A 56775-nucleotide genomic window follows, 5' to 3' on the forward strand; every position below is an offset into this window, starting at 1 on the left:
CTTCACACCTCACCCGGAGGTCTTCGTCATCCTCCGACAGACACGCCGTACCTAACGTCCGTGGTCAGTACACCTAGGGCCGTCGCACGAATCTGACGCTGGTGTGGCCGAGGGGGTGTCGGGTGCGGCGGGTCTCGTAGCGGGGGTCGTGGACCTTGCGGTGGTGGTGCCCGCACAGCAGCGCGGCGTCGGTGGTGTTGGTGGTGCCTCCGGCCGACCAGAGGGTCCAGTGGTGGACCTGGCACTGGTGGGCCGGGCGGTCGCAGCCGTCGGTGACACAGGTCTTGTCGCGCAGTGCGATTGCCAGCCGCTGCGGTTTGGAGTGGTAGCGCTGCGCCCGGCCAAGGTCCAGTACCTCGCTGGCACCGCCCAGGACGGCCGGCACGAGATTCGCCGAGCACGCCAGGCGGCGGGCCTCGGCGGCGCTGATCCGCCCGCCGGTGTCGAGCGTGGCCACGCCGAGGTCACGCAGCAACGCATCGAGGTCGAGATTCACCACGACGGTTGCGTTCGTGCCGCCGACCTCGGGCAGGTCGCGGGCGTCGAGGGCCTCGATGAGCTCGACGAACGCCTCCCCGCGGCGCAGCGGCGACGGGGTCCCGGTCGTGAACCGGTCCGCCTCATCAGAACCGGCGTTCTTGTGGCCGGGTGCGGCGTAGGCGTCGAGTGCCTTGCCGAGCATCTCGGCGTGGAGGGTGGGCAGGATCCCCCGGATCGAGGTGCGTCCGTCGCCGAGGTCTCGCAGCGTCAGCGACGCCGTCGCCATCGCCGAGCGCTCCTCGGCCGCGAGCAACCTGGCCTCGTGGGCCTCGCCGACCTCGGGTGCGACGACGTCGAGGATCCGCTTCCCGAGTTTCCGCAGCGCGAGGGCGTCGAACCGGCCCGCGTTCTCGACCAGCACCTCTTCGGCGCGGCCCGCGGTCTCGGCGTCGATGTCATCGGGCAGCGCATCGAGCGCCCGGACGATGACGTCGGCCTGGTCGAGCGACACGGCGCCGGCTGCGGCGGCCGCGGCCAGACGTACGTACCTCGCGGCCGACTGACCGACCCGCAGCACCCGGTGCGCCTCACCCCGTGTCACGCCGGTGGCGTTCGCGAACCACACCGCCGTCGACGGCGACCCGTCCACGCGGCCCACTTGCAGCTCGTCGGCCCGTGCCGCGAGCTTCGCGGCGAGCGCTGCCGTGCGCGCGGCGTGACGCTGGGCGGCGACCAGCGCCGACCGCGCATCCGCCTCACCGAGCGTCAGCAGCCCGAGCTCGAGCGCGTCCCCGACCCCACGATCAGCACGCGCCAGCGCCGCCAGCACCGGATGCCCCGATCCCGGCGAGAAGGTCCCCGTTCCCCCTGCCATGAAGCCACTCAACCAGGAGCCACCGACAGTTCCGCCGGGATGAGAAGGTGCCCGGATGGCGCCGCCGACCGCACCCCGCATCGCCGCCGGTCGACGGCACTCCGTCGGCATCGCGGCGGACGGCACGGTGCTGACCGTCGGCCGTGCCGGCGACCCGGAGCTCGACACCGGGTCCTGGCGCGACGTGGTTGCGGTGGCGGTCGGCAGCGTGCACACCGCTGGGAACACCGGGCGCTCGCACACCGTGGGGCTGCGTCGCGACCACACGGTCCTGGCGACGGGCTGGAACGGCGACGGGCAGTGCGAGGTCCGCGACTGGCGGGAGGTCGTGCAGGTCGCAGCCGGGTGGCGCCGGACCCTGGCGGTCCTCGCGGACGGCACGGCGCGGGCGGCGGGGAGACGCGCGGAGGGCGCCACCGACGTGCAGACCTGGACCGACCTCGTCGCGGTCTCCGCCGGTGACTGGCACTCCGTGGGCCTGCGGACCGACGGCACGGCCGTCGCCGTCGGCAACGACCAGCGCGGGCAGTGCCGCGTGGAGGAGTGCCGCGTGGAGGAGTGGCACGACCTGGTCGCGGTCGCCGCGGGTCACCTGCACACCGTGGGACTCCGGCGGGACGGGCGGGTGGTCGCGACCGGCAGCAGCGGGGCCGCGCACACCGGGACGTGGCGCGAGGTGGTCGCCGTCGCGGCGGGCAGCAGCCACACGGTCGGTCTCACCGCGGACGGCCGGGTGCTCGCGGTCGGTGACGACCGGGACGGTCGCTGCGGCGTCGGGAGCTGGCGCGACGTGGTCGAGGTGGCCGCCGGCTCCGCGCACACCCTCGGGCTGCGTGCGGACGGCACGGTCCTCGCCACCGGCGACCCCGCCGACGGCCGGTGCGCCGTCGACGGCTGGCGACTGGCGCCGAGCCGCTGAGGCGTACCCCTCACCCCTCCTTGAGCACGCGCCGCAGGAAGTCGGCGAGGTTGCCCCGGAGCCGCTCGACCTTCTGCTCGACCGTCAGCGTCTCGTGCATGCGCGGGCCGTCGGAGGCCGTCTTCCCGCGGACCTGGAGGGAGCAGGAGAGGTCGGTGCAGACGTACGTGCCGACCGTGTGCCCCGCCTTGCCCGCCTTCCCGGCGCGCGGGGCGACCTGGAGGGCGACGTTGCCGGAGCGCACGGTGACGCACAGCGAGCACATGCTGCGCTGCGCCTGGCCCACGGTCGACGCGGGCGCGCGCAGCACGATGCCGCGCAGGCGGCCCTCGTGGTGGGCGACGAGGTACGCCCGCCCCGGCGACTGCGGGTCGCGCCAGCCGAGGAGGTCGAGGTCGTCCCAGGGCTGCGTCCCGAGGTCGCGCGGCACGCGGATCCGCGCGGCCTCGCCCTTCGAGCAGTTGATGAACGACGCGCGGACCTGGGGCTCGGTCACGGGTTCCATGACGTCGACGGTAGGCTGCCTAACGGTCGTAGGCAAATGACTAAAGAAAGCAGGTACGCCGTGCCCCGAGCCGGTCTGTCCCGCGCGGCCGTCGTGGCGGCGGCGCTCGACCTCGTCGACGCCGAGGGGCTCGACGCCCTCGGGCCCTCGCCGCTCGCGGCCCGGCTGGGCGTGCGGCCCGCGAGCCTCTACTCCCACGTCGCGAGCGCCGCCGACCTCCGTGAGGGCGTGTGCGCCGCGGTGCTGGACGAGCTCGCCGACCGGGTGGCCGACGCCCTGGCCGGTCGCTCCGGCGAGGCGGCCCTGCGGGCGTTCGCGGACGCGTACCGCGACTACGCCCACGCCCACCCCGGCCGCTACGCCGCGTCGCGCCTGCCGGTCGGCCCCGACTCCCCGGCCGTCCCCGCGGGCCGGCGCCACGCGGCGCTCGCGGTGGCGGTGCTGCGGGGGTACGCCGTGCCCGAGGCCGAGCAGGTCCACGCCGTGCGGCTGCTCGGCAGCCTGGTGCACGGCTACGCCTCCCTCGAGCAGGCCGGCGCCTTCGGCCACAGCGAGCCGGGCCCCGAGCAGTCGTGGCCCCGCGTGGTCGCGGCGCTCGACGCGGCCCTGCGCACCTGGAGCACGTGATGGGTCGCGCCTCAGGCCAGGCGCCAGGGCGAGGCGTCGGAGGTCGCGCGGGCGTCGGCGGCGACGCGTACGCCGTAGCGCACGGCCTCCGGGCGCTCCGGCCGCGGCGCGGGGTCGACGCGACCGAGGTAGTCGTGGCCCGTCATCCGGCACCAGGCCGGCAGGTCGATCGGCGCCACCGGGTCCGTGGTGTCCAGGTGCACGACCGTGCCGGGTGCGAGGTCCGCGACCACGCCGCGCAGCCGCAGCAGCAGCCGCGCGCAGCCGAGGTCGCCGCCGTCGACCAGCACGACCCCGTCGGGGCGGTGCAGCACGTCGAGGTCCATGGTGGCGGCATCGTCCCACGCGCAGTGACGGGGCCGTCCCCTCAACCGCCGCCGGGGCGGAAGGCGTACACGGCGTCGAGGCGCAGCCGGGTCGCGGCCGCGTAGGGCCCCAGCGCCGCCCGCGTGCGCTCGTCGGCGTCGTAGCCGTCCAGCACCGCCGACGTCCACGGCCCCACCAGCGCCGGGTCGAGCAGGCCCTGCGCCGCGCGCAGCTCGAGGTGCACCGCCAGGTTGGCGAGGTCCACCGCCGGGTCGCCCAGCGCGAGGAGGTCGAGGTCGAGCACGCTCCACGCCCCCGTCGCCGGGTCGCGCAGCAGCTGCTTGTCGTGCAGGTCGCGGTGCAGCGGCACGGCCGTGGCCGGCGCCGGCACGGACGCCAGCGCCTCCGCGACGCCCGCGCGCCCGGTCTCGCCCTCGGGAGAGCCGCCCACCCCGAACGCCACGGCCAGGCTGCGCGCGCGGTCCAGCACGGCGAGCTCGTCGGCCGCGGTGTGGGTGCCGGCCTCCGGCGGCGGGGGTACGCCGTGGAGCCGGCGCACCAGCGCGCCCACCGCCCGCAGGTCCGCGAGGTCCGGGAGGCCCGCCTGGTCGCCGCCCAGCAGCGCGTGCAGGGTCCGGCCGGGGAGCGCACCGAGCGCCAGCACGCCCTGGTCGTCGTCGGTGCCGAGCACCGCAGGCACGGGCAGTCCGGCGGCGGTGAGGTGCCGCAGGGTGCGCGCAGCGGGCTCGGCGCGGCCGGGGCGCACCACCTTGACGTACAGGTCGGGGCCGGCCGACCGGCGTACCCGCACCACCGCCCGACGCTCCGGCCGGTGCGCCACGAGCTCGACCCCCGCGGAGGCGAGCAGCGGTGCCAGCGCGGGCAGGCGCCGGTCGAGCCCGCCGGGCTGCAGCAGCACGTGGGAGGTGGGCCGCAGCACCGCGCCGGTCCGCGCGGCGACCCGCTCCGCGTCGGCCGGGTCGGCGTGCCACTGCCCGGGCAGGAAGCGGCCCTCCGCGTCGTGCACCTGCAGCAGCAGGTGGGTCGCGCTGCGCGGCTGCGCCTGGGCGAGCGTCCAGCCCGCGTCGGCCAGGCCGCCGGCGACCTGCGCGAGGGACGTGGCCCCCGGGATCACGGCGTCGTGACGCTGCACAGCCGCTCCACCTCCTCGACGAGGGCGACGCACTCCGCCGGCCAGTCCGGCCGGCAGGTGCGGAACGGCTCGGCGCTGCGGCGCAGCAGGTGCGCCGCGGTGTGGGCGGCGAGCGCATCGGGACGCGGCGCGGGGGCGTGCTCGGCGTACGCCGCCAGCAGCACCTCACCGCCCGCGTGACCGCGCGCGCGGTCGTCGGCGAGCAGGCTGCCGAGGTCGTACGCCACGTCGCCCGCCCCGGCGCGGTCCAGGTCGAGGATCCCCACACCGTCGGGCCCGACGACGAGCTGGTCGCGGGACAGGTCGCCGTGCAGCGGCCGGGGACCGGCGGCCAGGCCGTCGCGGGCCGCGTCGGCGAGCCCACGCTCGACGGCGCCGGCGAGCCGGACCAGGCGCGGACGCAGCCGCGGCAGCAGGTGGGCGAGCAGCCGGGCCGTGGCGCGGGGGGCCGCCTGGGTGCCGGTCAGCGGCGGCAGGGCGGCCGGCGCGGCGTGCAGCCGCGCGAGGGCGGCGCCCGCGGCGGCCAGGTCGGCCGCCGAGGCTCCCGCGTCCAGGGGGCGCCCGGGCACCCACGAGAGCCGGGCGACGCCCGACCGGGGCTGCTCCGCGAGCAGCCGCGGCGTGCCGGCCGCCCCGTCGAGCGCGCGGGCGCCGCGGGTCGTGACCGCGTGCTCGCTCGGGCGGACCACGCGCACGACCCGCGCACCGTCGCCCCCACGGACCCGGCCCACGAAGCGCCGCTGCGGGTTGTAGGACAGCGGCGTCACCACGCCGTCGAGCTCGCCCAGGCTGCGCAGCCCGGGGAGGTCGCGGTCGGCGCGGGCGTGCACGACGACCACGCCGTCCGTCTCCGCCAGCGCGACGAGGTCGTCGCCGGCCTTCCGGGCCGTCTTCGCGACCTTGGCGGCCGCGTGGGGGGCGTACGCCAGCGCCAGCAGCAGCTCGCCGTCCGGCCGGCGCGCGGCCAGGGCGGCGGAGGTGCCCGGCTTGACCCGCACGCGCAGCCGCTCGACGTCGCCGACGAGCCCGTCCAGGAACGGACCCAGCAGGGGGGCCGCCACGGCGAGGGCGCCGGTCCCGGTCTCGGTGTCGTCAGCCCGCACGACGCACCTCCCCGACCGGCGTCAGCACCTCGTCGGGCGGTCCGTCGCCGACGACCTGGCCGCCCTCGAGCCACACGACGCGGTCGCAGTCGCGGGCGTGCGCGAGGTCGTGGGTGATCACGATCGTGGTGCGGCCCCGGGTCAGCCGCTCGAGGGCGGCGAGCACCTCGGCCTCGGTGCCCTCGTCCAGGCCGGTCAGGGCCTCGTCGAGCACCACGACCGGCGCACGGCGCAGGGCGGCGCGGGCGATGGCGATCCGCTGCCGCTGCCCGCCGGACAGGGTGGCGCCGCGCTCGCCGACCACGGTGGCGTACCCCTGCGGCAGCGCCGTCACGAAGTCGTGCGCGCCGGCGAGGCGGGCGGCCTCCTCGATGTCGGCGCGGGTCGCGTCGGTGCGGCCGTACGCGATGTTCTCCTCGATGCTCGTCGCGAACAGCACGCTCTCCTGCAGCACGATCGCGACCTGGTCGCGCACCGAGTCGAGGGTGAGGTCGCGCAGGTCGTGGCCGTCGAGACGCACGGAGCCGGCGTCGGGGTCGCGCAGCCGCGAGAGCAGCGAGGCGACGGTCGACTTGCCCGAGCCCGACGGGCCGACCACGGCGACCCGCTCGCCGGCGCCGATCCGCGTCGTGACGCCGCGCAGCACGGGGTGGCCGGGCACGTAGGACAGCCACACGTCGTCGAGCACGACCTCGCCGCGCAGCGCGGGGGCGGGCCGCGAGTGCGGGCCGTCCTGCACGCCGGGGGAGGTCTCGAGCAGCTCGACGACCCGCTCGCCGGACGCGGCGGCCGCGGCGATGCGGCCCGTGTACTTCGCCAGGTCGCGCATCGGCTTGAACGTCGCCTTGAGATAGGTGAGGAACACGACGAGCTCGCCCGGGGTGAGCATCCCGGCCAGGACCCGCTGCGCGCCGACGTAGAGCACCGCGGCCGTCGCGAGACCCACCAGCACGTCGGTGGTGCGCTCGAGGCGGGCCGAGAGCCGCTTGGTGCGCACGCCCTCCTTGAGGCTCTTCTCGTTGCTCGCCGCGAAGCGGCCCTGGAGGTGGTCGGCCAGCGAGTAGGAGTGCACGACCCGCATCGATCCGAGCGTCTCGGTGGCCAGGGAGGCCAGCTGGCCCTCGGCCCGGCGCTGCTCGCGGGACACGCCGTGGATCTGCGTCGAGGTCTCGCGCCCCGCGATGAGGAACAGCGGCACGACGGCGATCATCATCAGCGCCAGCGGCCAGTCGAGGATCGCGACGACGACCACCATGCCGAGCATCGTCACGACGTTGCCGACCAGCGGCAGGCCCGCGGTGACCGCGACCTCCTTGAGCCGGCCGACGTCGCCGGTGACGCGCTGCACCAGGTCGCCCGTGCGGGCGTTGTCGTGGAAGGCCATCGGCAGCCGCTGGAGGTGGGCGTACACCTGCGCGCGGACCCGCGTCAGCAGCCGGTTGCCCGCGAGGGCGAAGGCGAGGGTGGTCAGGTACGCCGCCAGCGCCCGCACGAGCACCACCGCGACCAGGGCGCCGGCCGCGATCGCGAGGGTGGCGCTGACGTCGCCGGGCGCCGCGCCCGCGACGTCGGCCCCGGAGGCGGCGATCACCGCGTCGATGACGAACTTCAGCGGCCACGGCTCGGCCAGGCGCATCAGCACCTCGATCAGCAGGGCGAGGAAGCCGCCGGCGATCAGCGGCGTCTCCTTGCGCAGGTGCGGGCGCACGTGGTGCGCGGTGCGGCGCAGGCCCGGCGCGGCCTCGCGCAGGGTGGCCGGCTTCTTCTCACGCGACACGTCGGTCCTCCTCGGTGGCGGTGGTCCCGGCGATGGGGTGCGGGGCGGTGGGGTGCGGGGCGGCGAGCGGCGGCACGGCCACGCCGGCGTGCGCCAGGGTGCGGGCGGCGACGTGGTCCCAGTCGCGGCCCAGGGCGGCCTCGCGGTTGCGCTCGCGCAGCGCCGCGCGGCGGACGGGGTCGGTGCGCAGGGCGGTGACGGCGGCGGCGAGCGCGGCCGGGTCGTCGGGGGCGACGAGCTCGCCGTGGGTGCCGTGGCCGAGCAGGGCGGGCAGCCCGCCGACCGCGCTGGCGACCACCGGCAGCCCCGCGGCGAGGTACTCCGTCACCTTCAGCGGCGAGAAGTAGAAGTCCTCGAGGGCGGGGTACGGCGCGCACGCCACGTCCACGCTCTGCAGCAGGCCGGCCACCGCCGTCGACGGGACGGCGCCGGTCCAGCGCACCGCGCCGGCCACGCCGAGCCGCTCCGCCAGGTCGCGCAGCGCCTGCGCGCGGGGCCCGTCGCCGACCACGAGGAGGCGCACGTCGGCGTCACGGACGAGCAGCGCGAGCGCCTCGAGCAGCGTCTCGACGCCGTGCCAGGCCTTGAGCGTGCCGACGAACCCGAGCGTGAACGGGGCCTCGCCGCCGTCGTGCACGGGCGTCGCGGCCGGTGTCACGGCGCGGGTGTCCACGCCGTTGCCGATCGTGGTCACCCGACCGGGGTCGGCCGCGAGCCCGCGGGCCCAGCCGGCGACGGCGTCGGTGACGCCGAAGACCGCTCCTGCGTGGCTCAGCGCGTCGCGCGCGACGGCGTACGCCTTCGCCTCGCCGACCAGGACGCGGTGCGCGGACTGCTCCGCGGGCAGCGGGGCGTTGACCTCCAGCACGCTGGGCACGGCCTGTGCGTGCGCCCAGGCGGTCGCGGTGCGGCCCCACAGGGCGTACCGCTCGTGGACCAGGTCCAGCGGCGCGGCGGCGTGCAGGTCGTCGAGCACCCCGGCGACCGCGGCGTCGCTGGTGCGGGCGGCGGCCTCGCGGGCCGCGGTGTCGCGGACCTTGCGGGCCCGGGGGAGCCGGTGCACCCGCACGCGCGGGTGGGCGGCCAGGTCGGGCGCCGCGTCGCCGTCGGCGCGCGGGGTGACGAGGTCGACGTGGGCGCCGCGCCGCAGCAGCGAGCGCACGACGGCCTGCACGTGCACCGAGGCGCCCTTGGTGCCGAGCACGTCGATGCCGGGGTCGGTGGACACGTACGCCACCCGCAGCCCGCTCACGCCGGCACCGCCGCACGGGGCGCCGGCACGCCGAAGACCTCGTCGAGCAGCAGCGCGTTGCGGCGCACGTCGAAGTCGCGCTCGACGAGCGCGCGGCCGGCGGCGGCGTACGCGGCCCGGTCTGCCGGCGAGTCCAGCAGGCCGAGCAGCGCCGCGGCCAGCGCGGTGGCGTCGCCCTCGGGCACCAGGCGCCCCGTGACGCCGTCCACGACGGCCTCGGGGATCCCGGTCACCGGGGTGGCCACGCAGGGCGTGCCGAGCGCGAGCGCCTCGAGCAGCACCGTCGGCAGGCCGTCGCGGTTGCCGTCCCCGGCGACCACGCAGGGCGCCGCGAAGACCGTCGCGCTCGCGACGACCTCCTTCATGCGGTCCTGGGGCAGGGCGCCGCAGAACTCGACGCGGTCGGTGATCCGCAGGCGGGCCGCGAGCTCGCGCAGCCGCGGCTCCTCGGCGCCGCTGCCCACGATGCGTACGCGCACCGGGTCGCCGCCGGTGCGCACCAGCAGGGCGGTCGCCTGCAGCAGCACGTCGAAGCCCTTCTTGGGCACGAGGCGCCCGACGGCGACGACGGTGCGCGGCTCGCGGGGCCCGGCGCGGAAGGCGAAGCGCTCCAGGTCGAGGCCGTTGTAGACGCGCACGACGCGGTCGGCGGCCGCGGGGCACAGCTCGCGCAGGAACCGGACGTTGAAGTCGCTGACCGTGACGACGGCGCTCGCCTGCCGCAGGTTGGCCTGCAGCGCTACGGCGTCGAGGCCGTCGTGGAAGACGTCCTTGGCGTGGGCGGTGAGGGAGTAGCCGATGCCCGCCAGCGCGGCGGCCACGCGGGCGACGGTGGCGGGGGAGTTCGCGAAGTGCGCGTGCAGGTGGGTCAGCCCCTCGCGCACGGCCGCGGCGGCGACCTCGAGGGCTGCGACGCCCTCCTCGACCGGCAGCGCGAGCACCTGCGGGAGGTGCTCGGCCAGCCGCGGCAGGTCCGGCGCGACACTCGCCAGCACCGACCACACCGAGCTCGCCCGCGACGGGCGCGTCACGTAGGTGACCCGGGCGCGCAGGTCGCCCAGCGCGGCGTGGAACCGGCCGTCGTCGGGCTGGCGCAGGGACAGCACGCGCACCTCGGTGCCGGCGGCCTCGAGGGCCAGCAGCTCGTTGAGGACGAAGGTCTCGGAGAAGCGCGGGAACATCGTCAGCACGTAGCCGACCCGGGGGCGGTCGGTGCCACTGGTGCCGGCGCCGCTGGTGCCGGTGGGGGCCTCGGGGTGCTCAGGCAGTCGCACGGTGCAGCTCCTCGTCGTGGTGGGGGGTGAGCAGGGAGGCCGCGAGCACCGGCAGGTGCGCGAGACCGTCGAGGTCGACCTCGTGGTGCAGGCGGCCGCGTCCGGCGGCGCCGGCCAGCCAGGCGCCGACCCGCTCGGGGGTCGCCGCGTCGGGCTCGAGGTGGTCGAGGGAGGTGTACGGCGCGAGGCACTGCAGCCGCAGCAGCTGCTCGCGGCGCGGCGTCACGCGCGGCACGACCAGGGTCGGGCGGCCGGCGGCGAGCAGCTCGCACACGGTGTTGTAACCGCCCATCGTCACGACGGCGGCGGCGCCGTCGACCAGGGGGCGCGGGTCGCGGACGAAGGTGCGGACCTCCAGGTCGTCGCGGGTCGCAGCCAGGGCGTGCAGCCGCTCCTGCTGCTCCAGCGGCATGCAGGGCCCGGTCACGACGACGGCGCGGTGCCCGGTCGGCAGGGCTGCGCGGGCCACGGTCTCGGCGAGGCGGTGGCCGTCCTGGCCGCCGCCGACGAGGCAGAGCACGTAGGGGTCCGCGTCGGGCGCCGGGACCGGGGCCGGCGCGGCGGCGAGGGGGGCGGGCGGGGTGACGTGGCGGCCGCGGCCGTGGGCCAGGTAGCCGGTGTGGCGGACCTTGGCGGCGACGTCGGCGGGCAGGTCCATCGCGGCGACCAGGTCGTGCACGCGCGGGTCGCCGTAGACCCACACCTCGTCGTACCACTCCCGCACCGCCGTGCTCGTGGCCTCGCGGTCCCACTCGGCGCGCGCCACCTCGGGGGTGTCGAGGACGTCGCGCAGCCCGAGCACCACCCGGGTCGGCAGGCCGCCGTGGCCCCGGGCGCCGCGCAGGCGTCGCAGCGCGCCGTCCAGCTCCCCGCCGAGGCCGCGGGCCACCTTGTCCACCACGAACAGGTCGGGTCGGAAGGCCCCGAGCGCGCCGGCGATCATGGCGCCACGCAGCGCCAGCAGCTCGTCGAGCGCGAGGTCGAGGGAGGCGGCGGAGTACGCCCCGGCGGCGCTCTTCGCGATCCCGGGCAGCACCACCACCTCCGTGCCGGGCGGCAGCGGCAGGGCGGCCGCGGCCGGCGTACCGGTCAGCAGCAAAACGTCCGTGGCCGGATCGGCGGCGCGCAGCGCGGCGGCGATCTCGATGTTGCGCCGGACGTGGCCGAGACCCTGGGTGTCGTGGGAGTACAACGCGACGCGGCGCCGGGATGGACGAGACATGTCGAGGAGAGTGGTGCGCGGCGATGACGTGGAGGTGAGGCGCGGATGAGAGCGCTCTCATGGATCGGCCGGCGGATCGGCCCGTGGATCGGCGGGGGCGGTGTCAACCCTCCGCGCGGGGCGTTGTGATCGTTCCAAGGGTGATGTCGGTCACCTGAAGGGGCGAGAAACGGACCCCGGATGTGCGTTGCGGCCTCTCGCCCGATCTAATCGGGCGTGTGGACGCACACGACGTGGTACTCATCGGTGGCGGGATCATGAGCGCGACCCTGGGTTCGATGCTGCAGCAGCTCGAGCCCGACTGGAAGATCTGCGTCGTCGAGCGTCTGGACTCCTTCGCCCAGGAGAGCTCCGACCCGTGGAACAACGCGGGCACCGGCCACTCCGCCCTGTGCGAGCTGAACTACACCCCCGAGACCGCCGACGGCGGCGTCGACATCACGTCCGCGGTCAAGGTGAACGAGCAGTTCCAGCTGTCGCGGCAGTTCTGGTCCTTCCTCGTCGAGAGCGGCCAGATCCCCGACCCCAAGGCGTTCGTGAACCCGACGCCGCACATGAGCTACGTGTGGGGCGCGAAGAACGTGGAGTACCTCCGCAAGCGCTACGACGGGCTGCGCGAGCACCCGCTGTTCGCGGGCATGGAGTACTCCGAGGACCCCGAGGTCATCCGCGGCTGGGCGCCCTCGCTCATCGACGGCCGGACGTCCTCGGAGCCGGTGGCGGCGACGTACTCGCCCGCCGGCACCGACGTCGACTTCGGCTCGCTCACGCGGATCCTGACCCGCTCGCTCGTCGAGAACGGCGCCGAGGTGCGCACCAGCACCGAGGTGCGCGGCCTCAAGCGCGACCCCGAGGGCGGCTGGATCGTCACCGCCCGCGACCGCGCCAAGGGCGAGAAGCTCACCCTCAAGGCCCGCTTCGTCTTCGTCGGCGCCGGAGGCGGCGCCCTGACGCTGCTGCAGAAGTCCGGGATCGACGAGATCCGCGGGTTCGGCGGCTTCCCCGTCAGCGGCGAGTTCCTGCGCACCCGCAAGCCCGAGGTCGTCGCCACCCACGCGGCGAAGGTCTACGGCAAGGCCGCGGTCGGCGCCCCGCCGATGTCGGTGCCGCACCTCGACACCCGCGTCGTCGACGGCACCCCGAGCCTGATGTTCGGCCCGTACGCCGGCTTCAGCCCCCGCTTCCTGAAGAAGGGCTCGCTCTTCGACCTGCTGCGCTCGGTGCGCCTGCACAACCTGGTGCCGATGCTGCAGGTCGCGTTCCGCAACTTCGACCTCGTGCGCTACCTGCTGGGTCAGCTGTTCGCCCGCAAGTCGACGAAGTTCGACGAGCTGCGCGCGTTCATGCCCGCCGCCGACCCGGCCGACTGGGAGAAGATCACCGCCGGCCAGCGCGTCCAGGTGATCAAGAAGGACCCGGAGAAGGGCGGCATCCTGCAGTTCGGCACCGAGGTCGTCGCCGCCCGCGACGGTTCCATCGCCGGCCTGCTCGGCGCTTCCCCGGGCGCCTCCACGACGGTCGCGATCATGCTCGACCTGATGAGCCGCTGCTTCCCCGACCGCATCGAGGACTGGCAGCCCACGCTCGAGAAGATGGTGCCGAGCTTCGGCCACCCCCTCGCGACCGAGCCCGACGCCGCCGCCGAGCACTTCGCCCGCACCGCCCGCGCCCTGCGCCTCGACGAGCCCCGCGCCGACCGGGCGTCGGCCTGACCCGCCTCTGGATTACCCGGTTGACCGGGTAACGCTCGACTTGTGACCCGTTCAGACAGGGTCCAGGTCGAGCGAAAGGGTCCCAGGTCGACCGTTCCGGGCGGGGCGGTGTCCCTCCGTCGGAGTTCCCGGTCAACCGGGAACTCCTGCACTTGGCGCCCGTCTCGACAGGGGCCAGGTGCAGGAGTTGGTCACACAGTCCGCCCGGTCGCCGCGCCCAGCCTCCGCCCGCGCTCCCGGAGGCGGCCCGCTGGTGGCCGAGGGCCGGGGGCCGGTACGCCCGGCGCGCGGCGTGGTTTGGGCGGGCCCCGCGGTGGAGACCCCTGACCCCGTGAGCATGCACCCGATCAGCGACCGCCTGACCGCCCGCGCCGCCGAGATGTCCGCCGAGCAGCCGACCGAGGCCGCCGAGCTGACGAAGGCGTCGAAGAAGTTCGCGGGCTACAGCCGCGGGCCCGGCACGCGCAGGGAAGCCGACCGCATCGCGAAGCTCCTCACGCCGGCCGTCGTCGCGGCCGTGGGCGCGGCGCTGGTCGACCTGCGTCGGCGCGAGATCGGCGGGGAGACCGTCCTGCTGATGTCCGACGGCGACTTCCGCGAGGGGGCGTACGCCTTGGCCGCCCTGCTCGCCGCAGCCGCGTCGCCCGAGCTCGAGGCCGCGGCGCGCGGGCCGCTCGCCGAGCTCGAGGCGCTCGTGCCGCAGATGAACCCGAAGCAGGCCGAGCACGTCCAGTACTTCACCGGGCTCTACTCCGACGTCGAGGCGGGTGCCCCGCTCCGGGCCGCGGCCGACGCCCGCCTCGCCCAGGAGCCACCCACGCTCCAGCAGGTCTGGGCCGTCTCGGTCGGGCTCGACCTGCCGAGCACGTGGTGGAGCATCGCCATCACCGTTCCGGGGCTGCTGCACGGCGAGGAGGACTCCGACGTCACCGTGTACACCTCCACCGAGCACGACCCCGCGGGCGCCGGGGAGTGGCACGTGCGCCTCGGCTTCTTCAACACCTCGATGCTGGGCCGCGACTGGCCGCGGCAGCCTCCGTACGGCACCTACGAGCGCAAGACGATCGCCGGCGAGATCGCGCCGGCGCTCGAGCCCGGCGACCTCCCCCGCGTGCTCGCCGACCTCGAGGCGGCCCATCCCGAGCTGACCTTCGACCGGTCCGCCGTGCGGGTCGCCGGCTCGCCCGGTCGCCTGATCTCGCCGGCGAAGAAGAAGGTCCTCCGCGCCTGGGTCCAGGGCTGAGCCCGGGCGGCCCGGCCCCCGGAGGCGCCGTCCTCACCGCGCGTGGAAGTGCGGCCGGCCGCTGACGGGGTCGGGCGTCACCACGGCGTCGATGCCGAACACGTCGGCCAGCAGCGCGGGCGTCACGACGTCGGCGGGCGCGCCGTCGGCGACGACCGCGCCGTCGCGCAGGGCGACGACGCGGTCGGCGTACCGGGCCGCCTGGTTGAGGTCGTGCAGCACCATCACGATCGTCACGCCCCGCTCCCGCAACGTGCCGACCAGGCGCATCAGGTCGAGCTGGTGGCGCACGTCGAGGAACGTCGTGGGTTCGTCGAGCAGGAGCAGGTCGGTCTGCTGCGCCACCGCCATCGCGATCCACACGCGCTGCCGCTCGCCGCCGGACAGCTCCGCGACGCGCCGGTGGGCGAGGTGCTCGATCCCGGTGACGGCGAGCGCCTGCGCGACGACGGGGTCGTCGGCGCGACGCAGCATCGACCACGCCCCGCGCTGCGGGAAGCGGCCCTGCTCGACCACCTCCCACGCCGTCGCCCCGGCGGGCACGGTCGCGCTCTGCGGCAGCAGGGCGAGGCGGCGTGCGACCTGCCGCGAGCCGAGCTCGGCCAGCGAAGCGCCGTCGAGCAGCACTGCGCCGCGGCGGGGTCGCAGCACCCGCGCCAGCGCGCCGAGCAGGGTCGACTTGCCCGACCCGTTGGGGCCGACGAGCGCGGTGATCGTGCCCGCCTCGACGGGCAGCGACAGCCCCTCGAGGATGGTGCGGTCGCGGTAGCCCACCGTCACGCCGTCGGCGGCCAGGACGGGCGCGGCGGCGGGGGCGGGAGCGGCGACGCGGGACGGACGGCTCATCGGGCCGCTCCCTTCCGGACGAGGTGGACGAGCAGGGGAGCGCCGACGAGCGCGGTGACGGCGCCGACGGGCACGCCCGAGACGTCCGGCCCGGTGCCCGGCAGCTGCACGGAGACGCTGAACGCGACCAGGTCGGCGGCGGACAGGAGCACCGCGCCGAGCACCGCGGCGACCGGCACGAGCCGGCGGTGGTCGGGCCCGACGAGCAGGCGGGCCACGTGCGGCGCGACCAGGCCGACGAAGGCGACCGCGCCGGCCGCGGTGATGGCGGCAGCCGCCGCGAGCACCGCGACGCCGAGCACGACCGCGGGGGTGAGGCGCGGGCGTACGCCCAGGCCCACCGCGGTCGGCGCGCCCAGCGCCCAGGCGTTCGTCGTCGAGGCCAGCAGCCACGCCACCGGGACGAGCGCGAGCCACGGCCACAGGGCCTGCCAGTCGCCGGTGGTGCGGGCGTTGAGCGAGCCGACGAGCCAGCGCAGCACCGTGCCCATCGGCGCGGAGTCGACCACCAGCGCGAACGAGGTCAGCGCGGCGAAGACGGCGCCGACGAGGATGCCGGTCAGCGCCAGCGAGCGACGCCCGACCAGGAGGAGCACGGCGCCGGCGGCCACCGCGCCGACGAGCGCGGCGAGGGGCACGAGGTCGTGACCGGGCGCGACCAGCAGCGACAGCACGACCGCGAAGGCCGCGCCGGAGCCGACCCCGGTGGTCGCGGGCTCGGCGAGCGGGTTGCGTACCACCGCCTGCACCAGCACGCCCGAGACCGCCAGCAGGGCCCCCGCGCCCAGCCCCACCAGCACCCGGGGCAGGCGCAGGCGGAGCACGATGATCTCGTACGCCTCCTGCCGCGGCCGCCCCACCAGCACCGAGGCGACGTCGCCCGCCGACAGCTCGGAGCGACCCACGAACAGGTGCGCGGCGACGAGGGCGAGCACCACGAGCGCCGTCGCCACGAGGAGGCCGACGACCCCCACGACCCCGCGGACGGGCCCGACGGTCCGGGCGGGCGCGGGCCGCACGGCGCTCACCGGCGCAGCGCCCACAGCAGCGCGGGCACGCCGACCAGCGTCGTGGCGACGCCGACGGGGACCTCGACCGGGTAGAGGACCAGACGCGCGACCAGGTCGGCCGCCATCAGCAGCGCAGCGCCCACCAGCAGCGTCGGCAGCAGCACCCGGCCGGTGCCGGTGCTCCCGACCAGGCGGCGGGCCACGTGCGGGGCGAGCAGCGCGACGTACGCGATCGGTCCGCACACGCTGGCGACCGCGGCCGCCAGCACCGCGGCGACCAGCAGGGCGAGCAGCCGGGTGCGGACGACCGGCACGCCCAGCCCCGTAGCGACCTCGTCGCCCAGCGCCAGCGCCGCCACCCGGCGCCGCAGCACGACCGCGACGACGGTGGCCACGAGCACCCACGGCGCCACGACCTCGACGTGCGCCCAGCCCCGGGCGCCGAGGCTGCCGAGCAGGTAGCGGAACAGGACGACCACGTTGCCCTCCGTGCCGAGGCCGACGACAGCGACCACCAGGCCGGAGCAGGCGGCCGCGACGGCCGCCCCGACGAGCACGACGTGCGCGGGGTCGCGGGTGCCGCCGATGGCCGCGAGCACGAGCGCGCCAGCCACGAGGGCTCCGAGGAGGGCGAGGTACGGCAGCGCCGCCAGCGGCACGGCCAGCCCCAGCACCACCACCGTCGCGGTGACCACGGCGGCGCCCGCGGAGACGCCGAGCAGCTCGGGGCCCGCCACCTCGTTGCGCAGCACGTCCTGCAGCAGCAGGCCGGAGAGTCCGAGCGCGGCGCCGGCCAGCAGGCCCAGGACGGCGCGCGGCAGCCGGGCCTGGGTGAGCGCGACGTACGCCGGGTGGTCGGCGTCGGTGAGCGCCCGCAGCGCCGCGGCAGGGGACAGGCGCGGCTCGCCGAGGCAGACCGCGGCCACGAGCAGGGCGACGACGCCGAGGAAGCCGGCCACGACGACGGGCACGGCGCGGGTGCGAGCCGGCGTCGTCGGGGCAGGACCGGGACCCGGCCGTCGAGTGCGGGTGAGAACCATTATCATTTGTCGGCCATCGTCCAGCAAGGGAGAAGTCATGCGCAAGTCAGCACCGGGTCGCGTCGCCTCGGCCGTCGTCGTCGCCGCTCTCGCCGCGTCGCTCGCCGCCTGCGGTTCCGAGGCGTCGGGGGGTTCCGGGGAGTCCGGGTCCTCCGGCGCCATCACCGTCACCGACGACACCGGCGTCGAGATCACGCTCGACGGCCCGGTCGACCGGATCGCGTGCCTGACGATGATCTGCGTCGACGCCCTGACCGAGGTCGGGATCACGCCGGTCGCCTACCGCGAGCCGCTCGCGCTCGACGAGCGCTACGCCGGGCCGGACGCGGACATGCGCGAGATCACCGGTGGCTTCGGCGAGGAGAACGTCGAGGACGTCGTGCTGGCCGCCCCCGACCTGGTGATCGGGCTGGCCGGGGCGCAGGACGGCCTGCGCGACGCCGTCGAGGAGGCCGCGCCGCTGCTCCTGGTGGAGCCGACGTCGTGGCAGGAGTCGGTCGACTTCCTGCGGCTGGTCGGCGACCTGACGGGCACGGAGGAGGTGGCCGACGAGGCCGCCGACGCGTTCACCGAGCGCGTCGAGCACCTCGCCGAGCACCGCACGGACCTGGTCACCCTCTCGATGTACGGCGAGCCCGGCAGCCTCGGCGTCGACACCGTGGCCACCCCGGTGGGCTCGCTGCTGGCCGAGGTGGGCGAGTACCCCTGGGACGGCGGGGGCGTCGACGACCCGTTCGCGGCGATCGCCGTCGAGCAGATCGCCGCGCTCGACCCCGACGTCGTCTTCGTCCAGGCGTTCTCGGCGTCGAGCGACACCGAGCCGCTGGCCGAGCGGCTCGCGACCGACCCGCAGTGGGCCGCGCTGCGGGCCGCCCAGGACGACCGGGTCGTCGAGGTCGAGGCGTCGGTGTGGGCGACCGGTCGCGGCACCATCTCGCTGGGCATCGTGCTCGACACGGTCGAGGAGGAGCTCGGGCTCCACGCCTGAGCGACGACGTCGTGGACGATCGCTCGGCCCTCGCCGTCGGGGTCTACCGCCGCTACCTCGCCTCCCGTGCGGTGGCGATGGCGGGCAACGCACTCACCCTGGTCGCGCTGCCGGTGCTCGTCTACCGGCTCACCGGCAGCGCGACGTTGACGGCGCTGATGGCGGCGGCCGAGACCGCGCCGTACCTCCTGCTCGGCCTGCCCGCCGGAGCCCTGGTCGACCGGTGGAACCGAAGGCGCGTCCTCGTCGGGGCCGGTCTCGGCGCCGGCCTGCTGCTGGCGACGATCCCGCTCGCCGAGGTGGCGGGGGCGCTGACGTACCCCCACCTCCTCGTCGTCGGGCTCGCCGTCGCCGCGCTGTTCGTCTTCGCCGACGCGGCGGCGTTCGGGGTGGTGCCGCAGATGGTCGGCCGGGCGCGGGTCGCGTCGGCGACCTCCACGCTCGTCACGGTCGGCACGGCGATCAGCGTGGTCGGCCCGCTGGTGGCGGGGGTGCTCGTCGCGGTCCTGCCCGCGGCTCTCGTGATCGGCGTCGACGCCGCCTGCCACGTCGTCGCCGCCGCGGTCGTGGCGCGGCTGCGGTGGCCGGGCAGCGAGGAACGGGGCGTACGCACGGCCGGCGCGACCCTGCGTACCGACATGGTCGAGGGGCTGCGCTACCTGGTCCGCCAGCCCGTCGTCCGCGCGTTCACGTTCGTGGGGATCGGCTGCAGCCTCGCGGGCGGCGCGGTCGCGGGGCTGGTCGTCGTGGTCGGGGTGGAGCTGGTGGGCCTGACGGCCCAGAGCCCGCGGATCGGCTGGCTGTACGCGGCCGGCGCCGTCGGCACCTTCGCCGCCAGCCTCGCCCTGCCCCGGCTGCAGGCCCGGGTCGGCGTCGGGGCCATCACGACGGCCGGGTTCGCGCTCGGCACGGCCGCCCTGCTCCTCGTGGCCGGCAGCGGCGGCCTGGTGGTCGCGCTCGTCGGGCTGGGCCTCTTCCACCTCGCGTCGACGACGATCATCGTCAACGGCATCGTCGTGCGCCAGGTCGTCACGCCGGACGCCCTGCAGTCGCGGGTCAACACGACCGCGCGGATGATCGCGTGGGGCGGCAGCCCCCTGGGCGCCGCGCTCGGTGGCGTCCTCGCCGGCGCCGCCGGCGTGGAGTGGGCCCTGCGCGCCGCGGCCCTCGCGCTCGTCGTGGGCCTGTGCGGCGCGGTGGCGGCGGGCGTACCGAGGTTCGGGCGGCTCGCCGCCCTCACCCCGGCCGCCTGACCCGGGACCGAGGAGGCGTACGCCGTCAGCGCACGACGACCTTGTCGGCCTCGAGCCGCAGCACCACGCGCACGTCGTCGGGGCCGTCGGCGGTGTAGGGACCGCCGGTGTAGGCCTGCGACAGCGTCTGGATGAGCTCGGGACCGCCGTCGGTCGTGATCGTCACGGAGCCGCGCACCTCGACGAACGTGTACGGGTTCTCGGCGTCGTGGATGACGAGGCTGACGCGCGGGTCGCGCTGCAGGTTGCGCTCCTTCTGGCGGCCCTGGAGCGTCGAGAGGAGGACGGTGTCGCCGTCGCGCGCGGCCCACAGGATGGTGGCCTGGGGGCTGCCGTCGGCGTTGAGGGTGGCGAGCGTGACGAAGGAGTGCGCGTCGAGCAGCTCGCGGGCGCGGTCCGGGAGAGAGGTCATAGGGGTGAAAGTACGTCCGCCGCGGGGCCCGGACCAGGACGCGCTCGGCCCGGGGTCACAATGACGTCCATGAGCGACGTGACGACCTGGACCCCCTCGGGCGACTACAGCGACATCATCTACGCGACGACGGAGGACGGGATCGCCAAGATCTCGATCAACCGCCCCGAGGTGCACAACGCGTTCCGCCCGCAGACGCTCATCGAGATCTCGCACGCCCTCGACGTGGCCCGCGAGGACGAGGGCGTCGGCGCGATCATCCTCACCGGCGAGGGCGGCAAGGCGTTCTGCTCCGGCGGCGACCAGCGGGTGCGCGGCGACTCGGGCTACAAGACCGACGAGGCGGCGACCGGCCGCTTCCACGTCACCGACCTGCACGTGCAGATGCGTCGCTGCCCCAAGCCGATCGTCGCGGCGGTCGCCGGCTGGGCCATCGGCGGCGGCCACGTCCTGCACCTCGTCTGCGATCTCACCATCGCGGCCGACAACGCGCGCTTCGGCCAGGTCGGCCCGAAGGTCGGCTCGTTCGACGGTGGCTACGGCGCCAGCATCCTCGCCGACCTCGTCGGGCCGAAGAAGGCCAAGGAGATCTGGTTCCTGTGCCGGCAGTACGACGCCGCCACCGCCCTCGAGATGGGCCTCATCAACACCGTCGTGCCGCTCGAGGAGCTCGAGGCGGAGGCCGTGAGGTGGTGTCGCGAGATGCTCGAGCTCTCGCCGTGGGCGCTGCGCCTGTCCAAGCTGTCGTTCCACGCCCACGAGGACGGGTACGCGGGCATCCAGCAGCTCGCCCACGACGCCAACCTGCTCTTCTACGGCCAGGCCGAGGCGCAGGAGGGCCGCGAGGCGTTCAAGGCCAAGCGCAAGCCCGACTTCACCCAGTTCCCGCGTCGCGCCTGACGCGGGCGCGCTCAGGCGCCGCGGAAGACGGGCGTACGCCTCTCCGCGCGCGCCGCGAGCGCCTCGCGGGCGTCGTCGCTCGCCCAGCAGGCGGCGAAGGTGGCCTCGGCCGCCGCGTCGTCCGCACCGTTGAGGACCAGCTTGTTGTGCGCGAGCGAGAGCGGCGCCAGGGTCGCGAGCTCGTGGGCCCAGGCGAGGGCGTCGTCGAGCGTGCCCGGGCGGTCGGCGAGGCCGTGCTGGAGGGCGACGTCGCGGTCGACGATCTCGGCGGCGATGAGCAGCCGGCGCGCGAGCCCCCCGCCGGCCACGGTCTGCAGGGTGCGGATCGTCCAGGCGTCCACGGCCATGCCGTTGCGCGGCGTCGGCACGCCGAACGTGGCGCGCTCGTCGGCGACGCGCAGGTCGCAGGCGAGGGCGAGCTGCGTGCCCGCGCCGATCGCCGGCCCGTTGACCGCGCCGACGACGGGCAGCGGCAGCGCGGCGAGCCCGTGCAGCAGCGCGTAGTGCGCCTCGCGGAACTCGTCGCCGTAGACCCCGTCGAGGTCGGCGCCCGAGCAGAACGCCGTCCCGCCGCCCGTGATCACGAGCACGCGCGCGCCGGCGGCGACCTCCTCCTGCGCCGCCGCCCACAACGCCCGGCACAGGTCGGTGTCGAGCGCGTTGCGTCGCTCGGGACGCTGCAGGGTGAGGAGGGAGACGGCGCCGTCGCGGGTCGAGTCGAGCATGTCCGCAGCGTAGGGGGAGCGGTCCCGAGCGCCGTCGGGAGGTCAGCGGCGCCGCGCGAGGGTGACGCCGAAGTCGCCGGGCGCGTCGGTCCACGTGCGCACCGCCTCGAGCCCCGCCTCCGCGAGGTCCGCGGCGACGCCGTCGAGGCGGAACTTCGTGGAGATCTCGACCTGGATCTCCTCGCCCGCGCCGAGGTCCAGCACGAGGTCGGCGCCGGGGATGGTCACCCGCTGCGGTCGCTCCGAGCGCAGCCGCAGGTCCATCCGCTGCAGGCGGTGGTCCCACAGCGGGGCGTACGCGAACGCCTCGAGGTCGAAGTCGGCGTCGAGCTCGCGGTTGAGGACGCGCAGGGTGTTGAGCACGAAGCGCTCGGTGACGCCGGAGGAGTCGTCGTAGGCCGCGACGAGCCGCTCGACGGGCTTGACCAGGTCGGTCCCGAGCAGCAGCCACTCGCCGGGCTCGAGGACGTCGGCGAGCGCGCCGAGGAACGCACGCCGCTCCTCGGCGTACAGGTTGCCGATCGTGGAGCCGAGGAAGGCGACGAGGCGGGTGCCGGTCGCCTCGCCGCGCGGCAGGCGCCCGAGGTCGAGGGTGAAGTCGCCGACGACCGGGGTCACCGCGAGGCCGGGGTGGCGCGCCGCGATCCGCTCGGCGGCGTCGGCGAGGGTCGCCTCGGCCACGTCGAGCGGCACGAACGAGCGCAGCGGACCGTGCCGACGGCCGGCGTCCGTGAACGCGTCGAGCAGCAGCCGCGTCTTGTCGCTGGTGCCGGACCCGAGCTCGACCAGCGTCGCCGCGTCGCAGACGTCCGCGATCTCGTCCGCGTGCGCCGCGAGCACGGCCCGCTCGGCCTCGGTCGGGTAGTACTCCTCCAGCCGCGTGATCGCGTCGAACAGCTCGGAGCCCGCGTCGTCGTAGAGCCACTTCGGCGGCAGCCGCAGCGGCCGCGAGCCGAGACCGCGGCGCACGTCCGCCACGAGCTCGCGCGTCGTCGTGCTCACCGGCGCGGCTCCCCGCCGTCCGCGAGGCGCACGCCCGAGAGCGCCCAGCGGGCGGAGTGCGGGAAGAAGTTGCGGTACGTCGTGCGCGCGTGGCCTGGCGGGGTCAGCGCACAGCCGCCGCGCAGCACCATCTGGCTCGACATGAACTTGCCGTTGTACTCGCCGATCGCGCCCTCGGGCGGGTGGAAGCCGGGGTACGCGTGGTAGGCCGACGAGGTCCACTCCCAGCAGTCGCCGTGCACCTGCCGCAGGCGGGGCCCGCCCGGGACGGCCGGCGCGGCGGGCCGCGGGTGCCAGGTCGTGGTGTCCGCCAGGTTGCCGCTGACGCGCTCGCCCTGTCCGTCGACGACGACCGCGTGCTCCCACTCGGCCTCGCTGGGCAGCCGGCGCCCGGCCCACGTCGCGTACGCGTCGGCCTCGTAGAAGCTGACGTGCGCGACCGGGAGCGTCGGGTCCACGGGCCAGGTGCCGTGCAGCGTGTGCTCGAACCACTCGCCGTCGCGCTCGGTCCAGTAGAACGGCGCCCGCCAGCCGTCCGCCTTGACGCGGCCCCAGCCGTCGGAGAGCCACAGGCCGTGGCGCTCGTAGCCGCCGTCGCGCATGAACTCGAGCCACTCGCCGTTGGTGACGAGGCGGTCGGCGAGGCGGTACGGCTCGAGCCACGTCCGGTGCCGCGGGAGCTCGTTGTCGAAGCAGAAGCCGCCGCCCTCGTGCCCGACCTCGACGAGGCCGCCCTCGACGTCGACCCAGCCCATCGGGCCGGGGTCGGCGTGCTCGAGCGGGCCCGGCGTCGTCGAGCCGAGCAGGGCGGCGGGCCGCCCGGCGTACACCGGCTCCAACGGGTTGCGCGAGAGCACGTGCTTGATGTCCATCAGGAGCAGCTCCTGGTGCTGCTGCTCGTGGTGGAAGCCGAGCTCGACGGTCGGCAGGACGCGGCGCAGGGTCTCCTCGTCGGCGCGCGTCAGCAGGTCGCGCACCCGGCCGTCCACGTTGCCGCGGTAGTCGCCGACCTCGTGCGCCCCCGGCCGGGTGATGAGGCCGCGGTCGGGCCGGGCGTAGCGGGGACCGAGCGTCTCGTAGTAGCTGTTGAAGAGGAACCAGTAGCGGTCCTGGAACGGCGCGAAGCCGGGCTCGTTGTCACTGAGCAGGAACGTCTCGAAGAACCACGTGACGTGCGCGCGGTGCCACTTCGTCGGCGAGACGTCCGGCATCGACTGCACGGTCTGGTCCTCCGGAGACAGGGGCGCCGCGAGGGTCTCGGTGTGCGCCCGGACGGCGTCGTACGCCGCGACCAGCCCGTCGCGGTCGCCGTAGGTCTCCGCGAGGGCCTGGTCGGTCTGGGCTGCGAACTGGTCTGCGGGGGACTGGTCGGACTGAGTGGCGGACATGGCCGCGTCCTTTCGCCGAGGGCTGGTGCCGTGCCCCAGCCTGCCCCCGCGGACCAAGGGGCGTCGACCCCCGTCGGGGTGAACAGCGGGGATGCGCTCCGGCGGCGCACGCGGTTCCGCGATGGGCCGCGAGGGGCCGCTCAGAGCAGGTGCGCGACCCGCTCGAGGTGGGCGCGCTGCTCGTCGGGGCCGCCGAGCCCGTAGACCCGGAGCACCTCCGCGAGGTCGGGCGCCTGCGCCGCGACGGCGTCGGCGGCCGCAGCCAGTTGGCGACCCGAGGCGACGGCGCGGAGCAGACCGGCGACCGCGCCGGCGACCACGGCGGGGTCGGGGGCGTCCTCCGGGCGGCTCAGCGTCGTCGAGTCCTCGCGCGCCACGAGCTCGACCCGGGCGGCGACCTCCTCGAACGGCAGACCCCGCTCGACCTCGTCGGCCAGCGCGAGCAGGGAGCGCAGGCGCTGCACGGCGAGCGGGTTGCCGAACTTCACGCGGTGCCCGTTCACGACCTGCGAGAGCATCGGCGCGCTCACGCCGAGGGTGCGGGCGACGCCGGCCTGGCTGAGCCGGAGGACGGTCGTCACGCGGCGCACCGAGTCGCCTACCGTGCCCCCGTAGAGCCGCGCCTGCTCCTCGAGGGTCGTCCGTGGGCCGGTCATGCGGCGACGATAGCAAAGGGGAATGATGTGTTTGCGATTGCGAACACGCGGGAAAGCCGGGCCTCGAAGGAGGTCCCCATGACCATCGACGAGCACCGCTCCCGCCCCACCGCCACCGCCGCCACCACCGTGGCGTCCGGCCCGCTGGCCGTGCTGCTGGCCCTGCTGCTGAGCCCGGGCGTCGCGCTCCTGCCCGCCTCGACGTCCGCCGCCGCGGCGCCGGCCGCCCCGAGCCCGGCCGTCGCGGACCCGGACGACGACCCGGCCCGCACCGTCCTCGTCCTGGACGCCTCGGGCTCCATGGCCGAGCCGACACCGGACGGCTCCACCCGGATCGAGGCGGCCCGCGCGGCCGTCACCGACGTGGTCAACGGACTGCCCGACGACGCCGAGGTCGGCCTCCGGGTCTACGGCGCGACCGTCGACACCGGCGACGGTGCCTGCGAGGACTCCCAGCTCGTGGTCCCGGTGGGCACCGGGAACCGCGACGACCTGCGGGCCGCCGTCGCGGCGTACGAGCCCCTCGGCGAGACGCCGATCGCGTACGCCCTCCAGCAGGCCGCGGCCGACCTCGGCCCCGAGGGCGAGCGCTCGATCGTGCTGGTCTCCGACGGAGAGGCGACCTGCGACCCCGACCCGTGCACGGTGGCCGGTCAGATCGCCGAGAGCGGGGTGGACCTCCGCGTCGACGTCGTCGGCCTCGACGTGGACGGCGACGCCCGTGCGCAGCTGCGCTGCGTCGCGGCAGCGGCCGGCGGCACGTACGTCGACGCCGCGGACGCCGGCGAGATCGCCGAGGGGATCCGGGGGGCGACCGAGCGGGCGCTGAACCCGTTCGCGCTCGACGGCACGCCGATCGAGGGCGGTCCGAGCCTGGAGGAGGCGACCGACGTGGGCGCGGGCGTCTGGGTCGACGAGATCAGCGCCGACGCGGACCGCTGGTTCCGCTACGAGCGGACCTACCCGGACTCGACCGTCCACGTCGCCGCCGCGACCCTCGGCACCACCGACGACGCCGCCGACCGCGTGGTCGTCGAGACGCTCGGCGGGCCCGACCTGTCCTGCGGGAGCGGCAGCGACCTCAAGCAGCTCAACACCGCGCGGATCGTCGCCGCCGGTGCCAGCGCGGGCCCGCTGAGCCGGTTCAACCCCGAGGAGTGCTCGGGCGACGCCGTGTGGATCCGCGTCGAGCGGGACTTCAGCACCCTCACCGACGGCATCGCGCCCTACCGCCTGCAGGTCGTGGAGGAGCCGCCGGCGGAGAACCTCGACGAGCTGCCCGAGCGCACGTCCGCCTTCGACGCCGAGGTCAGCGCGCCCCTGCCCGGCGACGCCACGCCGATCACCCCGGGCTACTCGTTCGCCAGCGCCGCCGAGACGACGACGGGGACCTACGCGGCGAGCGTCGTCCCGGGCGAGACGCACGTCTACCGCGTGCGGCTCGAGGCCGGCCAGAGCCTCCAGGTCGGGGTGAGCGTGCCGCCCCAGACCGAGGCGGCGCGCCAAGCGCTCGGGGGCGGCTACCGCCCCGCGGACGTGCAGCTCTACAACCCGCTCGGCGGGCACCTGACGACGCCGTCGGCCGCGAGCGCGAGCGGCCGGGCCACGTCGGACGCCGGTGAGGAGCTCACGACCGCCACGGCGGCCGTCACCTACCGCAACCGGACCGGGTCGCTGGACGCGGAGGGCCTCGCGGGCTGGTACTACGTCGTCTACGCGGTCGACGCGGCCGACGTGGGGGTCGAGCAGCCCTACGAGCTGAGCCTCGAGGTCGTCGGCGAGCCCGCCGGGCAGCCGACGTACCCGGACGGTCAGGAGGTGCTGGGTCTCGACGGGCCCGGGACCGTGGAGCAGGCCGAGAAGGACGCCGAGGGCTCCGGGGAGGCCGACGACACCGAGGGGCCCGGGGAGGACCGGGACGCGGCCGAGGACGGTACGTCGGGCGGCGCGCCCGTCGCCGTGCTGGTGTCGGCCGGGCTCGGCGCCGCGGGCCTCGTCTGCGTCGTCGCCGGGTTCCTCGTGCTCAGGCGACGCCGGGGCTGACGGGGCCGACGGGCGCGCCGCGTCGTCCGTCGTCACAGCGCGACGGCGAGCAGCGCCGTGGCGACGACGATCAGGGCGACGCCGAACAGCACGAGCAGCGGACCGGTGGCGGCCCCCGGTGGTCGCGCCGGTCGGGGCCCCGGGACCGGCTCCGGCTCCGGCAGCGCGACGTGCTCGAACACCTCGGGACCCTCCTCGGCGCCTCCCGGGGCTGCGAGACCGATCGCGCGGACCCGTGCGGCGAGCTCCGCCGCGTCCGCCGTCCTCCGGGCCGGGTCGGGGTCCGCAGCCGCGAGGAGCACCGCAGCGAGCGCGGCCTCGGGGCTGCGGTGCGGCAGGTCGCGCGCCTCGGCGAACGCGGCCGGCGGCGGGACGCCGGTGAGCATCTCCAGGCCGGTGGCGGCGAGCGCCCAGACGTCGGACCGCGCGTCGGCGTCGGCGCCGGCCCGCACCTCGGGGGCCACGTACCCGGGCGTCCCGACCACCGCGGAGGCCCGGGTGAACCGCGTGTCCTCGGCGCGCAGCGCGAGGCCGAGGTCGGCGAGGTAGGCATGCGGGCGGCCCGTGCCGGTGGGAGCCAGCAGGATGTTGGCGGGTGTGACGTCGCGATGCACCCACCCCGCCTCGTGCACCGCGGCCAGGCCGTCGGCCGCCTGCGCCACGATCCACCCGACCCACGACGCGGGCAGCGGCGCGAAGTCGCCGACGAGGTCCGCCACGGAGCCGCCGCGCACCAGCGGCAGCAGCACGAGGGTCCTCCCGCCGAGCACGGCCGAACCGACGGGCGCGGCGACGTGGGGGTGCGCGATCCGCGCCCGGGCCTCCCGCAGCAGTCGGAGGTGGCCCGTCGCCTCGGCGTCGCGTCGCAGCAGCTTGCCCGCCCACAGGCGCGCGTCCCGACGGTCGCGCACGACCCAGACCTCGCCGTGCCCGCCCGCTCCGACGAGCTCGACCAGCTCGAGGTGCTCCGCGTCGTGCGACACGTCGCCGACCCTAGGTCACGCCCGCGCCCCGATCGCCCGTCCCGGCTCAGCCCGTGTTGCGCAGCCCGGCGGCGATGCCGTTGATCGTCAGCAGCAGGGCGCGCTGGACGTCGGGGTCGGCCTCGGTGCCCTCGGGCAGGTCGCGCACGCGGCGCAGCAGCGCCACCTGCAGGGCGTGCAGCGGCGCGAGGTAGGTGTCGCGCAGCGCCAGGGTGCGGTTGAGCACGGGGGCGCCCTCCAGCAGCGCCGCCTGCCCGGTCACGTCGAGGACGTGCTCGACGGTGCGCGCGTGCTCCTCGCGGATGCTGCCGAACAGCCCCCGGTGCTCGGCCGGCACGAGCGCCTCGACGTACGCCTCGGCGATGTCGAGGTCGGTCTTCGCCAGCGTCATCTGCACGTTCGACAGGAAGGTGCGGAAGAACGCCCACGAGCCGTACATCTCGCGCAGCGTCTCCCCGCGCCCGTCCTCGAGGGCGGCCGCGAGGCCCGAGCCGACGCCGTACCAGCCCGGCAGGATGATCCGCGACTGCGTCCACCCGAACACCCAGGGGATCGCGCGCAGGTCGTCCAGGCCGCCGGCGCCGCCGGGCCGCTTGGCGGGGCGCGAGCCGATGTTCATCCGGCCCAGCTCGTCGACCGGGGTCGCGGAGACGAAGAACGGCACGAGGGCGGGGTCGCGGACCAGGGCGCGGTACGCCGTCTGCCCGGCCGCCGCGACGACGTCCATCGTCGCGTTCCACCCCTCGAGGACGTCGCTCGGCAGCAGCGAGCGGCGGTGCAGCACCGACGCCTCGACGACCGCGGCGAGCGCGCCCTCGAGGTTGCGGCGCCCGAGGCCCGGCAGGCCGTACTTGTCGGAGATGACCTCGCCCTGCTCGGTGATCTTGATCGGCCCTGTCAGCGACCCGTAGGGCTGGCTCATGATCGCCTCGGCGGTCGGGCCGCCGCCGCGCCCGACGGAGCCGCCGCGGCCGTGGAAGAGCCGCAGCGCGACGCCGTGGCGGGCCGCGATGTCGCGCAGCGCCCGCTGTGCGCGGTGGATCTGCCACTGCGAGGCCGCGATGCCGGCGTCCTTCGAGGAGTCGGAGTAGCCGAGCATGATCTCCTGCACGTCGCCGCGCGCGGCGACGAGACGTCGGTAGGAGGGCTCGGACAGCAGCGCCTCCAGCAGGGGACCCGCGGCCTCGAGCTCGGCGACGGTCTCGAACAGCGGCGCGAAGCCGATCCGCGCGGTCGCGGGCCGGGTCTCCGCGCCGAGGTCGACCAGGCCGACCTCCCGGGCGAGCACGACCACGGCGTACAGGTCGTCGACGTCGTGGGTCATCGAGACGATGTAGGTCTCCACCACCCCGTCGCCGTGCTCGTCGAGCGCCTCGCGGATCGTGCGCACCAGGTCGAGCGAGGCGGTGGCCGCCTCGCCCAGGTCGCCGAGGTGGGTGGCGTGGGCGCCGGTCAGCGGCCGGGGCGAGGCCATCTCGCGCTCCAGCACGGCGATGCGGCCGGCGCGGTCGAGGTCGGCGTACGCGACACCGTCGGCGCCGGTCTCGCCGAGCCGGTCGTAGAGCTCCGCCAGGGCCGCGTGCGCCTTGCCCGAGTGCTCGCGCACGTCCATCGTCGCGAGGCCGGTGCCGAAGGCGACCGCCGTGCGCAGCAGGCGCAGGATCGCGCCGTCGCCCAGCAGGGTGTCGCCGCCGGCCAGCAGCGAGTCGCGGGCCACCGACAGGTCGGCGACGAGCTCGTCGACGGTGCGGTAGTGCCGGCCCGGCTCGTGCGGGGTGCCGGCGCGCAGCCGCTCCCGGGTCAGCTGCAGCTTGACGCGCACGAAGCTGAGCTTGACCCGGTAGGGCTCCTCCGCGTTCAGGCGGCGCACGTTGCCCCAGGTCACGGGCAGCGCCTCGGCGTCGGCCTCGAGGCTGGCGCGCAGCTCGTCGGTGATCTCGACGACCCGGGTGCTGGGGGTCATCTCGGTGAGGATCTCGCCGACCATCGCGTGCAGCTCGTTGAGGCCGGCGAGGTGCTGCAGCCGCAGGATCTCGAGGGTGACCGCGGGCGTGACGTTGGGGTTGCCGTCGCGGTCGCCGCCGGCCCAGGTGCCGAACCGCAGCGGCCGGGCGTCGGCGGGCAGCGCGACGTCGAGGGTGGCGAGCCGGCGGTCCAGCTCCTCGAGCAGCTCGGGCACGACCTCGGTCGCGATCGAGCGCAGGTAGTAGACGGCCGTGCGGGCCTCGTCCATCGGCTCCGGCTTCACGACCCGCAGCTCGTCGGTCTGCCACAGCAGGTCGACCAGCTCCGCCAGCCGCCGCTCGTCGCGGGCCCGGCGCCCGGCCGGCTGCTGCTCGTCGAGACGCCCGGCCACCTCGGCGACCTTGCGCAGGAGCCGCAGCACGCTGCGGCGCGAGGCCTCGGTGGGGTGCGCGGTGAAGACGGGGCGGTACTCCACCGCCCCGAGGATCCGCTCCAGGTCATCGCGCTCGAGGCTGCCGTCGGCCAGCGCGTCGGCGACGCGCCCGACGGTCGCCGCGAGGGGGCCGTCGTCGCCGGCCTCGAGCTCGGCGAGGCGGTGCAGCTGCTCGGCGGTGTTGGCGAGCTGGAAGTACGCCGTGAACGCGCGCGCGAGCACGACCGCCCGTGCCGGGTCCACCTCGTCGAGGGTCGCGACCAGCGCGTCGTCGCTGGGCTGGCGGGCCAGGCCGCGCACCCGCTCCACCAGCTCCAGCAGCTCGGCGCCCTCGTGGCGGGTGAGGGCCTCGCCCAGCAGGGTCGTCAGCCGGCGCACCGAGGCGCGCAGCGCGGTGTGCTGCTGCACCGAGGTGACGCCGCCGCCGAACTGGGCGGCGTCGGGCTCGCGCCGGTCGGCGGCGAGGAGGTCGGCGACGGACGGGCTCTCGGCGGGGCTCTCGGTCGTCATGGCGCCCAGTCTGGCGTGTCCGCGTGTCGGTCGTGTGACGGGTCCGCCGGCCGGGCGCACGGATCTGCTCAACCGGGCGCGTCCCGCGCCGATGAGGCGCACATGGCACCGGCACGACGGCGAGCGCGCGACGGGGGCCGCGACCAGCGAGGAGCGGTCGCGGTCCTCGTCGCCGTGCTCCTCGCGGTGCTGCTCGGGGCGACCGCCTTCGTGGTCGACCTCGGCATGCAGCGCGTCCTGCGCCAGGACCTCCAGGCGCTCGCCGACGTCGTCGCCCTCGACCTCGTGCGCGACCTCGACGGCAGGGACGCCCCCGCGCTGCGCGGCCGCCTCGACGCCGAGGTCACCGCCGCGCTGGAGCGCAACGCCGCGCTGCTGGGCGACGAGGCCCCGGTCGTCACCTACGAGCTCGGCGAGCTCACCACGGCCGGCGCCTTCCGCCGCAACGACGCGGCGCCCAGCGCGGTGCTGGTCCACGCCCGCTCCTCGGTGCGGTACGCCTTCACCCCCGGCCGCGGGGCCGCCGCCCGGTCGGCGGTCGCGAACGCGACCTCGTCGGCCTGCTACCAGCTCGGCTCCTACGCCGCGATGGTGCAGACGGGCCGCTCCGCCCTGCTGAACCCGCTGCTGCGCCGGATCGGGCAGTCCAACGCGACCCTGTCGGCGCTCGACTACACCGGTCTCGTCGGCACGCAGGTCTCGCTCGACCGCCTGGCCGCCGAGCTGGGCGTCGGCACGGTCAACGAGCTGGCGACGACCTCCGTGCGCGCGGGGGCCTTCGCGCTGGCCCTCGCCCGGGCCCTGCCGGCCGGCGCGAACCCGACCCACGTCAACGTCGCCAACGCGCTGGAGGTGTGGGCGCGGCACCGGATCGAGCAGGTGAACGTGGGCAGGATCCTCGGCATCTCGTCCGGCTCGCCGGCCGTCGTGGGTGCGAACCTCAACCTGCTCGACCTCGTCGCCGGGTCGCTGTTCGCGATCAACGGGACGAACTTCATCGACTCCTACGTGGGCACCCTGCTGCCGGGGATCATCAACACCGGCGTGCGGGTCAAGCTCGTGCAGGGCCCGCGGCAGTTCTGCGGGCGGCCCGGATCGACCGGTTCGACGGCGGGCAGCGCCGACACCGAGCAGCTCTCGGCCACGGTCAACGCCACGCTGAACCCGAACGTCGCCACCGTGTCGGTGCCGGCGATCCCCGGCCTGCTCGGCTCGGCCTCGCCGCTGACCGTGCACCAGCCGAACAACGTCAACGTGACCGTGTCGGCCGCGGCGACCGAGTCGGTGCTGCAGTCGGTCACCTGCGGGTCCACGCGTGGCGTGTCCCTCGACGTCACCAACGGGCTGGCCACCGTCACGCTCGAGACCAACGTCCGCACGACGCTGGTCGCCGACCTGGCCCTCGGCGCGCTCGGGTCGCTGACGCGGGTGCAGGTCGACGTGAACGCCGGCGTGCGCGTCACGGCGACGCTGAGCCGCCACCGCGTGAGCGACGTGCGGATCACCGTGCCGCCCCAGGCGTACGACACCTTCTACCCGACCGGCACGTCCGGCGTCTCGCTCGGCGCGGCGACCCGCACGTACGCCAACGCCTCGGCGCACCTGTCGCTCCTCGGCGGGCTGCTGGGCGCCGGCGTGAGCCTCACGACCGCGCAGCAGGCCAGCCTGATCGACTCGGCGGTCACGGGCGCGGTGCGCGCCTACTTCGACGCCTCGAACCCGAACAGCATCGTCAGCACGCTCGTGAACCCGATCCTGGCGCTCACCGGCACCGACGTCGCCGGCTCCCGCGTGGCGCTGTCGAGCAGCCCCGGCCCGCAGTGCGGGACGCCGGCGCTGCGCGGCTGAGGGCCCGGAACGACGACGACCCCGCGGGCCCGGAGGCCCGCGGGGTCGTGCGCGTCAGCGGCTCAGCGGCTCACCGGTCACTGGGCGGCGTCGGCCTCCAGCGCGGCGGCGACGCGGCGGTGCGCCTCCCAGATCTCCTCGGGCAGGCCCGAGAACTGCTGCAGGTGCTCCTCGCGGAAGCCGATCTCCTGCTGCCAGCGGGTGTTGTCGATCGACAGGATCCGCTCGAGGTCGGCCTCGGGGATGTCGAGGCCCTCGAGGTTGAGCTCCTCGCGGGTCGGGATGATGCCGACGGGCGTGGTCTGGCCCTTCACCTCGCCCTTCTTCAGCTGCACGAGCCAGAGCAGGGCGCGCAGGTTCTCGCGGTATCCCGGCCACAGGAAGTGGCCGTCCTCGGCGTCGCGCTGGAACCAGTTGACGTGCGCGAAGATCGGCTTCTCCGTCGCCTGGCCCAGGATCTTGAGCCAGTGGGCGGCGTAGTCGGCCTCCGCGTAGGACATGAACGGACGCATCGACATGGGGTCGTAGCGCAGCTGCCCGTCGAGACCGTCGGCCGCGAAGGTCGCCTCGGCGCCCAGCGTCAGCCCGTCGTACACGCCCTCGGCCACGTCGTGGATCGCGCGCACCAGCGGCTCGCGGTCACGGGTGCGGCCGCCGAAGATGATCGCGTCGACCGGCACGCCGGCCGCGTCGTCGTAGTCGGGCGCCACGTTCGGCACCTGGCTCAGCGCGACGGTGAAGCGGCTGTTCGGGTGGGCCCACGGCAGGCCCTTCTCGTCCTCGGACCGGTCGGCGATCTTGTCGCCCTTCCAGTCCTCCCACCCGGTGACGTCGGCCGGCGGGTTCTTCGTCTTGCCCTCCCACCAGACCTCCTGGGTGGTGGGGTTGTACGCGACGTTGGTGAAGATCGCGCCCGAGTTCTCGTCGATCGAGTGCAGCGCGGTCGGGTTGGTCGCCTCGTTCGTGTCCTTCGCGACGCCGAAGACGCCGTTCTCGGGGTTGAACGCGTAGAGCTTCCCGTCCTCGCCCGGCCAGATCCAGGCGATGTCGTCGCCGTAGAACTCGACGTAGTAGCGGTCGCCGAGGGCGTCGGGCGCGAGCGTCATGGCGAGGTTGGTCTTGCCGGAGGCGCTCGGGAAGCCGCCGACGACGTGGTATTTCTCGCCGGTCTGCTTGTCGGTGATGCCCAGCAGCAGGAACTGCTCGGAGAGGAACTCGCCGGAGGCGAAGCCGTCGAACGACGACTGGCGCAGGCCGTGGGCGATCTTGCCCAGCAGCGCGTTGCCGCCGTAGGACGAGCCGTAGTGCAGGATCGTGCGCTCGTCGGCGACGGTCACGAAGTAGCGCTGGTCGTCCGGGGTGCCCTGGCCGAGGTTCGGCAGGTCGCCCGCGACGTGCACGGCCTTGACGAAGCTCGTCGGGTCGGCGAGGTCGTTGATGTAGGAGACGCCGACGCGGGCCATCCGGATCATGTGGAGCACGACCGTGCGGGTGTCCGTCAGCTCGACACCGGCGGCGAAGCGCTCGAGCGGCGAGCCCTGCGGAGCCATCAGGTAGGGGACGACGTACATCGTCTTGCCCACGAGCTGGCCGCGCATCTTCGACGTCAGCAGCTCCTTCATCTCCGCGGCCGGGCGCCAGTTGTTGTAGAGGCCCTTGTGGGCCTCGTCGTTGGTCGCCACGATCGTCCGCTCCTCCGAGCGGGCGGTGTCCTTGTGGTAGCTCCGGGAGTAGTAACGCCCCTCACCGGCGGGAAGCAGGTCACCTGCCTCGACCGACTCGGCGATCAACCGGGCGTCGTCCGACGCGTCTACGACCTCGATCCGCTCGGCTCCGGTCACCTCCGCCCAGTACGCCACGTAGTCACGCACGTGGGGGTTGGTCAGACCGGCTGCGTCCAGGGCCGCATCCACATTCGCCATCTTGCCCGGATCCTCTCCGTCGGCGCACTGCGTAAGTGCGCTGCGTTAATGTGTCGACGATATTTGCACACGGACGGCCCGCTGTGCGGGGCGACCCTGGAAGGGGCCAGATGGACGTGAGCGCGGCGCCGGGACGGGCCGAGGCCGACCTCCTCCGTCTGGTAGAGGGCCCAGCACGGGTCCGGGAGCGCACCCTCCCGATGTCCGGGGCGTGCCCCCACCGAGCCCGCCGGGACCCGCTCGACGCCTCGTCGTGCCCCGTGGTCCGACCACCCGCCGCGCACCGCCCCGGCGGCAGCGTCGCCGGGCGCCGGAGGAGCACCTCCGGGCTCCGCGCGGTCGCAAATGCCCACGTGGTGGGGGTTCTGACCTCCGCGGCGCATCCGCCTGCCCGGTCGGACGGCCGCGCCGACCTCGACCACCCTTCGGGTCTGTGAACGTCGTCGAACCGGTCCCGCACTCCCCGCTCGAGAACGTCCTGGGGGTGATGACCGGGACCTTCGTCGCGTCCCTCGGGCTGCTGTTCCTCACCGGTGTCGACGCGGTCACCGGGGGCACCGCCGGGCTCGCGCTCCTCGTCGTCTATGCGAGCGGCCTGTCGTTCGGTGTGCTGTTCATCACGGTGAACCTGCCCTTCTTCGTTCTCGCCGTGGTGATGAAGGGGTGGGCGTTCACGCTGCGCAGCCTCCTGTGCGTCGCCCTGGTGAGCGGGTTCAGCGAGCTGCACCACCGGATGGTGTCGCTGGGCGACCTCTCGGAGCCGTACGCCGTGGTGGCCGGCAACGTGCTCGTCGGCATCGGCCTGCTCATCGTCTTCCGTCACGGTGCGAGCCTCGGCGGCTTCAACGTCGTGGCGCTCCTGGCCCAGGAGCGCCTGGGCTGGCGGGCCGGCTACGTGCAGATGGGGCTCGACGTCGTGGTCGTGCTCTCGGCGGCCGCCGTGACGTCCCTGTCGATGGTGCTGCTGTCGGCCGTCGGGGCCGCGCTGCTCAACCTCGTGCTGGCGCTGAACCACCGGCCCGGACGCTACGTCGGCGCCTGACGGGCTCCCGACGGCCCGCGTCAGCAGGCGCCCCAGATCCCGCGGTCCTGGGCGCGGGCGGACTCCTCGGCCCGGGCGTACGCCTGGTGGCGCTCGACCTCGTCGTCGAACACGTAGACCTCCGCCCATCCGGCGGCGAGCACGGCCTCGCCCACGTCGGTGCCGTCCGACGTCTCGACGTAGCGCAGCAGGCGGTCGTAGCGGTCCCGGTCGCCCTGGGTGGGGTCGGCGACCAGCACGACGTCGGCACCCTCCGGCAGAAGGTCGGCGACCACGCCGGTGGCCTCGTCGCCACCGCACTCGGGCGTGCCCCGCACCTCGGGAGCGTCGAGGCCGAGCAGGCGTACCCGTTCCACCGTGCCGTCGGCCGTGCGGACCCGGACCGTGTCACCGTCGGTCACGGCGTCGAGGACGCCGGAGGTGCGGATCCCGTCCGACCCCTGGCCCGATTCCTGGCCCGATTCCTGGCCCGACCCCCGGCTGGAACCGTCGTCGGCGCTGCGCCCCGCGGCGTACACCGCCACCAGCGCCAGCGCGGCCAGCACGAACGCGATCACCCGACCCCGCACCTGGACCTCCCACCTGTGTCGTCGATGTCGGCACCGTACGGCGCGGTGCCGACACCGACGACGGATCGCTGTGGGGGAGGGGGTGCGGGACCGGGTGACGGGTCGCGCTGGGTCGTGCTGCGGGAGCGTCAGGCGCCGCCGACGCGGCCGAACGTGATGTTGCTGCTCCACACGCGCTCGAGCTTCACCCGGTCGCCGGAGCCCGGCGCGTGCCAGATGTAGCCGTGGCGGCCGGAGTAGATGCCCACGTGGTAGACCCGCGAGCCGCTGTGGAAGAAGACGAGGTCGCCGGCGCGCAGGTCCTTGCTGAGGATCCGCTGCGTGCCGCTGCGCTGGGCCGACGAGGTGCGCGGCAGGTTCACGCCGACGCGCTCGTAGACGTACTTGACGTAGCCGGAGCAGTCGAAGCCGCTGGTCGAGGTGCCGCCGTAGCGGTACGGGGTGCCCTGGAGGCTGCGGGCGTGGCCGACGACGCGGCCGCCGCGCTGGTCGACGCGGGCCTCGTACGCGGTGCGCTGCAGGGCGCCTCCCGCGGGGACGGCGGCGCCGGAGACGCCCGCGGAGGCGGGCTCGACGCTCATGCCGACGGCGGTCGTGGTGGTCGCGGCGGCCAGGGCGAGAGCGGCGCCGAGGAGGGCGCGCCGGACGGGCCGGGCCTGGGTGGGCAGGGCAGGGTGCTTCACGGTCATGAGGGGATTCCTTGCGGCGACGCCTGCGAAAGATGACCTGTCGGGTTAGGGCTGCCGTTGCCCCGGCCGGTTGTCCCGGCCCTCACCCCGAGCCGCCTCGCGGCGGCGTAGTGCTGGCTCTCCCGTGCCCACCGCGTCATGCATCTCTGCGTCTCCCCGGGAGGTGGTGGGCCTCGGCGGCCTTCCCGGACGGCCCCACCGGGTGCGGTGAGGACTTCGGCGATCCACTGTGGACGTCGGCCGACGTCTCGCCAACCTGAGGCGGACGTGAGACATGTCACGTCGGCCGGGCGGCGCCGGCCCGTCGAGGTCCGCGTGTCGTGCGGGCGGCACCCGCGGGGTGCGCTAGTGCGTAGGGTCGGCGCGTGCCCGTCCCCCCGCCCCGCACGGACGCCCCGGCCCCGCCCCCGGGCACCCGCGTACGCCTCGACCAGGGCGCGCGCCGCTTCGGCGCCCTGCTGGTCGGGGGCGCACCGGCCCGTGCGGTGCGCCTCGGGCCGGGTGGGCTCGCGCTGCTCGCCGACGGCGGGTTCGAGCTCGACGGGTCACCCGCGCGGGCGGCGCTGGCCGAGCAGCTCGTCGGCGCCGGGCTCGCCGCGTACGACACCGAGGCGTCCGACCGCACCGTCCCCACCGAGGGGCCGGAGCCGGTCGACGACGTGCTGGTGGTGGTGCCGGCGTACGAGCGCGCCGCCGGCGTCGAGCGCCTCCTCGACGCCCTCGGCGCTGCGGCCCCCGTGCTGGTCGTCGACGACGCCTCGCCGGACCCCTCGGCGCTGCGGGCGGCCGCTGCGCGCCACGACGCCGAGGTGCTGCGGCTGCCGACCAACCTCGGTCCCGCGGGGGCGCGGAACGCAGGGCTCGCGGAGGCCCGGAGGCGCGGCGCCGCGTTCGTGCTGTTCGTCGACTCGGACGTGGTCGTCGGTCCCGACGCGCTGGCCCGCCTGCGGCGCTGCTTCCTCGACCCGCGCCTGGCGCTGGCGGCGCCGCGGATCGGCCCGCTCGAGGAGGCCGGCTCGGCGCTCGCGCGCTACGAGGCGGTCGCGTCCTCCCTCGACCGCGGCCCGCGCTCGGCCACCGTGGCGCCGGGGGCGCCCGTCGCGTACGTGCCCTCGGCCGTCCTGCTGGCCCGCGTCGAGGCCCTCGGCGACGGCTTCGACGAGACCCTGCCCGTCGGTGAGGACGTCGACCTGGTCTGGCGACTGCACGCCGCGGGGTGGCGGGTGCGCTACGACGCCGGCGCGAGCGCCCGGCACGACCACCGGGTGCGGCTGCGGGACTGGGCGGGGCGACGCGCGGACTACGGCCGCAGCGCCGGTGCGCTCGCCGACCGCCACGGCGACCTCGTCGCGCCCGCGGTCCTGGCTCCGCTCGGGGTCCTCGAGGTCGGGGCGCTGCTGTGGCAGCGGCCGGCTGGGGCCGTGCTCGCCGGCGCCGGCGCGGTCGAGATCGCGCGTCGCCTCGCGGCGCGTCTCGGGGGCGACGCCGACGCCCGCCGCGCGGCCGTGACCCTGGTGGCGCTGGCCGGCTGGATGAACGTCGAGCAGCTCGCCGCCGCGCTGCTGCGCCACCACTGGCCGCTCACCGTGCTCGGCCTCGCCACCTCCCGGCGCGTCCGCCGGCTCGTCGCCGTGGCCGCCGCCGTGGACACCCTCGCCGCGTGGGCGCGGCAGCAGCCGGACCTCGACCCCGCCACGTACGCCCTGCTGCGGCGCCTCGACGACCTGTCCTACGGGTACGGCGTGTGGCGCGGCGCGGTCGCGACACGCTCCGGCGCCGCGCTCCTCCCCGCCTGGCGCAAGGCCTGAGCGGGGGGGAGCGCGGCGCCGGAGGTCGGAGCTGCGCCCGTGCGGGCGGGTGCGGTCAGCCGCGTCGGCGCGTACGCCCCACCCCCACGAGGGTCGCGCCGCCGACGACCAGGGCGATGGCGAGACCGATGAGGCTCATCCCGACCGGCGAGCCGGTGTCGGGCAGCCAGCCGCCGCCCCCGCCGGTGCCGCCGCCGGTGCCGCCGCCGGTGCCGCCGCCGTTGCCGGCCTCGTCCCCGTCACCGGGGCCGCCCGGGGTGCCGTCGCCGTCGTCGTCCGCGGCGACGACCACGACCGACGTCTGCAGGCTCTCCCCGCCGCCGCTGGCGACGATGGTGAGCGTGCCCGGCTTCGTGCCCGGCGGGACGACGAAGGTGTCGGTGAACCGGCCGTCGTCGTCGGTCGTGACGGTGCCACGGCCGATCTCGTTGCCGTCCGTGTCGGTGTAGACGACCTCGATCTCGGTGTTGGGCGGGAAGTTCTCGCCGACCGTCGTGACGGTGTCGCCCGGCTCCACGGTGGGCGGGCCCGCCTCCAGCGTCGGCTCCGGGTCCGGCTCGGGAGCCGCCGTCGGGTCCGTGACGGTGATGGTGTCGGTGGCGGTGTTGCCGTCGGTGTCGGTGGCGTCGACGGTGAGGTCGCCGGGGACGGTGTCGTCGGGGATGGTGAATTCGGTGGTGAAGTCGCCGTTCTCGTCGGTGGTGACGGTCTCGGTGCCGATCTCGTTGCCGTCGGCGTCGGTGTAGACGATGTCGACGTCGGTGTTGGGCGGGTAGCCGTCGCCGATGACGGTGATGGTGTCGCCGGGTTCGGCGGGGTCGGGCCCGACGGTGATGGTCGGGTCGAAGACCGGGGCGGTGACGGTGACGGTGTCGGTGGCGGTGTTGCCGTCGGTGTCGGTGGCGTCGACGGTGAGGTCGCCGGGGATGGTGCCGTCGGGGACGGTGAAGTCCGTGGTGAAGCCGCCGTCGCCGTCGGTGGTGACGGTCTCGGTGCCGATCTCGTTGCCGTCGGCGTCGGTGTAGACGATGTCGACGTCGACCTCGGGTGCGAAGCCGCCGCCGATGACGGTGATGGTCTCGCCGGCCTCGACCGGGTCGGGTCCGACGGTGACGGTGGGTGTGGCCGGTGCCGGGTCGGCGACGGTGACGGTGTCGGTGGCGGTGTTGCCGTCGGTGTCGGTGGCCTCGACGGTGAGGTCGCCCGGCACGGTGCCGGCGGGGACGACGAAGTCGGTGGTGAACTCGCCGTTCTCGTCGGTGGTGACGGTCTGGTTGCCGATCTCGTTGCCGTCGGCGTCGGTGTAGGTGATGGCGACGTCGATCTCGGCGGGGTAGCCGGTGCCGTCGGTGGTGAGGGTCTCGCCGGGCAGGAGCGCGCCGGGTGTGGCGGTGACCTGCGGGTCGGCGAGGACGGTGACGGTGTCGGTCGCGGTGCGGCCGTCGGCGTCGGTGGCGACGATGGTGAGCTCGCCGGTGGTGGTGCCGGCGGGGACGGTGAAGGTGGTGCTGAAGCCGCCGTCCTCGTCGGTGGTGACGGTCTCGGTGCCGATCTCGTTGCCGTCGTCGTCGAGGTAGGTGAGCTCGACCTCGGTGTCGGCGGGCCAGCCGCCGGAGATGACCGCGACGTCGTCGCCGTAGGTCACCTCGTCCGGACCAGCCGTCAACGTCGGCGTGAAGACCGGCTCGTTGATGGTGATGGTGTCGGTGGCGGTGTTGCCGTCGGTGTCGGTGGCGTCGACGGTGAGGTCGCCGGGGACGGTGTCGTCGGGGATGGTGAATTCGGTGGTGAAGTCGCCGTTCTCGTCGGTGGTGACGGTCTCGGTGCCGATCTCGTTGCCGTCGGCGTCGGTGTAGACGATGTCGACGTCGGTGTTGGGCGGGTAGCCGTCGCCGATGACGGTGATGGTGTCGCCGGGTTCGGCGGGGTCGGGCCCGACGGTGATGGTCGGGTCGAAGACCGGGGCGGTGACGGTGACGGTGTCGGTGGCGGTGTTGCCGTCGGTGTCGGTGGCGTCGACGGTGAGGTCGCCGGGGATGGTGCCGTCGGGGACGGTGAAGTCCGTGGTGAAGCCGCCGTCGCCGTCGGTGGTGACGGTCTCGGTGCCGATCTCGTTGCCGTCGGCGTCGGTGTAGACGATGTCGACGTCGACCTCGGGTGCGAAGCCGCCGCCGATGACGGTGATGGTCTCGCCGGCCTCGACCGGGTCGGGTCCGACGGTGACGGTGGGTGTGGCCGGTGCCGGGTCGGCGACGGTGACGGTGTCGGTGGCGGTGTTGCCGTCGGTGTCGGTGGCCTCGACGGTGAGGTCGCCCGGCACGGTGCCGGCGGGGACGACGAAGTCGGTGGTGAACTCGCCGTTCTCGTCGGTGGTGACGGTCTGGTTGCCGATCTCGTTGCCGTCGGCGTCGGTGTAGGTGATGGCGACGTCGATCTCGGCGGGGTAGCCGGTGCCGTCGGTGGTGAGGGTCTCGCCGGGCAGGAGCGCGCCGGGTGTGGCGGTGACCTGCGGGTCGGCGAGGACGGTGACGGTGTCGGTCGCGGTGCGGCCGTCGGCGTCGGTGGCGACGATGGTGAGCTCGCCGGTGGTGGTGCCGGCGGGGACGGTGAAGGTGGTGCTGAAGCCGCCGTCCTCGTCGGTGGTGACGGTCTCGGTGCCGATCTCGTTGCCGTCGTCGTCGAGGTAGGTGAGCTCGACCTCGGTGTCGGCGGGCCAGCCGCCGGAGATGACCGCGACGTCGTCGCCGTAGGTCACCTCGTCCGGACCAGCCGTCAACGTCGGGGCCACCTCCACGGTGACCGTGTCCGTCGCCGTCCCGCCGTCGTCGCTCTCGCCGGTGACGGTGAGCGTGCCGGGCGCGACGCCCGGCGGCAGCGTGAACGAACCGGTGATCTCGCCGTCACCGTTCGAGACCACGGTCTCGGTGCCGACGGCGGTGCCGTCGGCGTCGGTGAAGGTGAGGGTGACGTCGCTGTCGGCGGGCCAGCCGCCACCGGTGACGTCGATCGTCCCCTGCTGCGGGACGGTGGCCGGGCTCGCCTCCAGGGTCGGCGTCTCCAGGACGGTGACCGTGTCGGAGGCCGTGGAGCCGTCGGGGTCGCTCGCCTCCACGGTGAGCTCCCCGAGCGCGGTGCCGTCGGGCACCACCACGGTGGTGGTCGCGCGGCCGTCGGAGTCGGTGGTGACGGTCTCGGTGGCGACCTCGTCGCCGTCGGCGTCGGTCAGGACGATCGTGATCTCGGTGTCCGGCGCCCAGCCCTCGGTGACGATGTCCAGGTCGTCGCCCACGCGCACCTGGTCGGGCGAGGCCTCGACCGTCGGCTCGACGGCGTTGCCGACCCGCACCGTGGACGAGGCCAGGGCGACCTCGGCCAGCGGACCGGTGGCCAGGTTCGGCAGGAGCGAGATGCCGAGCGCCCGCACGGTGGCGGAGCCCGTCTCGTTGACGAGCTCGGACGGGTCCTCGTCGACCTGCTGGTTGATGACGATCTGCGCGATGTTCGGCAGGACCTGGTCGAGCAACGGGCTGAGCGCGGTGGTGGCCGTCTGGACGGCCGTGTTGACGGTGGTCTCCAGCGTCGTGGTGATGCCCGTGACGAGGGGGGTGACGGCGGCACCGACGGTGCCGATGGTGGTCGTCAGAGCGGTGGTCAGCAGGCCGCTGAGCGCGCCCGGGATGGCCGGCGGCAGCGTGATGACCGGCGCGCCGGCGTCGGGCACGCCGGCGAACGAGGCCAGGGTGCCGCTGACCGCGATGGACAGGTCGGCCGGCGGCGAGCCCAGCAGGGAGAGCGTGGCAGGGACGTCCAGGTCGAGGGTCGAGCCGAGCACGGCCGCTTCGACGGCCTCGCCGACGGACGTGCCGAGACCGCCGAGCGCGTCGGCGATGCCGGCGCCGATGGCGTCGATGGTGTCCGCGGTGAGGAGCTGGGTGTTCGGGTCCAGGCCGTTGAGGTCCTCGGCGTCCGGACCCTTGAGCAGCTTCGCGACGTCGACCTCGATGGTGCCCTCCGAGAGGTCGATCGTGACGATGCCGTCGGTGCTGGTCAGCGGCTCGGCGAGCACCTCGTCGGCCACGGCGGAGAGGTCGACGTCGATGCTCGCCGTGCCGGGGCCGGCGGAGATCGAGGCGACGAACGGCACGGACAGGTCGATGTCGAGGGCGGCGAGGATCGCGCCGAGGTCCCCCTCGGGGCCGGCGGCCGCGTCGAGCACGCCCTCGACGTCGGTCACGGTCTCGTCGAGACCGGCGGCGAGGGTCTCCAGCGCCGGGCTGTTCACGACGACCCGCGCGCCGGCCAGGCCGTAGTCGCGCTGCGCCGGGCTGCCCGCGGTCTGCTCTGCACGGGAGGCGAGCGCGCCGAGCTCGACGCTCAGCTGGTCGACGACCGAGTCGGTGATGCCGTCGAGGCCGAGCTGGCCGAGGAGCGCGGTGAGGTCGAGCGAGGTGGAGCCGATCGTGCTGGGGTCGCCGACCTCGCCGAGGTCGATGGCGCCGTCGTCGCTGACGGCGCCAGCCGCCGCGACGGAGCTGTCGGGGCTCGGGGAGCTCGACGTCGCGTTCAGCAGCCCGACCGCGGCGTCGTCGCCCAGGTCGAGCAGGCCGGGCTCGCCGCCTGAGGCCACCAGGGGCAGGGAGATGCCGGGGAGCTGGACGCCGACGAGCTGCTCGAGGAGGTCGGCGTCGATCCCGGCGGTGTTCGGCCCGGGGTCCGACTCGCTGCCCGACGCGGCGCGCACCGCGTCGGCGAGGTCGGCCGTGAGCAGGTCGGTGGCGATGAGACGGGCCTGGCCCTCGGCCTCGTCGGCCGGCGCCGCGACGGCGCCGTTCTGCGCCGTGGTGCCCACGACGAGGAGGGTCGCGAGGGCTCCGGCGACGAGGAGGCGCCCGCCGCGCAGGGCGTTCCGCGCCGTGCCGGGGGACGGGGGGGTCGGGAGGGAGGGAAGGCGGGAGGGCGTGTCTGCCTGCATCTGGGCTCCGAGTCGAGAGGTGGCGAACGTCACCACCATTACCCAATTGGCTGTGCCAGCAGAAGGCAGACGGGTGTTCCTACCGTGAAGTAACTTTTTGGACGACTGAAAAGAGCAGGTCAGAGGGGGTGCGACGAGCCCTTCGCGGTGGGCATGGGTTGCGGCGTCCGTCGCCGCGTGGGTCCGATCGGCCCCGCTCGGGGCCGGTCGTTCAGAGCCCGAAGCCGCCGTCGGCGTTCACGACGGAGCCGTTCAGCGCCGCGCCCGCCGGGGAGCACGCCAGGGCGACGACGCGGGCGACCTCGGTCGGGTCGAGGGCGCGCCGCAGCCCCTGGTGCGAGGCCAGCTCGGCCACGCCGGCCTCCCCCTCGAGGCCGTACAGCTCCGCGGTCCGGGTGAGCATCGGCGTACGCATCGCCCCGGGGGAGACCGCGACGGCGGCCACGCCGGTGCCGACGAGGTCGGCGGCCAGGCCGCGCACGACCCCGACCACGGCGTGCTTGGCCACGGTGTAGGCGGCCAGGCCGAACATGCCGTGCTCGCCGGCCGCGGAGGCGATCGCCACGAACCGCGCCTGCCGGGGGTCCGGGGAGGCGAGCAGGTGCGGGACGCAGGCACGCGCCGTGTTCCACACGCCGCGGGCGTCGACGTCCCACAGCTCGTCGACCACCTCGTCCGGGGTCTCCCACAACGGCGTCCCGCCGTCCATCACGGCGGCGGCCGCGACCACGGCGTCGAGCCGGCCGTGCCGGGCGACCACGTCGGCGGCGAGCTCCCGCAGCGCTGCGCCGTCGCGGACGTCCACCCGGTGCGACTCCGCACAGCGCCCGGCCACCGGGGCCACGTCGACGCCGACCACCGTGAAGCCGTCGTGGTCCAGGGCGGCGAGCACCGCCGTACCCAGCCCGCCCGCGGCCCCCGTGACGAGGGCGACCGGCCCGCTCACGCCGTGCTCGACGGGGCGCTCTCCGGCGTCCCCGCCCGTCCGGGGGCGGGGGCCTGCAGCAGCCCACGGTGGTCGGGTGCGCCGTGGCGCACCCGTCGCAGCACGTCGCGCACGATCTCGGCCGTGAGGGTGCGACCCTCCTCGGCGCTGGCGCCCGTGGGATCGCCGAGCACGCCGTTGGGCGAGGCCGCCCGGACGCCGCCGGTCATCAGCGTCGGCAGCAGGTCGGGCAGCGACGCGGTGTTGCCGGGCTCGGCCCGGCGCAGGTCGACCGCGGAGGGTCGCAGGTAGAGCATCATCGAGGTCTCCGTGCGGCCCGCGTGCAGGTCGACCTCCTCGGTCGCGCACGCCGCCCACGCGGTGTCGTGGCCCTCCTCGCGCAGCTGGGCGACCGCCTTCTCCAGCGCGAACACGTTGCCTCCGTGGGCGTTGACGAGCACGACCCGCGGCGTCCACAGCTGCGCGGACCGCACGAGCTCGACGAGCAGGTGGGCCAGCGCGTCGGTGCCGATCGACAGCGTGCCGGGGAAGCCGTGGTGCTCGCCGGACGCCGCGTACGTCAGCGGCGGCGCCACCAGCACCTGCTCGTCGCCCAGGAGGTGGGCGGCGACCCGCCCCGCCACCTCGGCGGCGATGACGCTGTCGGTGTCGAGGGGCAGGTGGGGGCCGTGCTGCTCGAGGGAGCCCACGGGCACGAGGAGGAGCGCGCCGGGGGTCACGTCCGGCCAGGGGCGTGCGGTCAGGGCGGGGGACATGGTGCGCTCCTCTCGTGGTGGGCGTCGGGGTGGGCGCCTCAGGCGCTCGCGGGGGCCGCGCGCCGGCCCGGCGACGGTGCCGGGACGTCGCCGAGCGTGCGGTGGAAGCCGTCCGGGACGAGCAGGTGCTCGGGCCGCAGGTCGTGGATCGACGACACTCCCATGCCACGCAGGCCGGAGTCGACGCCGGTGCGCAGGATGTCGAGGACGTTCCCGACGCCCTGCTCGCCGTTGGCGGCGAGACCCCACAGGTACGCCCGCCCGATCAGCACCGCACGGGCCCCCAGGGCCACGGCCTTCACCACGTCGGAGCCGCGTCGCACACCGCCGTCGACGACGACCTCCACCTGGTCGCCGACCCGGTCGGCGATCGGCTTGACCATGCGGATCGCCGCCGGCGTGCCGTCCAGGTTGTTGCCGCCGTGGTTCGACACCGAGATGGAGTCGACGCCCGCCTCGACCGCCCGCAGCGCGTCGTCGACGCGGCTGACGCCCTTGAGCACGAACGGCTTGCCGCCCGAGATCTGCTTCCACTGCGCGCACATCCAGGCGATGTCCTCCCACGACGGCGGGGTCGTGGTCATCCACTCGTAGTAGGCGCCGAAGAAGGTCGGGCCGACGGCGCCGCCGGGCGGGGCGAGGTTGGGCGCGGTGAGGTCGGGGATGGTGCCGGTCCGGCCGAAGGTCCACAGCCACCGGGGCTTCGTGGCGACCCGCGGCGCGAACCGCACCATCGTCTTGAGGTCGACCTTCTCCGGGATCTCGGGCGAGCCCCAGTCGCGACCCATCGAGAAGGACCAGTCGGTGGTGGCGATCAGGCCGAGCGCGCCGGCGTCCTGGGCCCGCTGCATGCGGTGCAGCATGATGTCGCGCTCGCCGGTCCAGTACATCTGGAAGAACGTGCGGGCCCCCGTCCCGGTGACCTCCTCGACCGACTTCGAGGCGAAGTTCGACAGGCCCATCAGGGTGCCGCGGCTGTGCGCGGCCCGGGCCACGGCGACCTCCCCGTCGGGATGCACGGCCTGCACGCCGGTCGGGCTGATCACCACGGGCTGCGAGATCTCCTGGCCCCACAGCGTCGTGGCCTGGGAGCGCTCGGCCTGCTGGCCCGCGACGACCGGCTGCAGACCCAGCTCCGCGAAGGCGGACTGGTTGTCGCCGGCGGACTGGCCGCGCTCCGAGCCGGCGACCAGGGCGCCGTAGACCGGCTGCGGCAGCCGCTTGCGGGCGCGCTCCTGCGCGACGGCGACGGACTCGAACCAGGGGTTCTGCTTCCAGGGGTTCTGCAGCCACTCGGGCTTGGCCATGGGTCTCTCCTGCGGGTGGTGTGCCGGCGGGCACGGACGGTCGGCGCGACCGCGCCCGCCGGCAGATCGGGGATGGGTGGTACGGGGCGGGTCAGCAGCCGCAGGCTCCGGAGGCGCAGCCGCCACCGCCGCCGATCGGCCCCGTCCCGGGGTCGAAGCCCGCCAGGGGGCTCTCGGCGCAGGCCGAGACCGGGCGCGACCGGGGCGTGAGCGCCGACTCGAGGTCGGCGGGGCGCCGGGACAGCTGCAGCATCACCGGCTGGTTGCGGGTCGGGTTCTTCTTCGAGTGGTCCTGGCTCGCCGCCGGGACCACCCGCCCGCCGGCCTCGTTCATCGCCGCCAGGGCCGACTCGCCGTAGCCCTGCACGCACTCCGGGTCGGGGCCGTCGAGGGGGAGGCCGGTGAAGAACTTGGCGGCCATGCAGCCGCCGCGGCAGGAGTCGAAGAAGCTGCAGCTGGCGCAGGCGCCGCCGGTCTGCGGCGAGCGCAGGTCCTGGAACAGCGGGGAGGTCTGCCACACCTGCTGGAATCCGCCGTCGGTCAGGAGGTTGCCGGCGTGGAAGTCGTCGTGGATGGCGAAGGGGCAGGCGTACACGTCGCCGATCGGGTCGATCAGGCACACGACGCGCCCGGCGCCGCAGAGGTTGAGGCCCGGCAGGGCGCCGCTGCCGTCCTCGTCGCCGAACGCGGCCAGGTGGAAGAACGAGTCGCCGGTCAGGACGTTCTCGCCGTGGGCGACGAGCCAGTCGTACAGCTCGCGCTGCTGCTCGGGCAGGGGGTGCAGCTCGTCCCACACGTCGGCGCCGCGGCCGCTGGGGCGCAGCCGGGTGAGGCGCAGCATGGCGCCGTAGCGGTCCGCGATCGCCTTGAACTCGTCGAGCTGGCCGATGTTCTGCCGCGTGCAGACCACCGAGATCTTCGCGTCGCCGAACCCGGCCTCCTGGAGGTTCTCCAGCGCGCGGATCGCGGTGTCGAAGGAGCCCGGGCCGCGCACGTAGTCGTTCACCTCGGCGGTCGCGCCGTCGAGGGAGATCTGGATGTCGACGTAGCCGTTCATCGCGGGCGATGCGAGGAACGCCGCGCGCTCCTTGTCGAGCCGCACGCCGTTGGTCGAGAACTTCACGCCGACGTCGTGGGCGATGGAGTACTCCAGCAGCTCCCAGAAGTCGGGGCGGATCGTGGGCTCGCCGCCGCCGATGTTGATGTAGAAGACCTGCATCCGCTGCAGCTCGTCGATGACGGCCTTGGCCTGGTCGGTGGACAGCTCGCGGGGGTCGCGGCGCCCGGAGCTCGACAGGCAGTGCGCGCACTCGAGGTTGCAGGCGTACGTCAGCTCCCAGGTCAGGCAGATCGGCGCGTCGAGGCCCAGCTCGAACTGGTCGACGAGCCGGTCGCCGCGCGGCGTGCGGTCGCCGGTGGTCGGGAGCAGCCGGCCGATGGCGGTGGTGGGCTGCTGGCTCGGCTGCTGGCTCGGCTGCTGGGGAGCGCGCTCCGGGGAGCGCTCGGGGGCCAGGGTCATGCTGCGGCTCCTTCGTCGTCGCCCGCGTGACGGGGGCGGATCATGTCGGTGCGGGCGAGGCCGGTGAGCGCGGCGGCGTACGCCTGCCACTGGGTCTCGGGCACGCCGGCCGCGGCGAGGGCCGCGGCCACGTCGGGCTGCTCGCCGAGCGCCTCGACGACGCGCACCAGCTCGGGGCGCTTGAGGAAGGTCAGCTTCCGGTTGCCGAAGTGGTAGGCGAGCGCCCCGAACGGCTCGGGGCGCAGCGCCACGGAGGGCGAGAGCACCCAGGGCTCGTCGAGAGCCACCGTGACGGGCTCGGTGCCGGTCGGGGTGCCGGTCGGGGCGTCGCTCATCGTCGGTCCGCCGCGCTCAGTAGACGCCGCACATGCCGTCGATCGAGACCTCCTCGATCAGCATGTCCGCACTGAGGTCGGTCTGGGTCTCGACGGTCTCCTCGGGCTTGGCCATCGCGCTCTCCTTCGCTCGGTCGTGCTTGCCGGTCCTGCGGAGCGCCGGGTGGCGCTCCGGGTGTGCCGTGCGACACACTAATGACACCGGGTGTCAGATGGAACACATTTCCGGCACCGAGTGTCAGAACTATCCGGTCGGAGAGGTGGGGCATGCGACATCGGTCAGGTGCCGAGGTGTTCGGGCGTCCCCGCTCGACGACACACGGGGGCATCGAGGCGCGGGCGCTCGACCTCTTCGAGGAGCGCGGCTTCGAGGGCACGACCGTCGACGACATCGCGCAGGCCGCCGGGATCAGCCGGCGCACGTTGTTCCGGTACTTCGCGTCGAAGAACGACATCCCGTGGGGCAGCTTCCGCGACGGCCTCGACGAGCTCGAGCGGCGCTTGGAGGCCGCGCCCACCGACGTACCGCTGTGGCAGGCCCTCCACGAGGCGATCCTCGACTTCAACGGTCTGCCCGAGGGCTCCGAGGCGCAGCACCGGCGACGGATGCGGCTGCTGCTGCGCACGCCGGCGCTGCAGGCGCACTCGGCGCTGATGTACGCGGAGTGGCGCGGCGTGGTCGCCCGCTTCGTCGCCCGGCGCTCCGGGATCGAGGCCGACGACGTGCGCGCGGTGGTGGTCGGGCACGCGGCGCTCGCGGTGTCGCTGGCGGCCTACGACGCCTGGCTCGCCCACGACGACACCGACCTCGGCGACCTGCTCGACGACGCCCTCACGGCCCTCCGTCGTCACCTCGGCGCCGACGCCTGACCGCCGCCGGTCGGCGCGATCGGCGCGATCGGCGCGATCGGCGCGGGCGGCGCGGGACGCGCGCCGACGACCGAGCCGGGAGACGAGCTCCCGGTCGGTCGTCGGCGACGGGTCGGTCGTGCGTGCGGGTCAGTGCCCGCGGGTGATGCGCTCGATCGCCTGCTCGACCTCGAACGAACCGGCCGGGTCACCGGCGAAGCCGTCGAAGCCCAGCTCCGGGGCGTACGCCGAGTGGCGCGTCGACTCGTGCGCGTCCGTGTGCGTGCCGTCCTCGTCGCGCGAGGTCGTCACCGACTCGGTGGCCGAGCCGTTCTCGGCGTGGGCACCCGCGACGAAGCCCTCGTGGTCGAACGGGAACGCGCCGAACAGGTGCGTGGCCGAGTCGGACGCCGTGGCGTCGTCGCCGTGGCCCGCCTGGCGGACGTCGGTGCGCTCCTGCGTGAAGCCGGCGACGGGGTCGGCCGTGGCCTCGCCCGAGGAGCCGTGCAGGCCGTACGCGTCGGTGGTGGCGTACGCCGTGTGCTCGGCCCACGAACCGTCGCGGTCGCTGCTGGTGGTCACGTCCTCGCCGGCGGTGCTCCGCTCGGTCGCGACGGCGCCGGTGACGCCCTCGAACCGGAACGGCGCGGCGAGCGTGCCGTCGGTGCTCGTCGACGAGGTCGACTCGCGGTCGCCGTGCCGGCCCTCGCCCTCACGGTCGGAGGCGTTCGTGAGCTCGGCCGCCGGGTCGGCGGTCAGCTCGCCCACGGCGAGCCCGGCGTCGGTGCGGCTCTCCTCGGCGTTCCAGCCCTCCGAGGTGTGCGTGCCGTGCTCGTCGCTCGAGGTGGAGGAGTACGTCTCCTCGCTCCAGCGGTCCTGCGCGAGGTCGGCCCAGGCGCCCTCGAAGGCGATCGGGGACGCGGCCCACGCGGTCGTGTCGGACGCGAACGACCCGCTGCTGTCGTCGCCGCGGCCGTCGCGCTCCGAGGAGCCCGTCTGCTCGGTCGCGAACCCGGCGTGCGGGTCGATTCTCAGCGAGCCGGTGCCGAAGCCGGCGGAGGTCGAGGACTGCTCCTCGGTGGTCCGCTCGTCCGAGTGCGAGCCGTGCTCGTCGCTCGAGGTGCTGGCCTCGTGCGAGGTGGAGGCCGCGTCCTGCTGGCCGTGGACGGTGATGCCGCCGACCTCGACGGGCGCGGCCGCCTCGGCCTGCGTGCTGCCGGACGACTGCTGCGCGTCGTCACCGCCCGCACGGTGCTCGGACGTCGACTGGCTGCTCTGGCTCAGCAGCGCCTGCGGGTCGATCCGCGTCGGCTCAAGGTCGATGCCTCCGCCGGAGGTCGACGAGCTCTCGTCGCTCGAGGTCGACGTGCGAGTGCCGTCCTCGTCCGTGTGCGTCGTGGTGCTCGACTCGCTCGAGTGCTGCGTCGACTCGGCGCCGAGCGACAGGCCGCCCAGCTCGAGCGGGGCGGAGAGCGAGCCGTCCGTGCGGGACTCCTCGCTGGTGCTGCCGCTGTCGTGACCGGTGTGGCCTCCGTCGTCGGCCTGGGCCGCGACGGCCCCGGCGAAGACGATGCCGCCGGCGACGGCGGTCGCGCTGAGGGAACGCTTGATCCAGATGTTCATGGGTGTGCACCTTCCGGATGCAGGGTGGTGGGCGTGGCCCACCGGGGAGGTCGGCGCGCGGGAGGCGCGCCGTCGTGCGGAGGTCCCGCGGAAGGTGTCAGTCGGGGGAGAAGCCGGGTCGGGCCTGCCACGCGGAGCCCGCGTGGTGGTCGCCGTCGGAGAGGACCGCGAGCTCGGCGAGCTCGGGAAGAGTCAGGTACGCCGTCAGCCAGGCCGCCGGCACGGCACCGCCCGCGCCGGCCGACCCGCCCGGACCGACCTGGGTCGGCGCGCTGCCGCCGGCGACGCCGGGGTACGCGGCGCGGTCGCCCAGGCGGTCCGGCGCCGGGGCGGTCGGGGCGTCGGCGCTCGTGGCGGCGGAGGCGTCGTCCGCGCCGGTGGAGGGTGCGTCGGCGGCCTCGAGGGCCACGCCGTCGAGGACGCCGGCGACGGTCGCGTCCGCGGCGGCGTCGGTCGTCGGGCCGGGGGTGGCGCCCGGGCCGGGGGTCGGTGCCGTGGGTGCGTCGGGAGCGTCGGGAGCACCGGCGCCCGGGGTCTGCGGGGCGACGGTGTCGAGGACGGGGTCCAGCGCTGACCCGGTCACCGCGTCGGTGACGGGGGAGAGCGTCTCGCGCACCGGGGAGGTCACCGGCGCCAGCTGGTCGGTGACGGGAGCGAGCGCCGCGGTCGCCGGCCGCAGGGTGTCGGCGACGGGCTCGACCACGGGGCGTACGACGGGCTCGACGACCCGCTCGCGCAGCGGCTCGGTGACGGAGGTGACCGCCTCGGCGACGGGCTCAGTGACCGGCTCGGTGGTGTCCCGCACCGCCTCGGCGACCGGAGCGGCCGCCTCCGCGACGGGCTCCGCGACAGGCTCGACGGCCGGGGCGACGACCTCGGAGGTCAGGTCCTCGGCGAGCGAGCCGACGAGGCTCGTGCCTTCGGTCGACCCGGGTTCGCCGCCGTCGTCCGCCGATGCCGACCCGGCGCCGAGCACGATCGCGGCGAACGCCGCAGCCACCGCCGCGAGCAGCCACAGGGCTGCGCGCAGGGGCGTGGGGATCGTCGTCGATCCCCGTGCCGCGGTGGTGAGCATGCGGACGCCTCCCGAGAGGTCGTTCGTGCGTCGGTCAGGTGGTCTGTCCCCAGTGGTCCGGAGCCGTCGCCGGACCGGATGGGTCCGGATCTCCGGAATCTCCTCGACCACCGGTGCCCCGGAGGTGACGGACCCGCCCCGGTCGACCTGCGCACCACCGCGGCGAGGGTCAGCGCGGCGCCATGCGCAGGGCGCCGTCCATCCGGATGACCTCGCCGTTGAGGTAGTCGTGCTCGATGATCGCGAGCGCCAGCTGGGCGTACTCCTCCGGACGCGCGAGGCGCTGGGGGAAGGGCACGCCGGCGGCGAGGCCGGCGCGGAACTCCTCCGAGACGGTGGCCAGCATCGGCGTCTCGACGATGCCGGGGGCGATCACGTTGACGCGGATGCCGTGCTGCGCGAGGTCGCGGGCGGCCGGGAGGGTGAGGCCGACGACGCCGCCCTTGGAGGAGGAGTACGCCGCCTGGCCGATCTGCCCGTCGAACGCCGCGATGGAGGCGGTGTTGACGACGACGCCGCGGGCGCCGTGCTCGAGCGCGGGGGTCTCGGCGATCTTCTCGGCGGCCAGCGTCAGCACGTTGAAGGTGCCGACGAGGTTGATCTGCACGACCTTGGCGAAGAGGCCGAGGTCGTGGGGGCCGCGCTTGGAGAGGATCCGCGCCGAGGGACCGATGCCGGCGCAGTTGACGACCGTCCGCAGTGGCGTGCCCTGTTCCGCTCCCTGGGCTGCCGTCGCGACCGCTGCGGCGACCTGCTCGACGTCGGTGACGTCGGCGGGCAGGTAGGTGACGCCGTCGACCGCGGGCGCGTCCTCGATCGAGGCGGGGAGGTCGAGGCCGAAGACGTGCGCGCCGCGCGCGGCGAGGGCGGCGGCGGTGGCGGCGCCGAGGCCGGAGGCGGCGCCGGTGACGATCGCGGCGGTGTTCTCGAGCTGCACGGGGTTCTCCTGGAGGGGGTCGGACCGGAAGGTGGGTCGGACGGGAAGGTGGGTCAGTGGACGATGCTCAGCGAGCTGTCCGGCCGGGTGTCGAGCTGGCGGGCGATGACCATCCGCTGGATCTGGTTGGTGCCCTCGAAGATCTGCATGACCTTGGCCTCGCGCATGTAGCGCTCGAGCGGGAAGTCGCGCGTGTAGCCGACCCCGCCGAGCACCTGGACGCCGTCGGTGGTCACCTTCATCGCGTTGTCGGTGGCGACCAGCTTCGCCACCGACGCCTCCCGCGAGAACGGCAGGCCCTGGTCGCGCAGGCGCGCCGCGTGCAGGGTGACGGCGCGTGCCGAGGCCACGGCGGCCTCCATGTCGGCGAGCACGAACCCGAGGCCCTGGTGGTCGATGATCCGGCGACCGAAGGCCTCGCGCTGCTGCGCGTACTCCGTCGCGGCGTCCAGCGCGCCCTGTGCCAGCCCGGTGGCCACCGCGGCGATCCCGAGGCGGCCCGAGTCGAGGCCGGCGAGCGCGATCTTGAGCCCGTCGCCCTCGGCGCCCAGGCGCCGCTCGACCGGCACGCGCACGTCGGTGAGCAGCATGGAGGCGGTCGTCGAGCCGGTCAGGCCCATCTTGCGCTCGGGGTTGTCGGCCACGAGACCCGGCGTGTCCGCGGGGACCAGGAAGCAGGAGATCCCGTTCCGGTCGTCGGAGGTGCGGGCCATGATCTTGTAGAAGTCGGCCTCGCCGCCGTGGGTGGTCCAGGCCTTCGCGCCGTTGAGGACGTAGGTGTCGCCGTCGCGGCGCGCGGTCGTGCGCATGGCCGCGGGGTCCGAGCCGGCGTGGGCCTCGGAGAGGCAGTACGCCCCCAGCTGCTCGCCGCCGAGCATGTCGGGCAGCCAGTCGCGCTGCTGCTGCTCGCTGCCGTGCGAGGCGAGACCGAAGCAGGAGAGCGCGTGCACCGAGACGCCGACGCCGACGCTGGCCCACACGCGGCCGATCTCCTCGAGCACCTGCAGGTAGACCTCGTAGGGCACGCCCCCGCCGCCGAGCTCCTCGGGGTACGGCAGGCCGAGCACCCCGGTGCGCCCCAGCAGCCGGAAGACCTCGCGCGGGAACTCGCCCGACTCCTCGGCGTCGGCGACGCGGGGGGCGAGCTCCTTGGTCGCCAGCTCGCGCACGAGCGCGACGAGGTCGGCGGCCTCCTCGGTCGGCAGCAGTCGTCGGGCGGGCATGCGGCACCTCCGGGTAGTGATACTGGAACGAGTTCTACAGTATCGTGGCAGGTACGCACCCGCCAGGGGTGCCGGACGCGCACGACGGAGCACGACGGGCAGCGGGAGGAGCCGGGATGGTCGCGAGGCGGCGCACGCCCCACCAGCAGGAGCTGCTCGACCGGCTCGTCGACCTCTGCGAGGCGGAGGGCTTCGCGGACTTCACCCTGGACGCGCTCACGGCGCGCCTCGGGTGCTCGAAGACGACGCTGTACGCCCTGGCCGGCTCGAAGATCGAGCTCGCCGCCGCGATCGTGCGCGCCTCGTTCCAGCGGGCGACGGCCGCGGTCGAGGAGCGCCTGGCCGGGGTCGACGGCGGCGCGGCCGCGCGGGTGGAGGCGTACCTCCTCGCGGTCGCGGAGCGGCTGCAGTCCCTCTCCGCGCAGTTCCTGGCCGACACCGCGGCGTACCCGCTGACCGCGGAGGTCTACCGCCGCAACACGGAGGCCGCTGCCGACCGGATCCGGGCGCTCGTCAGCGAGGGCGTGGCGTCCGGCGAGCTGCGCCAGGTGCACGCCGCGTTCGTCGGCGAGATGGTCGCCGCGACGATGTTCGAGATCCAGCGCGGCCGCATGTTCGAGCGGCTCGAGCTCGGCGACGGCGAGGCGTACGCCGAGCTCGCCGCCTTCGTCGTCGCCGCGCTCACCGACTGAGGCGCGGGCCTCAGCCCCGCTCGGCCTCGAGCGCGGTGATCGCCTCGTGGATCGACAGCGTGCGCCGGGCCGACTCGACGTGCAGCGCCTCGATCATCTTGCCGTTCAGCGTCACCACGCCGGAGCCGTCGCCGGCCTCCCAGGCGGCCTGCACGGCGCGGGCGTCCTCGACGGCCTGCGCCGAGGGGGCGAAGGTCTCGTTGGCGCCGGCGACCTGGCCGGGGTGCACCAGGGTCTTGCCGTCGAAGCCCATCTCGGCGCCCTGGACGGCCTCGGCGAGGAAGCCGTCGACGTCCTTCACGTCGTTGTAGACGCCGTCGAGGATGGCGACGCCCGCGGCACGGGCGGCCAGCACGGACAGCGACAGCGCCGTCTGCAGGGGCGCGCGACCGGGCACGTGCGTGGCGTACAGCTCCTTGACCAGGTCGTTCGTGCCCATCACCAGCACGGCGAGGCGCTCGTCGGCCGCGGCCAGGTCGCGCACCTCGAAGATCGCCTCGGGCGTCTCGACCATGGCCCACAGGCGGGTGTGGTCGGGGGCGCCGGCCTTCTCGATCGCGGCGACCAGGCGGCGTACCTCGCCGGCGTTGTTGACCTTGGGCACCACGATGCCCGCGGGCCCGGCCTGCGCGGCGGCCACGACGTCGTCGTCGTGCCAGGCGGTGCCCAGGCCGTTGACGCGGATGGTGAGGGTGCGGCGGCCGTACGCCCCGCTGGCCACGGCCGCCGCGGCGGCCTCGCGCGCGGCCGGCTTCGCGTCGGGGGCGACGGCGTCCTCGAGGTCGAAGATCACGCCGTCGACGGGCAGGGTCTTGGCCTTCTCGACCGCCTTGGCGTTCGAGGCCGGCATGTAGAGGACCGAGCGCAGCGGCGTGAAGGCGGGGGCGGTGGCGTCGGACATGTCAGGCCTCCGTGGTGGCGTCGTCGGTCTCGATGGCGTCGTACTGCTGCTTCAGCTCGGGGTCGATCGCGGCGAGCTGCTCGGCGAGCTCGACCATCACCAGGCACTGCTTGAGGGAGGCGTCGTCCTCCATCTTCCCGTCGAGCATCACCGCGCCGGTGCCGTCGCCCATCGCCGCGACCACGCGGCGGGCGTGGCGGATGTCCTCGACGCTGGGGCTGAAGACCCGGTTCGCGATCGCGATCTGCTTCGGGTGCAGGCTCCACGTGCCGACGCAGCCGAGCAGGAACGCGTTGCGGAACTGGTCCTCGCAGGCCACGACGTCGGCGATGTCGCCGAAGGGGCCGTAGTAGGGGTAGATGCCGTGCATCGCGCAGGCGTCGACCATGCGGGCGATCGTGTAGTGCCAGAGGTCCTGCTGGTAGGTCGTGCGCTGGGCGTCGAGCTGCGACGTGCCGTCCTCGCCGCGCGGCGGGTCCTGCCGCACGAGGTAGCCGGGGTGGCCGCCGCCCACGCGCGTCGTCTTCATCCGGCGGTCGGCCGCGAGGTCGGCCGGGCCGAGGGAGAGGCCCTGCATGCGCGGCGAGGCGCCGCAGATCTCCTCGACGTTCGCGACACCGCGGGCCGTCTCGAGGATGGCGTGCACGAGGATCGGCCGCTCCAGGCCGGCCTTGGCCTCGAGCTGGGCGAGGATCCGGTCCACGTAGTGGATGTCCTCGGCGCCCTGCACCTTCGGCACCATCACGACGTCGAGCTTGTGCCCGATGGCCGGGACCAGCGTCGTGAGGTCGTCGAGCACCCACGGCGAGTCGAGCGCGTTGATCCGGGTCCACAGCTGCGTCGGGCCGCCGGCGCCGAGGCCCTCGGTCTCCTGACCGATCCGCACGAGGCCCTCGCGGGCGTCGACCTTCTTGTCGGCCTTGACGGCGTCCTCCAGGTTGCCCAGGAGCACGTCGACGGTGCCGACCATGTCGGGCACCTTGGCCGCCATCTTCGGGTTGCCGGGGTCGAAGAAGTGGATGGCCCGGCTGGGGCGGGCGGGGATCTCGCGGACCGGGGCCGGAGCTCCCACCGCGAGGGGGGCGAAGAAGTCCTTGGCGCTGCGCATGAGGCCTGAACGTAGCAGCGGGACCCGGCGGGCGGGACCGTCCGTCCGGATCGG

The 56775-nt window shown here is 75.0% G+C and carries 48 protein-coding genes; 13 read left to right on the forward strand and 35 right to left on the reverse strand.

Annotation, left to right across the window (positions count from 1 at the left end; all coding sequences use genetic code 11):
* Window positions 1-73: 73 nt before the first annotated feature.
* Window positions 74-1354 (reverse strand): HNH endonuclease signature motif containing protein, encoded by a 1281-nt coding sequence (locus tag RDV89_RS19355; RefSeq protein WP_315735808.1) that lies wholly within the window; start codon window positions 1352-1354, stop codon window positions 74-76.
* Window positions 1355-1409: 55 nt separating this feature from the next.
* On the opposite strand from RDV89_RS19355, the gene RDV89_RS19360 reads away from it, so the two are divergent.
* Complete coding sequence (locus RDV89_RS19360) at window positions 1410-2273, forward strand: RCC1 domain-containing protein (RefSeq protein WP_315735810.1); 864 nt, start codon at window positions 1410-1412, stop codon at window positions 2271-2273.
* A gap of 10 nt (window positions 2274-2283) precedes the next feature.
* Here the strand turns inward: RDV89_RS19360 and RDV89_RS19365 are convergent, their stop codons facing one another.
* A complete protein-coding gene (locus RDV89_RS19365; protein ID WP_315735812.1) occupies window positions 2284-2778 on the reverse strand; it encodes an FBP domain-containing protein in 495 nt (164 codons plus the stop codon).
* Between the two features lie 60 nt (window positions 2779-2838).
* On the opposite strand from RDV89_RS19365, the gene RDV89_RS19370 reads away from it, so the two are divergent.
* Window positions 2839-3405: a TetR-like C-terminal domain-containing protein gene (locus RDV89_RS19370; RefSeq protein WP_315735814.1), complete on the forward strand. Its 567-nt coding sequence runs from the start codon at window positions 2839-2841 to the stop codon at window positions 3403-3405.
* Window positions 3406-3416: 11 nt separating this feature from the next.
* Here RDV89_RS19370 and RDV89_RS19375 read toward each other — a convergent pair whose 3' ends face one another.
* From RDV89_RS19375 to RDV89_RS19405, 7 genes are read right to left on the reverse strand one after another with little or no spacing between them, the layout of a single operon-like run.
* Window positions 3417-3731 (reverse strand): sulfurtransferase TusA family protein, encoded by a 315-nt coding sequence (locus RDV89_RS19375; protein ID WP_315735816.1) that lies wholly within the window; start codon window positions 3729-3731, stop codon window positions 3417-3419.
* A 41-nt stretch (window positions 3732-3772) separates the two neighbouring features.
* Window positions 3773-4864, reverse strand: a complete 1092-nt coding sequence (locus tag RDV89_RS19380) for a phosphotransferase (protein ID WP_315735818.1) — start codon at window positions 4862-4864, stop codon at window positions 3773-3775.
* Window positions 4843-5967, reverse strand: a complete 1125-nt coding sequence (locus RDV89_RS19385; RefSeq protein WP_315735820.1) for a phosphotransferase family protein — start codon at window positions 5965-5967, stop codon at window positions 4843-4845. The genes RDV89_RS19380 and RDV89_RS19385 overlap by 22 nt, the downstream gene beginning before the upstream one ends.
* Window positions 5957-7744 (reverse strand): ABC transporter ATP-binding protein, encoded by a 1788-nt coding sequence (locus RDV89_RS19390; RefSeq protein ID WP_315735822.1) that lies wholly within the window; start codon window positions 7742-7744, stop codon window positions 5957-5959. Before RDV89_RS19390 ends, RDV89_RS19385 begins: the two co-directional genes overlap by 11 nt.
* Window positions 7734-8996 (reverse strand): glycosyltransferase family 4 protein, encoded by a 1263-nt coding sequence (locus RDV89_RS19395; RefSeq protein ID WP_315735824.1) that lies wholly within the window; start codon window positions 8994-8996, stop codon window positions 7734-7736. The genes RDV89_RS19390 and RDV89_RS19395 overlap by 11 nt, the downstream gene beginning before the upstream one ends.
* Window positions 8993-10270, reverse strand: a complete 1278-nt coding sequence (locus RDV89_RS19400) for a glycosyltransferase (protein ID WP_315735826.1) — start codon at window positions 10268-10270, stop codon at window positions 8993-8995. Before RDV89_RS19400 ends, RDV89_RS19395 begins: the two co-directional genes overlap by 4 nt.
* Window positions 10257-11492, reverse strand: coding sequence for a glycosyltransferase family protein (locus RDV89_RS19405; protein WP_315735828.1), 1236 nt, complete (start codon window positions 11490-11492; stop codon window positions 10257-10259). The genes RDV89_RS19400 and RDV89_RS19405 overlap by 14 nt, the downstream gene beginning before the upstream one ends.
* Window positions 11493-11710: 218 nt before the next feature.
* Between RDV89_RS19405 and RDV89_RS19410 the strand changes: the two genes are divergently transcribed.
* Complete coding sequence (locus RDV89_RS19410; RefSeq protein ID WP_315735830.1) at window positions 11711-13204, forward strand: malate:quinone oxidoreductase; 1494 nt, start codon at window positions 11711-11713, stop codon at window positions 13202-13204.
* Between the two features lie 331 nt (window positions 13205-13535).
* Window positions 13536-14447: a hypothetical protein gene (locus RDV89_RS19415; RefSeq protein WP_315735832.1), complete on the forward strand. Its 912-nt coding sequence runs from the start codon at window positions 13536-13538 to the stop codon at window positions 14445-14447.
* 33 nt (window positions 14448-14480) lie between these two features.
* Here the strand turns inward: RDV89_RS19415 and RDV89_RS19420 are convergent, their stop codons facing one another.
* From RDV89_RS19420 to RDV89_RS19430, 3 genes are read right to left on the reverse strand one after another with little or no spacing between them, the layout of a single operon-like run.
* Complete coding sequence (locus RDV89_RS19420) at window positions 14481-15293, reverse strand: ABC transporter ATP-binding protein (RefSeq protein ID WP_315735835.1); 813 nt, start codon at window positions 15291-15293, stop codon at window positions 14481-14483.
* Window positions 15290-16321 (reverse strand): FecCD family ABC transporter permease, encoded by a 1032-nt coding sequence (locus tag RDV89_RS19425; protein ID WP_315735836.1) that lies wholly within the window; start codon window positions 16319-16321, stop codon window positions 15290-15292. Before RDV89_RS19425 ends, RDV89_RS19420 begins: the two co-directional genes overlap by 4 nt.
* Window positions 16318-17274 carry a FecCD family ABC transporter permease gene (locus RDV89_RS19430; protein ID WP_315735838.1) on the reverse strand — a complete coding sequence of 319 codons (957 nt, stop codon included), beginning with the start codon at window positions 17272-17274 and terminating at the stop codon, window positions 16318-16320. Before RDV89_RS19430 ends, RDV89_RS19425 begins: the two co-directional genes overlap by 4 nt.
* 106 nt (window positions 17275-17380) lie before the next feature.
* Here RDV89_RS19430 and RDV89_RS19435 point away from each other — a divergent pair, with 106 nt between their 5' ends.
* Complete coding sequence (locus RDV89_RS19435; RefSeq protein WP_315735840.1) at window positions 17381-18331, forward strand: ABC transporter substrate-binding protein; 951 nt, start codon at window positions 17381-17383, stop codon at window positions 18329-18331.
* An 11-nt stretch (window positions 18332-18342) separates the two neighbouring features.
* On the forward strand, window positions 18343-19584 hold the full coding sequence (locus RDV89_RS19440; RefSeq protein WP_315735842.1) for an MFS transporter: 1242 nt from the start codon (window positions 18343-18345) through the stop codon (window positions 19582-19584).
* A 25-nt stretch (window positions 19585-19609) separates the two neighbouring features.
* Here RDV89_RS19440 and RDV89_RS19445 read toward each other — a convergent pair whose 3' ends face one another.
* Complete coding sequence (locus tag RDV89_RS19445) at window positions 19610-19996, reverse strand: PPOX class F420-dependent oxidoreductase (RefSeq protein ID WP_315735844.1); 387 nt, start codon at window positions 19994-19996, stop codon at window positions 19610-19612.
* A gap of 69 nt (window positions 19997-20065) precedes the next feature.
* On the opposite strand from RDV89_RS19445, the gene menB reads away from it, so the two are divergent.
* The gene (gene menB / locus RDV89_RS19450; protein ID WP_315735846.1) at window positions 20066-20896 is read left to right on the forward strand and encodes a 1,4-dihydroxy-2-naphthoyl-CoA synthase; all 831 of its coding nucleotides are present in this window, start codon (window positions 20066-20068) and stop codon (window positions 20894-20896) included.
* 11 nt (window positions 20897-20907) lie between these two features.
* Here the strand turns inward: menB and RDV89_RS19455 are convergent, their stop codons facing one another.
* The 4 genes from RDV89_RS19455 to RDV89_RS19470 all read right to left on the reverse strand — a co-directional run bounded on the left by RDV89_RS19455 (window position 20908) and on the right by RDV89_RS19470 (window position 24667).
* Window positions 20908-21621 carry an enoyl-CoA hydratase gene (locus RDV89_RS19455; protein ID WP_315735848.1) on the reverse strand — a complete coding sequence of 238 codons (714 nt, stop codon included), beginning with the start codon at window positions 21619-21621 and terminating at the stop codon, window positions 20908-20910.
* Between the two features lie 42 nt (window positions 21622-21663).
* Complete coding sequence (gene egtD, locus RDV89_RS19460) at window positions 21664-22623, reverse strand: L-histidine N(alpha)-methyltransferase (RefSeq protein WP_315735849.1); 960 nt, start codon at window positions 22621-22623, stop codon at window positions 21664-21666.
* Window positions 22620-24011: an ergothioneine biosynthesis protein EgtB gene (egtB, locus tag RDV89_RS19465; RefSeq protein ID WP_315735851.1), complete on the reverse strand. Its 1392-nt coding sequence runs from the start codon at window positions 24009-24011 to the stop codon at window positions 22620-22622. The genes egtD and egtB overlap by 4 nt, the downstream gene beginning before the upstream one ends.
* 140 nt (window positions 24012-24151) lie before the next feature.
* A complete protein-coding gene (locus RDV89_RS19470) occupies window positions 24152-24667 on the reverse strand; it encodes a helix-turn-helix domain-containing protein (protein WP_315735853.1) in 516 nt (171 codons plus the stop codon).
* A gap of 78 nt (window positions 24668-24745) precedes the next feature.
* On the opposite strand from RDV89_RS19470, the gene RDV89_RS19475 reads away from it, so the two are divergent.
* Window positions 24746-26710, forward strand: coding sequence for a VWA domain-containing protein (locus RDV89_RS19475; protein ID WP_315735854.1), 1965 nt, complete (start codon window positions 24746-24748; stop codon window positions 26708-26710).
* Window positions 26711-26742: 32 nt separating this feature from the next.
* On the opposite strand, the gene RDV89_RS19480 is transcribed toward RDV89_RS19475, so the two are convergent.
* Complete coding sequence (locus RDV89_RS19480) at window positions 26743-27693, reverse strand: serine/threonine-protein kinase (protein WP_315735856.1); 951 nt, start codon at window positions 27691-27693, stop codon at window positions 26743-26745.
* A 46-nt stretch (window positions 27694-27739) separates the two neighbouring features.
* Window positions 27740-30601 carry a phosphoenolpyruvate carboxylase gene (gene ppc, locus RDV89_RS19485; protein WP_315735858.1) on the reverse strand — a complete coding sequence of 954 codons (2862 nt, stop codon included), beginning with the start codon at window positions 30599-30601 and terminating at the stop codon, window positions 27740-27742.
* 102 nt (window positions 30602-30703) lie between these two features.
* Between ppc and RDV89_RS19490 the strand changes: the two genes are divergently transcribed.
* Window positions 30704-32449: a pilus assembly protein TadG-related protein gene (locus RDV89_RS19490; RefSeq protein ID WP_315735860.1), complete on the forward strand. Its 1746-nt coding sequence runs from the start codon at window positions 30704-30706 to the stop codon at window positions 32447-32449.
* A 77-nt stretch (window positions 32450-32526) separates the two neighbouring features.
* Here the strand turns inward: RDV89_RS19490 and RDV89_RS19495 are convergent, their stop codons facing one another.
* The gene (locus RDV89_RS19495; protein ID WP_315735862.1) at window positions 32527-34371 is read right to left on the reverse strand and encodes a phosphoenolpyruvate carboxykinase (GTP); all 1845 of its coding nucleotides are present in this window, start codon (window positions 34369-34371) and stop codon (window positions 32527-32529) included.
* Between the two features lie 433 nt (window positions 34372-34804).
* Between RDV89_RS19495 and RDV89_RS19500 the strand changes: the two genes are divergently transcribed.
* Window positions 34805-35413 carry a YitT family protein gene (locus RDV89_RS19500; RefSeq protein WP_315735864.1) on the forward strand — a complete coding sequence of 203 codons (609 nt, stop codon included), beginning with the start codon at window positions 34805-34807 and terminating at the stop codon, window positions 35411-35413.
* Between the two features lie 20 nt (window positions 35414-35433).
* On the opposite strand, the gene RDV89_RS19505 is transcribed toward RDV89_RS19500, so the two are convergent.
* Together RDV89_RS19505 and RDV89_RS19510 are read right to left on the reverse strand one after the other, a co-directional pair.
* Window positions 35434-35970 carry a thermonuclease family protein gene (locus RDV89_RS19505; protein ID WP_315735866.1) on the reverse strand — a complete coding sequence of 179 codons (537 nt, stop codon included), beginning with the start codon at window positions 35968-35970 and terminating at the stop codon, window positions 35434-35436.
* Window positions 35971-36110: 140 nt separating this feature from the next.
* Window positions 36111-36671, reverse strand: a complete 561-nt coding sequence (locus RDV89_RS19510; RefSeq protein WP_315735868.1) for a C40 family peptidase — start codon at window positions 36669-36671, stop codon at window positions 36111-36113.
* Window positions 36672-37036: 365 nt separating this feature from the next.
* Here RDV89_RS19510 and mftF point away from each other — a divergent pair, with 365 nt between their 5' ends.
* On the forward strand, window positions 37037-38479 hold the full coding sequence (mftF, locus tag RDV89_RS19515) for a mycofactocin biosynthesis glycosyltransferase MftF (RefSeq protein ID WP_315735870.1): 1443 nt from the start codon (window positions 37037-37039) through the stop codon (window positions 38477-38479).
* Between the two features lie 55 nt (window positions 38480-38534).
* Here the strand turns inward: mftF and RDV89_RS19520 are convergent, their stop codons facing one another.
* From RDV89_RS19520 to mftA, 7 genes are all read right to left on the reverse strand, one after another.
* The gene (locus RDV89_RS19520; protein ID WP_315735872.1) at window positions 38535-43328 is read right to left on the reverse strand and encodes a choice-of-anchor G family protein; all 4794 of its coding nucleotides are present in this window, start codon (window positions 43326-43328) and stop codon (window positions 38535-38537) included.
* Between the two features lie 334 nt (window positions 43329-43662).
* Window positions 43663-44397: a mycofactocin-coupled SDR family oxidoreductase gene (locus RDV89_RS19525; protein ID WP_315735874.1), complete on the reverse strand. Its 735-nt coding sequence runs from the start codon at window positions 44395-44397 to the stop codon at window positions 43663-43665.
* Window positions 44394-45152, reverse strand: coding sequence for a mycofactocin biosynthesis peptidyl-dipeptidase MftE (mftE, locus tag RDV89_RS19530; RefSeq protein WP_315735876.1), 759 nt, complete (start codon window positions 45150-45152; stop codon window positions 44394-44396). Before mftE ends, RDV89_RS19525 begins: the two co-directional genes overlap by 4 nt.
* A 38-nt stretch (window positions 45153-45190) precedes the next feature.
* On the reverse strand, window positions 45191-46459 hold the full coding sequence (mftD, locus tag RDV89_RS19535; protein ID WP_315735878.1) for a pre-mycofactocin synthase MftD: 1269 nt from the start codon (window positions 46457-46459) through the stop codon (window positions 45191-45193).
* A 91-nt stretch (window positions 46460-46550) separates the two neighbouring features.
* On the reverse strand, window positions 46551-47978 hold the full coding sequence (gene mftC, locus RDV89_RS19540; RefSeq protein ID WP_315735880.1) for a mycofactocin radical SAM maturase: 1428 nt from the start codon (window positions 47976-47978) through the stop codon (window positions 46551-46553).
* Window positions 47975-48313 (reverse strand): mycofactocin biosynthesis chaperone MftB, encoded by a 339-nt coding sequence (mftB, locus tag RDV89_RS19545; RefSeq protein WP_315735882.1) that lies wholly within the window; start codon window positions 48311-48313, stop codon window positions 47975-47977. Before mftB ends, mftC begins: the two co-directional genes overlap by 4 nt.
* A gap of 16 nt (window positions 48314-48329) precedes the next feature.
* Entirely contained in the window at window positions 48330-48428 is a 99-nt protein-coding gene (gene mftA, locus RDV89_RS19550; RefSeq protein WP_315735884.1) for a mycofactocin precursor MftA, read from the reverse strand.
* Between the two features lie 176 nt (window positions 48429-48604).
* Here mftA and mftR point away from each other — a divergent pair, with 176 nt between their 5' ends.
* Complete coding sequence (mftR, locus tag RDV89_RS19555) at window positions 48605-49183, forward strand: mycofactocin system transcriptional regulator MftR (RefSeq protein ID WP_315735886.1); 579 nt, start codon at window positions 48605-48607, stop codon at window positions 49181-49183.
* Between the two features lie 129 nt (window positions 49184-49312).
* Here mftR and RDV89_RS19560 read toward each other — a convergent pair whose 3' ends face one another.
* From RDV89_RS19560 to RDV89_RS19575, 4 genes are all read right to left on the reverse strand, one after another.
* Window positions 49313-50785, reverse strand: a complete 1473-nt coding sequence (locus RDV89_RS19560) for a hypothetical protein (RefSeq protein ID WP_315735888.1) — start codon at window positions 50783-50785, stop codon at window positions 49313-49315.
* A gap of 97 nt (window positions 50786-50882) precedes the next feature.
* Window positions 50883-51860 (reverse strand): hypothetical protein, encoded by a 978-nt coding sequence (locus tag RDV89_RS19565; protein WP_315735890.1) that lies wholly within the window; start codon window positions 51858-51860, stop codon window positions 50883-50885.
* Window positions 51861-52029: 169 nt separating this feature from the next.
* Window positions 52030-52797, reverse strand: a complete 768-nt coding sequence (locus RDV89_RS19570) for an SDR family NAD(P)-dependent oxidoreductase (protein WP_315735892.1) — start codon at window positions 52795-52797, stop codon at window positions 52030-52032.
* 53 nt (window positions 52798-52850) lie between these two features.
* Window positions 52851-54020 (reverse strand): acyl-CoA dehydrogenase family protein, encoded by a 1170-nt coding sequence (locus RDV89_RS19575; RefSeq protein WP_315735894.1) that lies wholly within the window; start codon window positions 54018-54020, stop codon window positions 52851-52853.
* A gap of 116 nt (window positions 54021-54136) precedes the next feature.
* On the opposite strand from RDV89_RS19575, the gene RDV89_RS19580 reads away from it, so the two are divergent.
* Entirely contained in the window at window positions 54137-54712 is a 576-nt protein-coding gene (locus RDV89_RS19580; RefSeq protein WP_315735896.1) for a TetR/AcrR family transcriptional regulator, read from the forward strand.
* A 10-nt stretch (window positions 54713-54722) separates the two neighbouring features.
* Here the strand turns inward: RDV89_RS19580 and RDV89_RS19585 are convergent, their stop codons facing one another.
* On the reverse strand, window positions 54723-55613 hold the full coding sequence (locus tag RDV89_RS19585; protein WP_315735898.1) for an HpcH/HpaI aldolase/citrate lyase family protein: 891 nt from the start codon (window positions 55611-55613) through the stop codon (window positions 54723-54725).
* A gap of 1 nt (window position 55614) precedes the next feature.
* Entirely contained in the window at window positions 55615-56721 is a 1107-nt protein-coding gene (locus RDV89_RS19590) for an HpcH/HpaI aldolase/citrate lyase family protein (protein ID WP_315735900.1), read from the reverse strand.
* Between the last annotated feature and the right edge of the window lie 54 nt (window positions 56722-56775).

It is taken from the genome of Nocardioides imazamoxiresistens, assembly GCF_032378595.1.
Classification (GTDB): Bacteria; Actinomycetota; Actinomycetes; order Propionibacteriales; family Nocardioidaceae; genus Nocardioides; species Nocardioides imazamoxiresistens.

What these genes read in the sequence shown, in the direction of transcription:
- mftE (WP_315735876.1), bottom strand. Translation starts at nt 45,152, where the DNA reads ATGTCCCCCGCCCTGACCGCACGCCCCTGGCCGGACGTGACCCCCGGC.
- ppc (WP_315735858.1), bottom strand. Translation starts at nt 30,601, where the DNA reads ATGACGACCGAGAGCCCCGCCGAGAGCCCGTCCGTCGCCGACCTCCTC.
- RDV89_RS19355 (WP_315735808.1), bottom strand. Translation starts at nt 1,354, where the DNA reads ATGGCAGGGGGAACGGGGACCTTCTCGCCGGGATCGGGGCATCCGGTG.
- RDV89_RS19580 (WP_315735896.1), top strand. Translation starts at nt 54,137, where the DNA reads ATGGTCGCGAGGCGGCGCACGCCCCACCAGCAGGAGCTGCTCGACCGG.
- mftD (WP_315735878.1), bottom strand. Translation starts at nt 46,459, where the DNA reads ATGGCCAAGCCCGAGTGGCTGCAGAACCCCTGGAAGCAGAACCCCTGG.
- RDV89_RS19590 (WP_315735900.1), bottom strand. Translation starts at nt 56,721, where the DNA reads ATGCGCAGCGCCAAGGACTTCTTCGCCCCCCTCGCGGTGGGAGCTCCG.
- RDV89_RS19510 (WP_315735868.1), bottom strand. Translation starts at nt 36,671, where the DNA reads ATGACCGTGAAGCACCCTGCCCTGCCCACCCAGGCCCGGCCCGTCCGG.
- mftA (WP_315735884.1), bottom strand. Translation starts at nt 48,428, where the DNA reads ATGGCCAAGCCCGAGGAGACCGTCGAGACCCAGACCGACCTCAGTGCG.
- RDV89_RS19470 (WP_315735853.1), bottom strand. Translation starts at nt 24,667, where the DNA reads ATGACCGGCCCACGGACGACCCTCGAGGAGCAGGCGCGGCTCTACGGG.
- RDV89_RS19475 (WP_315735854.1), top strand. Translation starts at nt 24,746, where the DNA reads ATGACCATCGACGAGCACCGCTCCCGCCCCACCGCCACCGCCGCCACC.
- RDV89_RS19455 (WP_315735848.1), bottom strand. Translation starts at nt 21,621, where the DNA reads ATGCTCGACTCGACCCGCGACGGCGCCGTCTCCCTCCTCACCCTGCAG.
- RDV89_RS19495 (WP_315735862.1), bottom strand. Translation starts at nt 34,371, where the DNA reads ATGGCGAATGTGGATGCGGCCCTGGACGCAGCCGGTCTGACCAACCCC.
- RDV89_RS19365 (WP_315735812.1), bottom strand. Translation starts at nt 2,778, where the DNA reads ATGGAACCCGTGACCGAGCCCCAGGTCCGCGCGTCGTTCATCAACTGC.
- mftC (WP_315735880.1), bottom strand. Translation starts at nt 47,978, where the DNA reads ATGACCCTGGCCCCCGAGCGCTCCCCGGAGCGCGCTCCCCAGCAGCCG.
- RDV89_RS19490 (WP_315735860.1), top strand. Translation starts at nt 30,704, where the DNA reads ATGGCACCGGCACGACGGCGAGCGCGCGACGGGGGCCGCGACCAGCGA.
- RDV89_RS19560 (WP_315735888.1), bottom strand. Translation starts at nt 50,785, where the DNA reads ATGAACATCTGGATCAAGCGTTCCCTCAGCGCGACCGCCGTCGCCGGC.
- RDV89_RS19585 (WP_315735898.1), bottom strand. Translation starts at nt 55,613, where the DNA reads ATGTCCGACGCCACCGCCCCCGCCTTCACGCCGCTGCGCTCGGTCCTC.
- RDV89_RS19435 (WP_315735840.1), top strand. Translation starts at nt 17,381, where the DNA reads ATGCGCAAGTCAGCACCGGGTCGCGTCGCCTCGGCCGTCGTCGTCGCC.
- RDV89_RS19375 (WP_315735816.1), bottom strand. Translation starts at nt 3,731, where the DNA reads ATGGACCTCGACGTGCTGCACCGCCCCGACGGGGTCGTGCTGGTCGAC.
- RDV89_RS19360 (WP_315735810.1), top strand. Translation starts at nt 1,410, where the DNA reads ATGGCGCCGCCGACCGCACCCCGCATCGCCGCCGGTCGACGGCACTCC.
- mftB (WP_315735882.1), bottom strand. Translation starts at nt 48,313, where the DNA reads ATGAGCGACGCCCCGACCGGCACCCCGACCGGCACCGAGCCCGTCACG.
- RDV89_RS19575 (WP_315735894.1), bottom strand. Translation starts at nt 54,020, where the DNA reads ATGCCCGCCCGACGACTGCTGCCGACCGAGGAGGCCGCCGACCTCGTC.
- RDV89_RS19405 (WP_315735828.1), bottom strand. Translation starts at nt 11,492, where the DNA reads ATGTCTCGTCCATCCCGGCGCCGCGTCGCGTTGTACTCCCACGACACC.
- RDV89_RS19420 (WP_315735835.1), bottom strand. Translation starts at nt 15,293, where the DNA reads ATGAGCCGTCCGTCCCGCGTCGCCGCTCCCGCCCCCGCCGCCGCGCCC.
- menB (WP_315735846.1), top strand. Translation starts at nt 20,066, where the DNA reads ATGAGCGACGTGACGACCTGGACCCCCTCGGGCGACTACAGCGACATC.
- RDV89_RS19445 (WP_315735844.1), bottom strand. Translation starts at nt 19,996, where the DNA reads ATGACCTCTCTCCCGGACCGCGCCCGCGAGCTGCTCGACGCGCACTCC.
- RDV89_RS19565 (WP_315735890.1), bottom strand. Translation starts at nt 51,860, where the DNA reads ATGCTCACCACCGCGGCACGGGGATCGACGACGATCCCCACGCCCCTG.
- egtB (WP_315735851.1), bottom strand. Translation starts at nt 24,011, where the DNA reads ATGTCCGCCACTCAGTCCGACCAGTCCCCCGCAGACCAGTTCGCAGCC.